Raw genomic sequence first — 54,951 nt, forward strand, 5'->3', positions numbered from 1 at the left:
GTGGTCGCCAAGCTGCCGCGCGTCGTCGTCGAAGGGCATCGCAGCGCGCCGGCCGAAACGGCGGTAGCCGCAGCCCAGACGGCCGTCTGGCTTGTCTGAAACCCGCGCGGCTGTCAGTCACCCACCCGCCGCTGGCGGGTTTTCTTTTTTTCGGTCTGCAGGCTCGATGTCGAAGTGCAGGACGTCTTCCCGGACGCCCAACTTGCTGTAAAGCGCAATCGCCGGATCATCGCCGTGATCGGCCTGCACGAAGATGACGTAGAACCCTCGAGCCGCTGCAGCTCTCGGATCATGGCTGTCGCGATGCCCTGCCGCCGATGGTGCTCGGACACCGCCAGGTCGTAGATGTAGAACTCCGAGCGCTGCTGCTCGAACTTGGGCAGCACGTAGCCTGCCAGTCCGCCCACCACATCGTCTCCATCCAGCGCGCAGATCGCGATGAAGGTCTGGCTGCTCAGCAGTTGGCTGAGATAACCATCTTCCGGTTGCCACCTTGAGTAGGTCGACACGTCGTCAAAAGCTTGCCCGAAGAGAACAAGCATGCGGCGCATCAAGGGCAAGTCGTCTGCGCAGAGAACTCGGATGGCCATGGTGCTGGACATTGGTAGATGTGGCCGCGCCATTCTGCGCCTCGCAAATAATGGAACCGATTCCATTCATCAACCCGGGAAAATACTGAAAGTGTCCAGCCCCCAAGGACGCTCCCCCACGCATTGTTGACAGGATCTCAGCCCGTCTTGGATACTTGATTGGAACCGGTTCCAATCTATAAACGGAGACAAGACGTGGCAAAACGATGGTTCGTGGGAGGCGCCGCCTCGCGCCTGGGCAGTTCCGCGCGTGACGCTTTACTCGGCGGCGTGATGGGCGCGGCGCTGCTGGCCGGTTGTGGCGGCGGTGGAGGCTCCGGCAGCAACGCAACCGTTCCATCACCCAGTACACCTCCTGTCACCAGCGAAGGCCTCACCCTGCTGAAAACCGACGGCACCCAGTGGGTCAACGCCAGCGGCAAGCAGGTCTTGCTCAAGGGCACCAACCTCGGCAACTGGCTGGTGCAGGAATTCTGGATGATGGGCCAGGGCGGCAATGGCGTGACCGACCAATGCACCCTCGAAGCCAAGCTGACCGAGCGCTTTGGCTATGACGAGAAGGAGCGCCTGATCAAGCTCTTCCGCGACAGCTGGATCACCACGCGCGACTGGGACCAACTGCAGGCCTTCGGCTTCAACATCGTCCGCCTGCCCATCCTGTGGAGCGTCATCGAAGACGAGAAGAAGCCCAAGACCCTGCGCGCGGATGCCTGGAAGTATCTGGACTGGAGCATCGCCGAGGCCAGGAAGCGCGGCATCTACGTGATCCTTGACCTGCACGGCGCTCCCGGCGGCCAAACGCCCAACGATCACACGGGTTGCGCCGGCCAGAACAAATACTGGACCGATGCCGAAGCGCAGGAGCGCATCAAGTGGCTGTGGCAGCAGATCGCGACCAGGTACAAGGACGAGCCTGTGGTTGCGGCCTACGACCCCCTCAACGAGCCCTGGGGCTCCACCGCCGAAGCCATGGTGGCGCGCGTCGAGGAGCTGTACAAAACCATCCGCGCCATCGATGACAAGCACATCGTGCTGCTGCCCAGCCACTACGGCAGCATCGACGGCTATGGCAACCCGACAGCCAAGGGCTTCACCAACGTCGCCTTCGAGATCCACCCCTACCCCGGCCTGTTTGGTGACAGGCCTGGCGATTCGCCCTACATGATCCACCGCGACTGGCTGCGCTGCGGGTCGGCGGGCACCGCCGGTGTCTGCGCCTACAACAAGCAGGTCAGCGATCTGAAGCTCCCTCTGCTCGTGGGTGAGTTTCAACCCTGGCAGGGTGCGGGCCTGGACCTGGGCGGCCAGATCGGCCGTGCCACCTACGACACCTATGCCAGCTACGGCTGGGCGTCCACCTCCTGGGCCTACAAGCTGGTCAGCCCGGCGGGCGGCTCAGGCAAAGGCACCTGGGGCATGGTCACCAACGCCGTCAACAGCAACTTCGACACCGGCGTGGGCCTGGTGGCCAAGGCCAGCACCTGGGATTGCGCGGGCTGGGATTCCGGCTTCAGCAATGCCTGCGCGGTGAAGGCAGCAACCATCAAGGTGGGCGGCACCGGCCGCAAGACCTATTACTTCGTCATCAAGAGCGGCGCTTCGGGAGGCAGCAATCCCGATGTGAGCTTTGACAAGATCAGCATCACCAACACCGCCACCAATGCCGAGCTCATCACCAACGGCGGCTTCGGCTCGAACACCGGCTGGACCGAGCTGACCATCAGCGGCAAGTTGAACCTGGACTTCAACGCATCGGCCGCGGGCAAGAGCCCGACCGGCAGTGAAGGTGCCCTACTGCGCCTGACCCGCCCGGACGGCGTCACCGGTGAGATCAATGGTGGCGTCTACCAGGCCATCACGCTCGAAGGCGGCCAGACCTATGCATTGAACGGCGTATTCAAGGACAACGGCAGTGCCAACACCTGGGCCGAGATGTACCTGCTCGACAAGGAGCCGGTGCAGGGCAAGGACGTCATCGACATGAATGGCAAGGTGGATTTCACCACCGCCACCGTGGCTGAAATTGAAGCCCTGTTCAAGAGCTACGCCACTCAGGCGTATGACGTGCACTCAGGCCTGGCCCAGTGGATGGTGAGCAGCACCGCGCCGGAAGTGTTCCAGTTGCCGGCGCGCCCCAGCAGCCTGAAGCTGACCGAAGGCAATAACAGCAACGCGCTCAGTTGGAACGCAAGTACCGATGCCAAGGTCACAGGCTACAACGTGTATCGCGCGATCGGCGCCGGCGGCGCTTTCGCCAAGCTCGCCGAAAAAGTCACCACCGCCACCTACACGGACGCCACCGCGGCCACTGGCACGACCTATTACTACGTGGTGACTGCACTGACCGCGGCCAACGAAAGCTATTACAGCGACGCCGCAAGCACCGCCGACCTCGCGGTGCCGGTACCTGCGACCCTGCAGGCTGAGGCCTTCACGGGCATGAACGGCGTCCAGACCGAGACCTGCACCGACACCGGCGGCGGCCAGGACGTCGGCTACTTTGATCCCGACGACTACATCGAATTCAAGATCAACGTGGCCGCCGCTGGCAACTTCACCATCGACTACCGCTTGGCGAGCGCCAATGGCAGCACCGGTTTTGAAGTCTGGGTTGATGGCGCCAAAGCTGTCGATGTCATGGCCGTTCCCAACACCGGTGGCTGGCAAACCTGGGCCACCAAAACCAGCACCAGTTTCGCCATGACAGCCGGCAGCCACGCCCTGCGCCTGAAATCCATCGGCAAGGAGTGGAATCTGAACTGGCTGAAGGTGAACGCGCAGTAAAGATCTCCAGACGAAGTCAATCTCCCGATCCTCACCGGCGCATTGGGCCGGTGGAGGCGGCGACCCCATGGCTCGCCGAGAGGCTCATGAGGTGATCTCATCGCTCTGTTTGCGGCCTTCGAGATCCTGCTGCGACACGATCGCGACCGTGTATCGCCTGACATTCAGCAAGCGCATGACGCCGCGATGCGCCTTGTCTGCCAAGCGTGAAGTGGCATAGGGGCCGAGCATCTTGACAGGGTAAAGACCCTCTCCGTCGACGACCTCGACCCAGTGTGCGTCGTCTTTTCCGGTCGTCATCCTCTTGATTCCTCTCGGGTGTTGAGCTGCCTCGCGCAGGGCTGCCATGACCTGAACTGTGCAGACCTTCGGTGAGGTCGGTATGAGGTCAGTGTGAAGTTCCAGGACGCAAGGCAGGCGCCGGCCTGCATGAGCCCCCTAGAACCTGAGGCTGCCGCCCACACCCCCACAGGCCTACGCTTCGCCATTTGTCATTGCCAAGCCTGGAGGCGCTCATGCCCACCTCGCGAATCGCGCTGGCCCTGTCGGGCGCCCTGTTGCTGGCCGCGGCCGGCATCGTTCAGGCCAACACCCTTGCGCCGGCCGCCGTGGCCGGCAAGGTGTCCTTCAACTTCGAACCACCAGCCGCCATTCAGGTCGACGGCTTCGGCAGCTTCCCGCTGCTCGGCCCGGGCGGCCAGGTTCGGCTCGACGCATCGCCCCTGCCCAGCCCATCGTTGTACGCCGAGGTCGGGGTTGGCCCCGGCTTCACCGGGCGGGCCAGCGCGCAACTGACCTACCAGATGCAGGTCATCGCCCCACCGGGCGCGGACCCGAATGCGGATGTGGGCGTGAACGCCGCCGTGGCCGGGCGGGTGCTGGGCTCGTCGAACAATGTCGACCCCTTCGCCGGCTTTGCGATGAAGGCGCAATGGCTGCTGGAAGACGTGAGCCTCGGCCTACAGCCGGTCTTCAGCGACGGCATCGAAACTGGCGCGCTGCAGGGCAGCTTCAACCAGAGCTTCGACCACGACGTCGCGCTGTTGCTCAAGCCCAGCCATATCTACCGCGTGACGCTGGTTGCCGACGCCTTCGCCGGCGCTTCGTCGGGGCCCTGGGCCATTGCCACCGCCTATATCGACCCCGTGTTCACCTTCGCCGGCGGCGTCGGCCCGGGCTACGCATTCGAGTTCAGCGCGGGCATCGGCAACGCACCCATCCCGGAGCCCGGTGCATGGGCGTTGCTCACGGTGGGACTGCTCGCACTCGGGCTCCGCATGCGCAGACGCGCCGGCTGACAAACTCAGCGCTGCACGACCCAACGACCCAACGCCTCACCGTCAACCGCTCGACGGTGTCGAAGACGAAGCGCTCGACCAGCCAGCTGATCAGCACGATGGTGGCCAGGCCGGCGAACACGCGGTCGGTCAGCGGCTCGTTGCGGCTCTGGAAGATGTACCAGTCCAGGCCACCGCTGCCCGATGATGCGCCGAAGAAGAACTCGGCCGCGATCAGCGTGCGCCAAGCATGATCAGAACGGCTTGTCGCCCTCGATGGTGGTGCGGTGCAGGCGGCGGCGCATCTGCGGTGGGCAGCCGGCGGCCAGGTGGGTGACGGAGCGGTTGTCCCAGAACACCATGTCGTGGGGCAGCCATTGGTGGCGGTACTGCAGTTCGGGCCGCGTGCCGTAGGCAAACAGCTCGGCCAGCAGATTGCGGCTCTCGTCCTCGGAAACATCGACGATGCGGGTCGTGAAGTGCTCGCTGACGAAGAGGCCGAGGCGCCCCGTCTCCGGATGGGTGCGAACGACAGGCTGCACGACAGGCTTGACCTGGGCGACCTGCTCGTCGCTGAGCTTGGGCCGCCACGGGCTGCGTTCGCGCAGCTCCTCGTACTTGGCGAGGTAGGAGTGCTCAGCCTTCAGGTGGCGCACGCGCTGCTTCAGCTCGGGCGGCAGCGCCACCCAGGCCGCGTGCTGGTCGGCAAACAACGTGTCGCCGCCCTCTTCCGGCAGCTCCTGGGCCAGCAGCATGGAGCCGAGGCTGGGCGTTTCCTTGTACGACAGGTCCGAGTGCCAGAAGTGACCGGCATCGCCGAGGCCGACCGGCTGGTCGTTCTCGACGATGTTGGAGACGATGAGGATCTCCGGGTGGCCCTGCAGGTGGAACTGGTGCAGCACATGGATTTCCAGCGCACCGAAGCGACGACTGAAAGCTATCTGCTGCTCGGGCGTGATGCGCTGGTCGCGGAAGACCAGCACATGGTGGTCGAGGTGGGCGCGGTGGATGCGGCGGAAGTCTTCGTCAGCCACCGGCTGGCTCAGATCCAGGCCCACCACCTCAGCGGCAAAGCTGCCTGGCAGCGGGCGGATCTCGACTCGGGTGAGCGTGTCCGTACTCATCATTCAAGCCCTCGCCAACCGGCGCACCACCGACACGAAATGGTCGATCTCGTCGCAGGTGTTGTAGAAGGCGAATGATGGCCGAACGGTCGCTTCCACGCCAAACCGGCGCAGGATGGGTTGGGCGCAGTGGTGGCCGGAGCGCACCGCGATGCCCTCCTCCGCCAGCGCCTTGCCCACCGCTGACGTCTCATGGCCCGCCAGCACGAAACTCAACACGCTGGCCTTGTCGGCCGCGGTGCCGATGAGCCGCACGCCCGGGATGGGGCGGATGGCCTCGGTCGCGTAAGCCAGCAGGTCGTGCTCGTAGCGGGCGATGTGGTGCAGACCGATGCGCGAGACGTAGTCCAGCGCGGCGCCCAGGCCGGCCGCGTCGGCGATATTGCCGGTGCCAGCCTCGAAGCGCGCCGGTGCCGGCTGGAACACGGTGCGCTCGAAGGTCACGTCGGCAATCATGTTGCCGCCACCCTGCCAGGGCGGGATAGCGTCCAGCACCTCCTTGCGGCCAACGACCGCACCGATGCCGGTGGGGCCGAAGATCTTGTGGCCGCTGAAGATGAAGAAGTCGCAACCGATGGCCTGCACGTCCACCGCGAGGTGGGAGACCGACTGCGCACCGTCCACCAGCGTCGTCACGCCCTGGCGCTGCGCCATGCCGACCAGCTCCTGCACCGGCACGACCGTACCGAGGGCATTGCTGACCTGCGTGACGGCGAGCAGCTTGGCTCGCGGGCTGCCAATGAGCTTCTGCGCCTCGCTCAGGATGACCTGGCCGGTGTCGTCCACCGGGATCACGCGCAGATGCGCGCCCTTGCGCGCGGCGAGCTGCTGCCAGGGCACGATGTTGGCGTGGTGCTCCAGATGGGAGACGACGATCTCGTCGCCGTCGCCGACGTTCTGCTCGCCCCAGGTGTTGGCCACGAGGTTGATGGCCTCGGTGGCGCCGCGCACGAAGATGACTTCGTCCGCCGAGCGGGCATTGACGAACCTGGCCACCGTCTTGCGAGCACCTTCGTAGGCGTCCGTCGCTCGTGCCGCGAGCGTGTGGGCGGCGCGGTGGACGTTGCTGTTCTCGTGCTCGTAGAAGTAGCTCAGCCGGTCGATGACGGCCTTGGGCTTCTGCGTCGTGGCGGCGTTGTCGAACCAGACCAGTTGCTTGCCGTTGACGCGCTCCGACAGGATGGGGAAATCCCGCCGGATGGCGTTCACGTCGAAGGGCTGGCGCTGGCCTTGCAGCACATGCTTGTTCGGCAGTTCGCCAGCGTGATGGCCTGCGGCGCCGGGGTGGCGTGGCTGCAGGTCCAGCACGTAGAGCGATGGCTGCTGAGACACGCTCGAAGGCTCGACGAAGTAGTAGCCCGAGGGCACGGCTTCGCGTTGCGGCGGCGAGATCTGCTGAGGTACGCCCAGCAGCTGGCTGCCGGCGCGGCCGTCAATGCCGGGCACGCTGGTCAGCAGCACGTCGGGCACGCCATTGCCAGCTTGCGCGTGGGGTGCCCGGGCGGGTGACGGGCGCAGCAATGCGGCGACGTGATCGGGGCCTGTGGGCGCGAGATTGAGGCCGGGCGCCGCTGCGCCGAAGCCGCCGAACTGCGTGGTGGTGGACTGAGGCAGCGGGCCGCTAGGCAGGCCGGGCGGCAGCGGGTTGGCGGGCACGTTCAAGCCACCGGCCGACTGCACCGGCTGGGCCGACGGCAGCGATCCGGCATTCAAGCTGCCGAACAACTCGTTGGCCAACCGGCCCAGCGCCGCGACGTCGAATGGGCTCTCGACCACGTCAGCGGTAGGTGTCAGGGTACTCATGGTACTTGCCCACTTCCACGTCTTCGAGCACGGCCAGCGCGTCGTCGCTGTGCACCGCCAGCGAGCAATACAGGCTGATCAGGTAGGAGGCGATCGCGTTGCGGTTGATGCCCATGAAGCGCACCGACAGGCCCGGCCCCTGCTCACCCGGCAGGCCGGGTTGATACAAGCCCACCACGCCCTGGCGCTTGTCGCCCACGCGCAGCAGGATGATGCTGGTTTTGCCGTCGTTGACGGGCACCTTGTCGCTGGGGATCAGCGGGATGCCGCGCCAGGTCAGGAACTGGCTGCCGAACAGGCTGATGGTGGGCGGCGGCACGCCGCGCCGGGTGCACTCGCGGCCGAAGGCGGCGATGCCCAGCGGGTGGGTCAGGAAGAAGGCGGGCTCCTTCCAGACCTTGCCGAGCAGGTCGTCCAGGTCGTCCGGCGTGGGCGCGCCGGTGAGGGTGGACAGGCGCTGCTCGTCCGCGACATTGGCCAGCAGGCCGTAGTCGGGGTTGTTGATCAGCTCGGACTCCTGGCGCTCCTTGATCGTCTCGATGACGATGCGCAGCTGCTCCTTGATCTGGTCGTGCGGGCTGCTGTAGAGGTCGGACACGCGGGTGTGCACGTCCAGCACGGTGGCCACCGCGTTCAGGAAGTACTCGCGCGGCGCGGCGTCGTAGTCGGCGAAGGTGACGGGCAGCTCGGCCTCGTCGCGCTTGGCGCAGGCGACCTTGACGGCCTCGGGGTCGGCCACCTTGTTGAGGCGGTAGATGCCGGCCTCGACCGGAATCCACTGCAGCAGATGCGTCAGCCAGCGCGGCGTGATGGTGGAGAGCTGCGGGACGGTTTTTGTCGCGTTCGCAAGCTGCCGCGCGGCGGTGTCGCTGAGCGCGAGTTGAGGGGTGTCAGCCATGGGGAAAAGGGCTCCTGGGGGCGGTGGGTGGGGGTGAGGAAATCAGGCGCTCAGCGCCTGGAAGGCTGAGTTCGGATCGGCTTGCGAGGCCGCCTGGGAAATGCGGCTTTGCGGCGGCAGGCTGCGCGTCAGCCAGACATTGCCGCCGATGACCGAGCCGCGGCCGATGGTGATGCGGCCGAGCACGGTGGCGCCGGCGTAGATGACGACGTCGTCCTCGACGATGGGGTGGCGCGGCTGGCCCTTGTGGGCATGGCCGGCCTCGTCGGTCGGGATGCTCTTGGCGCCCAGCGTGACGTTCTGATAGATGCGCACGCGCTGGCCCAGCACGGCCGTCTCGCCGATGACGACGCCGGTGCCATGGTCAATGAAACAACCCGCACCGATCTGCGCGCCAGGGTGGATGTCGATGCCGGTCTGCGCATGGGCGAGCTCGGCGATCACGCGAGCAATCAGCGGCAGCCCGAGACGGTACAACTCGTGCGCAAGGCGGTGGCTGATCAGCGCATGCAGGCCCGGGTAGCAAAGCAGCACTTCGTCGACGCTGCGCGCTGCCGGATCGCCCTGGAAGGCGGCGATGACGTCGCTGTCCAGCAGTTCGCGCACGACGGGCAGGCGGGCGGCGAAGCGGGCCACGCGCTCGGCGGCGTCGTTGAAGGTCGGCACCTCGGTACCGCGCAGCCGCGCGTCGTGGCCCAGCTCCAGCGCCACCTGCTGGCGCAGCCTGGAGAGCGCCGCGCCCAGCGTGTGGCCGACGTAGTAGTCCTCGCCCTCGGGCTGCAGGTCGGGCGGCCCCAGGCGCATCGGGAACAGCGCGCCGGCCAGTTGCTGCACGACGACCGCCAGCAGCTCGCGCGACGGCAGCTCGCGGCCACCGGCGTCCCAGCGCCGATGCTCTTCGCGCCAGCGTCGGCGCGCGCCACGCAGCGCCGAGACGATGCCGGAAAGGTCGTCGACCGTATCCATCAGTCCTGCACCCAGGGCAGGCTGTGGAAACGCCAGCCATTGAAATGGCCGCGCTGCTGGTGGTCGTCGCTGTCGCCCTCGAAGCCTTCCTGCACATTGAAGACGTTGGCGAGACCGGCCTTGGCCGCGGCTTCAGCAGCCAGCGCCGAGCGCTTGCCGCTGCGGCACAGCAGCAGCACCGGCAGCTCGTTGCCGGATTTGCCGCCCACCTTGGCGTCCAGCTCCTTGGCGAAACGCGGGTTGCGGTTCAGCGAGGTGCCGGTGGCCCAGGCCACGTGCAGGCTGCCCGGCACATGGCCGACGAAATGGCGCTCCTCGGCGCTGCGCACGTCGACGAGGACGGCGCGGCCCGCCTGGACCAGGGCCCAGGCATCGCGCGGTGCGACGCTGCCTGCGAAGGGCAGCACAGCGGCCTGGGCAGCCTCGCGGGCGCGGGCCAGGACTTCGGGTTCTTCAAAAGCAACGGTGCTCATGTCGGCTCTCATGCGAAAACCGAGCAAGGCTAGGGTTCAGGGCTTCTTCGGCAAACGAAGCAAAACGCGAACAGTTATGCGGTTTGCACGCAAGGCCCTCAGGCAAAGAAAAAGCCCTTCGACCGGCGCACCGGTTCGAAGGGCTGAATCCACCCTTGCGGGAGGAGGAGACAAACAAGGAAGTCTCAACCGTAACGCCAGAGCGGCGGGCGTGGCAGTCAACTTGGCGACTGATTGAATGACCAAACCGTCATGACGTATGAGCTGCGGTTAAGTCTTCAGCCGCCCAGCCGCCCGATCCACCATCGGATCATCGCCCTGGCATCCCCAATCTTGATGAGCAACCGCCCTTGACCTGGGAAACCCTGTGGACCGATCGCCACTCCATGGCCTGATCGTCAGCCGCGAAGCAACGCAGCTTCATTCAAGGGGCACTCATGAACTCAAGCCAGACTCACTGGACCCGCGCGGCCATGCAGCGCACGACCTTGGTGTTGGCTGCGGGGTTGGCGCTGGCCGCAACGCCAGCTACGGCGGGTACCGTCGTCTACGACAGCTTCGACACGCCCGGCTATTCCCTGGCCAGCTATGGCGCCAAATGGGTCAACCCCTATGGCCTGGGCGAAATGGCCCTCGGCGACACGCGCGACTTCTCGGGCGGCAGCTTCGCCATCAAGGCCCCGGTCTTCCAGACGGGCTATGACTTCAGCGTCTACGACCACCTCAAATACATCGCCACCAGCAGCCAGGCCTTCGCCGTGCCCACCGGCGGCTCGCTGACCTTCTCCTCCACCATCAGCGCCACGGCCCACAACACCCAGGCGGCGGGCCGCGTCATCAGCGGCAGCTACATCCAGAGCGGCCTGCCCTATTCGGCCACGGCCCTCGAAGGCCAGCAGGCTGGTGCGGTCATGAACATGATCGACTTCTCCACCGGTCAGCTGTTCGACTGGTTCATCTCAGGCTCGACCGCCTTCACGCTGATCGAGCGCCTGCCGTCGTCGGTCACCAACCCGGCGCTGTTGCCGGGCGATCCGGGCTACGTCGGCATCGACAAGATGTACACGCAGATCATCAAGCAGATCGACATCGGCCCCGGGCCGCACACGGCTTCCATCAGCTACAGCGATGCCGGCAGCGTCAGCTACTTTCTCGACGGCGCACTGGTGTCCCAGGTCGACAACGTCGGCATCCCGCTCGACCAGCAGGGCGCCAACTGGTCCGGCGTCTATCCGTCCTATGGCCCAGGCGAGGCCCTGGGCGGCAAGATCCACAACCTGACCATCGGCCACGGCCTCTTCAGCCTGCTCGACGCCTTCCCCTTCCAGCACTCCGACCGGCCGGATCTCGCCGTCTCCGTCCCGGTGTCGGAACGCCTGTTCGGCCAGGGCATGGACGCGAGCTTCGACAACTTCACCGTCACCTCGGTGCCCGAGCCGGGCAGCTGGGCGATGCTGGTGGCCGGCTTGATGGGGGTCGGCGTGGCGCTGCGGGGCCGGCGAACGGTCCCGGCCTGAGGCAAGTGCCAGAAAAATCACGGCAGCCCCGGATCGCATGACGTATGATGAGCGTCATGCGAAATACAGCAAGCAATGCCAGAGCCGCGGCCAAGGAGGCCTCGCACGAACGCATCGTGTCGGCCGCGGCACGAGCCATCCGCCGCAGTGGCTATGACGGCACGGGTGTCGCCGACATCATGAAAGAGGCGGGCCTGACCCACGGCGCCTTCTACGCCCACTTCCCGTCCCGCGAGGCCATGCTGGCGGAGGCGGCCGGGCTGGCCTGTGCCCAGGCAGCCGCCGCCGTGGCTGACGTCGTGGCCCACACGCCGCCCGACAAGACCCTGGAGACCATGCTGCACGCCTACCTCTCCAAGGCCCACGTCGAGCAGGTGGAACTCGGCTGCCCACTGGCGGCCCTGGGCTCGGAGACATCCCGCCAGGCTCCCGAGGTGCGCCGGGTGACCACCCGCCACATCAAGGCGATGGTGGACCTGATTGCGCGCCAGTCGCCTGATTGGGGGCAACCCGCAGCGCATGAACACGCATTGGTGACCCTGGCGACCATGGTCGGCGCCCTGCTGCTGGCACGCGCCGTTGACGAACCTGCACTGTCGAGCAGCATGCTCGACGCGGCGCTGAAACGCCTGGCCCCCAGCCATCCCTGAACCCTCACCGACGCAGTCGGCCTTTTGCTCGCCTTTTAATATGACGAACATCATGCGAACAAAGCCTCAATCCTTCCTGACCCGCCGCGCACCGCGTACGCCGGCGAGCTCCTGACCTCCACACGCGGACGAAAGAACACCATGAACACGAACAACAAGATCGCCCTCGTGACGGGCGCCTCCTCAGGCATAGGCCAGGCCACCGCCGAGCGGCTCGCGAAGGCGGGCTACACCGTGTACGGCACCAGCCGGCAGGGGCGGCAGGCGGGGCAGCGCGGGTTCAAGATGCTGGCCCTGGACGTGACGCTGGACGACTCGGTCCAGGCCGCAGTGGACCAGGTGATGGCGCTGCACGGCCGCATCGACCTGCTCGTCAACAACGCCGGCTTTGGCGTCGCGCCGGCCGGCGCGGAGGAAAGCTCCATCGAGCAGGCGCAGGCCATCTTCGACACCAACTTCTTCGGCATCGTCCGCATGACGCGGGCCGTCCTGCCGCACATGCGGCGCCAGGGCAGCGGCCGCATCATCAACATCGGCTCCGTGCTGGGCTTCCTGCCCATGCCCTACGGCGCGCTCTACGCCGCGACCAAGCACGCGATCGAAGGCTATTCCGAGTCGCTTGACCATGAGCTGCGCACCCGGGGCATCCGCGTCTCGGTCGTCGAGCCCGCCTACACGAAGACGCCGTTCGACGCCAACTTCCTGGAGCCCGATGCCAAGCTCGATGCGTACCGCGAGGCCCGTGTGGCGGTGAGCGAGAGGGTGAGGCAAGTGATGACGACCGCAGACCAGCCAGGCGTCGTCGCCGAGGTCGTACTGAAAGCCGCCAGCGCAGCTCAGCCGCAACTCCGCTACACGGCCGGCGGGCTCGCGAGCCGCCTGCGACTGCTGCGCCGATTCGCGCCCGCTGGCCTGGTGGACGCCGGGATTCGGCGCGATCTGCAGCTCGACGCGGTATCGTCGGCGAGCGCATCATGAAAGCCTTTCTCCTCGACCGCTACGGCAAGAACCGCACATTGCGGTCGGCAGAGGTGCCGGCTCCGACGCTGCGCGATGACGAGGTGCTGGTCCAGGTCCACGCCGCCGGCGTGAACCTGCTGGACGCCAAGATCAAGAATGGCGAATTCAAGCTCATCCTGCCTTACCAACTGCCCCTGGTGCTGGGCCATGACGTGGCCGGCGTCGTCACCGAAGTCGGGCCGCGCGTGCAAGGTTTCAAGCCGGGCGACGAGGTCTATGCGCGGCCCGATGACTTCCGCATCGGCAGCTTCGCCGAGTTCGTTGCGGTCAAGGAAGCGTCCCTGGCGCTCAAGCCCAAGGCGCTCAGCATGGAAGAGGCCGCGTCGCTGCCGCTGGTGGGCCTGACCGCCTGGCAGGCCCTCATCGAGAGGGCAAAGCTGAAGAAGGGGCAGAAAGTCTTCATCCAGGCCGGCTCCGGTGGCGTCGGCAGCTTCGCCATCCAGCTGGCCAAGCATGTGGGGGCCACCGTCGCCACCACGACCAGCAGCGCCAACATCGAGCTCGTGAAGCGCCTGGGCGCCGATGTCGTCATCGACTACCGCAACGATGACTTCGAGCGCGTGCTGCAGGACTACGACGTCGTGCTGCACAGCCAGGACACCGCGGCATTGCACAAGTCCCTGCGCGTGCTCAAGCCCGGCGGCACCCTCATCTCGATCTCCGGCCCGCCCGATCCCGCCTTCGCAAAGGGCCTGGGCGCGCCGTGGTTCGTGCGCCTCGTCGTGCGTCTATTGAGCGCCGGCGTCAGGCGGGCGGCAGCGCGCCTGGGCTTGAACTACTCATTCCTGTTCATGCGCGCCAGCGGGCAACAGTTGCGCGAGATCACTCGCCTGGTTGACGCCGGCGCGATACGCCCGGTCGTGGATCGCGTCTTTGCGTTCGAATCGACGAACGAAGCGCTGGCCTATGTCGAAACAGGCCGGGCCAAGGGCAAGGTGGTGGTCAAGGTGAAGTAGACGACCGGTGGCGATGCGCGCTGCCCTCGGCCTTGCGGTAGTGCTCGCCCAGGACATCGCGGCCGAAGTCGCCGTCGAAGTCGCGCCACACCGAATGGATGTGGTTGCCACCCGAGTTGTCAAACTCGATGAGGAAGCTGGCGCCCTGGATGCGGAAGTAAAACGGCTGGCCAGCCTGCGTTGATCCGGCCCAGCCCATGCGGATGCCGTCGAGCGGCGCGGCGCGCACGCGGCCCAGGCGAGCCTGGGCCAGATCGGGTTGAAGGTGGTCGGCCAAGGCGGTGATCAGCTTCAGCACCTGGGCCTGCTGGCCGGCGTCCATGTCCGCGAAGGGCAGGCCCATGGCGTCCAGCGGCCTGGCACGCGCGGCATTGCCGCTGACGATGTCGCCAAAGGGGCGGGTGCTGAAGATGGCGCGCGAACGCTGTGCCGGCGCCAGACCGGCCAGCCATTGGCGGGCCAGGTCTTCCTCGCTACCCAGCAGGCGAAAGCCCTGCTGCGGCCCGGCAGGCACGACGGCCGGGTTGGCGCCAAAGAATTGCGGCAGCGTCGACACATAGCGGTCGCCGTCCAGGCTGAAGTGCAACGACAGGTGATGTCCTTCGATGCGCCAGCCCCAGCCAGTCGCGCCCGGCTCGCCGTAGATCGCGATGGCGTAGTTCTCGGGATCGCGAAAGCTGCCCGAGCCCTCGATCTGGCGCAGCGCGATCTCCAGCGCCATCAGCGCCCTGACCTTGCCCAGCCCGCCCTCGTTCAGCGCGGTGCGCAGCAGGGCCGTCGTCGCCTCGCGCTGCGCGGGCGACATGGCCTTCCAGGCGATGCCGTCACGGCGGCGCGGCGTGTAGTGCCAGTCACTGCGGGCGGCGTCGGTGAAGGGGTGCAGCAGCTCGCCGCGCTGCGACGCCGGCGTGGCCTGCGCGAGCTGTCGGGCTGCCTGCGCGGGGGCCGGCACCTGGGCGTGCAGCTTCGGCATGACGGCAAGCAGGGTCAGGAGGGCCGAACTGGCCAGCAGTGAACGGCGGAGCTTCATGACCCCCAACATAACGTAACCACCAAGGCCTCTGCTAGGGATCAACATTCGGCCAGGCCGGCCCTAGGCTGGCCACTCACTCAGGAGACCCCCATGGCCGCCAAGAACACGATCTGCCTCTGGTACGACGGTGACGCCGAAGCCGCCGCCCGCTTCTATGCCGAGACCTTCCCCGACAGCCGCGTCGGCGCTGTCCACCGCGCGCCGGGCGACTACCCCGACGGCAAGCAGGGCAACGTGCTGACCGTGGAGTTCACCGTCGCCGGCATCCCGTGCATCGGCTTGAACGGTGGCCCGATGTTCAAGCACAGCGAAGCCTTCTCCTTCCAGATCGCCACCGACAACCAGGCCGAGACCGACCGCCTGTGGAAAGCCATCGTCGGCAATGGTGGGCAGGAAAGCCAGTGCGGCTGGTGCAAGGACCGCTGGGGGCTGTCGTGGCAGATCACGCCGCGCGCGCTCATCGATGCCATCAGCGACCCCGATCCCGCCGCTGCCAAGCGGGCCTTCGAGGCCATGATGGAGATGCAGAAGATCGACATCGCCAAGATCGAGGCCGCACGACGCGGTTGAGTGGGCCCGCCGGGCCCTGAGAATCCCGGCCATGAGACCTGCCCTCACCATCGCAGGGCTGCTGGCCGCCGCCCTGCTGGTCAGTTGCGCCCACCGCCCCAGCCTCGCACCCCAACCCCTCGCCGAGGCTGACGCGGCCGTCGAGCGCTTCATCGCCCAGGGCCAGCTGCCGGGCGCCGCTGTGTGGATCGAGCGCGTCGGCCATGGCAGCCACCACCGCGCCTACGGCCAGCGTGCCGTCGAGCCGGCGCCCGAGCCGCTGGACGAAGCCACCGTCTTCGACGCCGCCTCGCTGACCAAGCCCGTCGTCACCGCCACGCTGGTGCAGTTGCTGCGCGAGCGCGGCCAGCTTGACCTCGAAGCGCCGCTGCAGCGCTACCTGCCAGGCTGCGGCGGCGCCGACAAGGCCGGCATCACGCTGCGCCTGCTGCTGACGCACAGCTCGGGCCTGCCCTCCGGCCTGCCCCGCAACGGCGCCGGCGACTGGGCGGGCAAGGACGACGCCCTGCGCATCGCCTGCGACCTGCCCCTGGCCGCCGCGCCGGGCACTCAGTTCCGCTACTCGGACGTCAACTACATCCTGCTCGGCCTGATCGTCGAACGCACCAGCGGTGTGGCGCTGGAGCGCTTGGCCGAGCAGGCCCTGTTCCAGCCCCTGGGCATGAAGGACAGCGGCTATCTGCCGCTGCGCCGCATGGACGCCTCACGCGTCGCACCGACCGAAAAGTTGCCCGATGGCCAGGTGCTGCGCGGCGAGGTGCACGACCCGACCGCACGCAAGATGGGTGGCGTGGCTGGCCATGCAGGCCTGTTCACGACGACGGCGGACCTGGCCCGCTTCGCGCGCATGCTGCTGGCCGGCGGCGTGGGCGAGGACGGCCGACGCCTGCTGTCCGAGCAAAGCGTGGCCCTGCTGACGACGCCGCAGTCCTCGCCCGACCTTGCCGAGCAGCGCGGCATGGGCTGGGACATCGCCTCGCCCTATGCGCGCCCGCGCGGCAGCCTCTATCCGCCCACCAGTTTTGGCCACACCGGCTTCACCGGCTGCGCCTTCTGGCTGGACCCGACAAGCCGCAGCTTCTTCGTGCTGCTGTCCAACCGCGTGCATCCAACCGCAGGCACCAATGTGCTGCCGCTGTATGGCGAGCTGGGCACGTTGGCGGCGCGGGCAGCGGGTTTGTAGGCGGATAAGCCAACCTCGTCGCGCCCCAGCCCGTTTCGTCGCATGAGCCCGACCTCCTGCGCGCGTCGACCTAGATTGCAGGCCTTCAATGGCACAGGATCTGCATGAACCCCATGAGGCGTGACTGGTCGAGACGGGTCTTGCTCGGCGTGCTGGCGGCTGCGCCGGCTGCCACCAGGGCGGCGCTGGCGACCCAAGGCGAGGTGTTCGTTGTCTCCACCCTGTACTCGCGGCACAAGCTGGTGCCGGCCTACGGCCTTCCCGTGCTCCGCCAGGTCATCGAGGCCGTGAAGCCCGATGTGCTGGTGTTGGACGTCACGCCCAAGGAACTGCGCACCCGCAAGGTCTGGCCCGGCAAGGTCGAGTACATCGATGTCATCTTTCCCTACCTCGACGCCACCGGCATCCCGGCTCTGGGATCGGAACCGGACGAAGCCTTGTTCAATCAACTGACGGGCTCGGTGGGCCAGGCCTACAAGGCCTTCGGTGAGCGGAACCCGGCCGGCGCCAAGGCGCTCGACGAGCTGAAGCAGGCCACCTACCGGGCGCTGGCCAGCGGGTGGAACTCTGCTGCCGACGTGAACAGCGAGAAGACGGACCGGCTGGTAGCTGCGCTGCGGGAGATCGAGGAGGGCCTGGTGGGCCAGGAGGCTGCCCAGGTGCAGGCCCAGTGGGATCAGCACCACGCCGATCGGCTGCGCGACGCCGTGCACGCGCATGCCGGCAAACGGGTGCTGATGCTGGTGGGCATCGAAAGCCGCTACCGCGTGCTGCGCAACCTGCGGTCTGCGGACGAGATTCACCCGACCGACGCCGAGGCGTGGCTGCGGCGCGCTGGACTTTGATCCCGCGCCCCGAAGCCTGACGGCTTGAGCGCGAAAAGCAGCGCCAACTGAAATAGCTCAGTCGTTTTGCTTCGTTGGCGCGGCATGGCCCGCTGCCTAGAGTGGCGGGCATGTCTCTCGCCCTCGCTTCCCTTTCTGCGCCACCCGTGCTCATCCTGCAGCGCGTGGGCCAGTCGCGTGGGGCGCGGCCGCTGTTCGAAGAGGTGGACCTGGCCCTGCATCCCGGCCAGCTGCTGTGGGTGCAGGGCGCCAACGGCAGCGGCAAGACCAGCCTGCTGCGGCTGATCTGCGGCCTCAGCGCGCCGCGCGCGGGGCGGGTGCATGTGGAGCGCGAGTTGCTCTACATCGGCCACCGGCCCGGGCTCAAGGACGTGCTGTCGGTCATCGAGCAGCTGCGCAGCAGCGCCGCGCTGGCCGGGCGTCCTTGCACTGAAGGACAGGCCCTGGCGRCACTCGCGCCGGTCGGCCTGGACGATGCCGCCGGGCTGCGCCTGGCCCAGCTGTCCGAGGGCCAGCGCCGCCGCGTCGCCCTGGCGCAGTTGTGGCTTCCCCGGGTTGCACCGCTGTGGGTGCTGGACGAGCCGCTCGCCGCGCTGGACGCCGCGATGGCCGATCGCATTGCCCAACGCCTGGACCGGCATGCGGATGAAGGCGGCAGCGTCGTGTTCACCAGCCACCAGGCCCTGCTGCTCAAGCGCAGCGTCCGCAGCCTGCAGCTCGGGAGGCCCTGATGGGCGCCGCAGCCCAAGCCGCCGCGGCGCTCGCCCGGCGGGAGTGGTCCAGCACGCTGCGCCAGCCGGCCGAATGGCTGACGCCTCTGGGCTTCGTCGTCGGCGTGGCCGCCATGTTTCCCCTGGGTCTCGGGCCCGAGCCGGCTAGGCTGCGCGAGCTGGCGCCGGGCCTGCTGTGGATTGCCGCTCTGCTGGCCAGCCTGCTGGCCCTGCCGCGCCTGTTCGCACCGGACCTCGCCGACGGCAGCCTGGAGCAATGGTGGCTGGCGCCGCTGCCACGCCCTTTTGCCGTGGCGCTGAAGCTGGCCGTGCACTGGGCCTTGGGCAGCCTGCCGCTGGTGCTCGTCACGCCGCTTCTGGCGCTGGCCTTCGGCATCGACAACCCGACGCCACTCGCGCTGAGCCTGCTGCTGGGCACACCCGCGCTGGCTCTGCTCGGCGGCCTGGGCGCGGCGCTGGTGCTGCATGCGCGCGCCGGCGCCGGCTTGCTGGCCCTGCTGCTGCTGCCGCTGGAGGTGCCGGTGCTCGTCTTCGGCACTGCGGCGGCCCAAGGCGGTGCGAATGCAGACACCGCCCTGCTGCTGCTCGGCGCCTGGCTGGCCGTGCTGCTGGCGCTAGCGCCCTGGGCCACATCGGCCGCCCTCTCACTGATGTTGGATTGAATGACCACCCCGCACCCGCTCTGGCGCTATGCCAGCCCCGCCCACTTCCTGCCGCTGACCGGCCGGCTGCTGCCCGCACTGTGGCTGCTGGCTGCGCTGGGCATCGCCGGAGGCCTCACGCTCGGCCTCTTCATCGCGCCCACCGACGCCCAGCAGGGCGAGGCCTACCGCATCCTCTACCTGCACGTGCCGGCGGCCTGGATCGCCATGGTCTGCTACGGCGCCATGGCCTTCTGGGCGCTGTGGGGCCTGGCCTGGAAGACGCGCCTGGCCTTCGTGCTGATGCGCGCGCTGGCGCCCACCGGCGCCCTGTTCGCCGTGCTGACGCTGCTGACCGGCTCGCTCTGGGGCCGGCCGACCTGGGGCACCTGGTGGGTCTGGGATGCACGCCTCACCTCGGCCCTGCTGCTGGCCCTGCTCTATGTCGGCTTCATCGCGCTGACCTCGGCGGTCGACACGCCAGACGACCCGCGTCGCGGCGACCAGGCCGGCGCACTGCTGGCGCTGGTTGGCGCGCTGAACCTGCCAGTGCTGTATTTCTCGGTCGGCTGGTGGAACACGCTGCACCAGGGCGCCTCCATCAGCACGCGCGGCAGCGCCATCGCACCGGAGATGCTGGCAGCGCTGCTGCTGTCGACGCTGGGCTTCTGGGCCTATGCCGGCGCTGTCGTGCTGGCGCGGGCGAGGCGGCTGCTGCAGGCCCGGGTCGAGTCCGAGGCGCGCTGGCCACGTGCCCTTGGGAGCCTGGCATGAATGAACTCTTCGGCGCCCATGCGTTCTATGTCTGGGCTTCACTCACGGCCGTGGCCCTAGGCATCGCCGTCGAGCTGTGGTCCCTCCGCCGATGAAACCCCGTCACACCCGACTCCTCGGCCTGCTCGCCATGCTGACCCTGCTCGCACTCGCCGGCGGCCTGGTGCTGAAGGCCTTCCGCCAGAACCTCGTCTTCTTCGTCACGCCCAGCGAGATCGTGCGCGGTGAAGCGCCGGCCGGCACGCGCTTTCGGCTCGGCGGCATGGTGGCGCCTGGTTCGGTGCAGCGCGGCGCCGACGGCCTGATGAACTTCACCGTCACCGACGGCGCGCGCGACGTCGCCGTGAGCTACCGCGGCCCGCTGCCCGACCTGTTTCGCGAAGGCAAGGGCGTGGTCGCGCAGGGCAAGCTGGCCGGCCTGGGCTTCGTCGCCGACGAGGTGCTGGCCAAGCATGACGAGAGCTACATGCCGCCCGAGGCTGCCGCGGCGCTCAAACAAGCGAGCGCAAGATGACGCCCGAACTCGGCCAGTTCGCACTGCTGCTGGCGTTGGCGGTCGCACTCGCGCAGGCGCTACTGCCGCTGTGGGGCGCACAGTCCGGCCGCACGCGCTGGATGGCTCTTGCGCGGCCCCTGGCCACCGTCGGCTTCGGCCTCGTCAGCACCGCCTTCGCCACGCTGGTCGCCAGCTTCATCCAGCTCGACACCTCGGTCGCCTATGTCGCTGCCAACGCCAGCCATGAGCTGCCTCTGGGCTATCGCATCACGGCCAGCTGGGGCGGTCATGAGGGCTCCCTGTTGCTGTGGGTGTGGATGCTGTCGGCCTGGGGCGCGCTGGTCGCAGCCCGCAGCCGCGGCCTACCGCCCGCCTTCGCGGCGCGCGTGCAGGGCGTGCTTGGCGCCGTGGCGGCTGGCTTCCTCGCCTTCATCGCCTTCACGTCCAACCCCTTTGCTCGGCTGCTGCCCGCGCCGCTGGAGGGCCGCGACCTGAACCCGCTGCTGCAGGACCCCGGCATGGCGGCCCACCCGCCGCTGCTCTACATGGGCTATGTCGGCTTCGCGGTCGGCTTCGCCTTCGCGGTGGCGGCCCTGCTGGACGACGCGCCCGACGCCCGCTGGACGCGCTGGGCCCGGCCCTGGGTGCTGGGCGCTTGGTCGGCACTGACGGGCGGCATTCTGCTCGGCAGCTTCTGGGCCTATTACGAACTGGGCTGGGGCGGCTTCTGGTTCTGGGATGCGGTCGAAAACGCCGCCTTCATGCCCTGGCTGCTGGGCACCGCGCTGATCCACTCGCTGGCCGTGGCCGACAAGCGGCCGGGCTTCCTGCGCTGGAGCCTGCTGCTGGCCCTGCTGGCTTTTTCGCTGTCGTTGCTGGGCACCTTCCTCGTGCGCTCGGGCGTGGTCAGCTCGGTCCACGCGTTCGCGAGCGACCCGTCGCGCGGCCTCTTCATCCTGGCGCTGCTGGCGCTGGCCGTGGGCGGGTCGCTGACGCTGTACGCGCTGCGCGTGGGCCGCCTGCCCGCGGCCGAGGGCTACGCTTTCGGCTCGCGCGAATCGCTGCTGCTGCTGAACAACCTGCTGCTGGCCACGGCCACGGGCACCGTGCTGCTGGGCACGCTCTACCCGCTGGCGGCCGAAGTTATCTCGGGCACCAAGCTGTCGGTCGGCGCCCCCTACTTCGATACCGTCTTCCCGCCCATCATGCTGCCCCTCGTCGCCCTCCTCGTCATCGGGCCGCTGGCGCGCTGGCGGGTGGCGGCACTCGGCGCCGTCAAGCCGCTGCTGCCGCTGGCCCTTGCCGCGCTCGCGAGTGCTGCGATGCTGGCGTTCGCGCTGCAAGGCTCGCTGTGGCTGGCTGCCGGCATCGCCACCGGCCTGTGGGCGCTCGGCGGCACGCTGTCACTCGCCTGGCACCAGCGCGCCGCCTGGCGGCACAGCCTGCCGCTGTGGCTGGCGCATGCCGGCATCGCCGTCTTCGTGCTGGCCGTGACGCTGGTGCGCAGCCTGGAGCAGGCGCATGACCTGCAACTCGCGCCTGGCGAGCAGGTGCGCGTGGCAGGCCATCTGCTGCGCTTCGAAAGGCTGGAGGCCGTGGACGGCGCCAACTACCGCGCCGCCCGGGCCAAGCTGGTGTGGCAACACGGCGGTGAGGTCATCACGCTGTCGCCGGAGAAGCGCGTCTATACCCGTCGGCAGTCTGCGATGACCGAGGCGGCCATCTCGCGCGGCCCGTGGCGCGACGTCTACGTCAGCCTGGGCGATGCCGATGTCGACGGGCGCTGGGCGCTGCGCCTGCAGATCAAGCCCTTCATGAGCTGGGTGTGGATCGGCGCGCTGCTGATGGCCGTCGGCGGCCTCTGGGGCGCACTCGCTCGGGGACGCAGCCCGCGCGCCGAGTTGCAGCCCAACTTCGTCCCCGCGCTCTCGACGCCATGAAACCCAAGCTCGCCACCCTCGTTCCGCTGCTGGCCAGCGCAGCCCTCGTTACGCTGCTCGCACGCGGCCTGAACCGAGATGCCCTGGCGGAGCCCACTTCGCCCTTGATCGGCAAACCTGCTCCCGTGCTCGACCTCGAGCGCCTGGACGGCGAAAGCCTGGCTTTGCAAGGCCAGGTCTGGGTGCTGAATGTGTTCGCCTCCTGGTGCGCGCCCTGCCGCGCCGAGCTGCCGGTGCTGGGTCAGCTCGCCGAACAGAGCGGCGTGCGCGTCGTCGGCCTGGACTACCGCGACACGCCCGAGCTGGGCCTGGCCTTCCTGAAGCGCCACGGCAACCCGTATGCGCTGACCTGGCTGGACCCGCAAGGCAAGGGCAGCCTGGCCTGGGGCATCACCGGCGTGCCCGAAACCTTTGTCATCGACCGTCGCGGCGTCGTGCGGCTGCGGCTCACGGGGCCGGTCACGGCGGAGGACCTGAACAAGCGCCTGCTGCCCCTGATCGCGAGGTTGAAGCGTGCGTAGCCTCGTCGCGCCCCTGCTGCTGGCCGCGGCCTTCAATGCCCGGGCTGAAGACCTCGATACCCGCGTCGAACGTCTGGCTCAGGAGCTGCGTTGCGTCGTCTGCCAGAGCCAGAGCGTGGCCGAGTCCAGCGCGCCGCTGGCCGTCGACATGAAGCGCCAGCTGCGCGAAGGCCTGGCCGCCGGCCGCAGCGAAGTCGAGCTGCGTGAGGAGCTGGTGCAGCGCTATGGCGAGCAGGTGCTCTACCGCCCCGCCCTGCACGCCGGCACGGCGCCGCTCTGGTTCGGGCCGCTGGCACTGCTGGCCATCGGTGCCGGTGTCTATCTGCGCCAGGGCCGGCGGCGCGAGGAGCCGCGGTGAGCCTATTCATCCTCGCCGCCGTCGTGTTGACGCTGGCCTCGCTGCTGCCTCTCGCGCCGGCCCTGCTGGGCCCCAACAGCCCACGCGCATGGCGCACCGCGGCAGTCCTGGGACTGGCCCTGCCGCTCGCTGCCAGCCTGCTCTACGTCCAACTCGGCCGACCCGACGCCATCAACCCGCCGCCTGCGCTGCCCGCCAACCCCGTTCAGCAGATGGTGCAGCGCCTGGCCGACCGTCTGCAGCGCACGCCCGACGACGCCGAAGGCTGGGCCCTGCTGGCCCGCGCCTACGAGCAGCTGGGCCGCCCGCAGGACGCCCTGCCCGCCTACGCGCAACTCGAACGCCTGCGCCCCGCCGACCCGCAGCCGTTGAGCCAGCACGCCGTCACCCTCGCTTTGGTGCAAGGCCGGGGCCTCGCTGGTGAGCCCGAGGCGCTGCTGCAGCGCGCGTTGAAGCTCGACCCGCACCATGTGCCCACGCTGGCCCTGCTCGGCAGCGCCGCCCATGAGCGCGGCGACACGGCGGCGGCTGTGGGCTACTGGCGCCGCGTGCTGGCCGAGGTGCCGGCCTACAGCGACATCGCCGCCTCGCTGCGCGACAGCATCGCGAAGGCGCAGGCCCGTTGAACAGGCCCTACATTGCGGCTGACCGTCTTCAGCCCGGAGCCCCCGCCATCGACTCGCCGCCCCGCCCCGTCAGCTTCTGCGAAGCCTTCCGCTTCTGGCTCAAGCTCGGCTTCATCAGCTTCGGCGGGCCGGCCGGCCAGATCGCCATCATGCACACCGAGCTGGTCGAGCGGCGCCGCTGGATCAGCGAGAAGCGCTTCCTGCACGCGCTGAACTACTGCATGGTCCTGCCCGGCCCCGAGGCCCAGCAGCTGGCCACCTACATCGGCTGGCTGATGCATCGCAGCTGGGGCGGCATCGTCGCCGGCGCGCTGTTCGTGCTGCCGTCCCTCTTCATCCTCGTCGCGCTGGCCTGGGTCTACATGGCCTGGGGCAAGCTGCCCGTCGTGGCCGGCCTCTTCTATGGCCTCAAGCCCGCGGTGACGGCGCTGGTCGTGCATGCGGCCCACCGCATCGGCACGCGGGCGCTGAAGAACGGCTGGCTGTGGGGCATCGCTGCCGCCGCCTTTGTCGCCATCTTTGCGCTGGACGCACCCTTCCCGCTGATCGTGCTGGCCGCTGCCCTCATCGGCCACATCGGCGGCCGGTTGGCGCCGCAGGTTTTCGCCCTCGGCGGCGGCCACGGTGCTGCCAAGCAGGGCTACGGCCCGGCCCTCATCGACGACGACACGCCGACGCCACCCCATGCCCGCTTCAGCCGCAGCCGCCTGGCCCGCGTGCTCGCCATCGGCCTCGGGCTGTGGCTGGCCGCCATGGCCGGCCTGGTCGCCGCCCACGGTTTTCAAGGCGCGCTGACGCAGATGGGCTGGTTCTTCACCAAGGCCGCGCTGCTGACCTTTGGCGGCGCCTATGCGGTGCTGCCCTATGTCTACCAGGGCGCCGTCGAGCAGCACCAGTGGCTGACCGGCACGCAGATGATCGACGGCCTGGCCCTGGGCGAGACGACGCCGGGGCCGCTGATCATGGTGGTCGCCTTCGTCGGCTTCGTCGGCGGCTGGGTGAAGCAGCTCTTCGGGCCGGACTCGCTCTTCGTGGCCGGCGCCGCGGCGGCGAGCGTCGTCACCTTCTTCACCTTCCTGCCGTCCTTTGTCTTCATCCTGGCCGGCGGCCCGGTCATCGAGTCCACGCACGGCAAGCTGCAGTTCACCGCGCCACTGACGGCCATCACGGCGGCGGTCGTCGGCGTCATCCTCAACCTGGCCGTGTTCTTCGCGTATCACGTGCTGTGGCCCCAGGGCTTTGGCGGGCGCTTCGACGCGGTCTCGGCCCTCATCGCCGTCGGCGCCGGCATTGCGCTGTTTCGCTTCAAGCTGGGCGTCATGCCGCTGCTGGGCCTGTGCGCGGCGATCGGCCTGGCCACCACGCTGCTGTGAGGCGGCGCCAGGCCTGCATTGCCTTGGGCGCCGTCGCCACCAGCGCGCGCCCGGCGGCCCAGCCGCCAGCGAGCGACGCACGGCGCCTGGCGCTATCCATCGCCTCACAGTACGTCGCCACGCCAACGCCGCATTACGTCAGCGCGCTGCTGATCTCGGCACAGCGGCATCTTGGCCAGCTCGAGATGGCGCGCACCGCCACGGCAGCCCTGCGCGAGGCCGTCAGCGCGCCGGGCTACGCCTTGCCCACCGACTGGCCGCGCCTGGCCGGCTATGCCGCGCTGGCGGAAGCGGCGACGCTCGACGGCGACACGGCGGCCGGCGCGCTGGCCGTGCAGGCGCTGCGCTCGGTACTGGCCGACACCGCCGCCGGCCCGCGCCTCGCCGGCTTGCGCTCGTGGACGGACGACATGTTCACGGCCACGCTGCTGCTGGACCGCACCGCGCCCCTGCTGCCCGCGCAGGAACGCAAGCGCGCGGCCGTCGCCCTGACCGCTGCGCTGCTGCATCTCTCTGACCGACTGCAGCGGCCCGACGGCCTTTTTGAACACGCTGAGGCTTCCCCGGTCGCCTGGGGCCGCGGCAACGGCTTCGCGTCGCTCGCCCTTGCGCAAGCCTTCGCCGGCCCGCTGCAGGGTTCCGCCGCCGCAGCACCCCTGCTCGGGCGTCTGCAAAACCAGCTGTACGCGCTGCTGCCCCTTCAGGGCGCGGACGGCCTGTGGCGCCAGGTGCTGGACCAGCCCAGCGCCCAGCCCGAACTGACCGTGACGGCGATGAGCCTGACCGCACTGGTCATGGCCCGCAGCCACGGCTGGCTGCCCGCCGGCGTGGCAGACGCGGCCGTCACGCGCGCTTGGGCGGGCATGCAGTCGCGCATCGATGCAACCGGCGGCTTCCGCGATGTCTGCGCCGGCACGCCGGCCGGGCCGACGCTGGACTTCTATCTGCAGCGGCCCATCGTGCACGGCCGGGACGATCGGGCGGCGGCGATGGTGTTGCTGGCGGTTCAGTCGTTCTGCCGGGAGCCTGGCTGTTCGGCATAGCGCAACAACGCCTTTGCCGCCTCGACCCGCAAGGCCAGCGCGGCCGTCTCGTCGTTCAGCACCTGCTGCAGGAAGCGCTTGGGCTCCACATCTGCGCTCGACGGTTGAGCTGCGGGCGATGAGCCTGTCGAGACCACGGGCTGCAGCCGTTGCATCGCGGCGGCCAGAGCCGCCGGCTTGATGCTCTCCAGCCGCGCGAGCAGGTCAGCCTGCCCTTCGATGCCCGGCGGGATGTCCAGCCAGGGTGTGTCGGCAAACACCGGGGCGAGGTCGGGCGCGACGAAGGCGGACCAGTTTTCCGTGGCGTCCTGCTGCGCCGGCACGAGCGCTGCGTCGAAGGTCTGGCCGGCTGCCGATGGACTCAACCGCAGGCGTGCAGGCGCGACGCCGGCCAGATAGCGTGCCTGCAGATGGGCGAGAAACGCCTCCGCGCGCAATGCGCTCATCGGCGCCTGCAGCGAGAACCACAGCTGCAGCCCGTCGCTGCCCGACACGGCGATGGCGGGGGCGGGCAGCTCAAGATCGGCCTGCACGCCGCGCCAGACCTTGGACAGCACATCCCAGTCGGCGGGGCCAGTCAGCTCCATGACCATTGCCCGTACCTGGCCCGCACCATCGATCAAATGCCCGCCCAGATCCGGCGAGGTCAAAAGGTACAAGCGATGCAACTCGGACTGCAGGCGGTTCATGTCGATGGGCGTTGGGGGGCGAAGCGAATCTACCGCAAGCGTCGCCACCGCGAGGGCGGCCGCCCACGCCTATAGTGCATGCGGCCCGATGGATTCCGTTCGAAGGTGCACATGCAGCCACCCGCAAGCTTCGTCGCAGGAATCCTCAGGGTCGCCGCATGCGCCGTTTTCGTCGCCACCACGGCGCTGCTGCTCGGTGGCTGTGCCGGCCAATCACGGCTGCTGCACCCGCCTGCCCTCGACGCCACGACGGCACTTGGCTGGCGCGCCGAAACGGCGGACGGCATCAAGCTCGATGTGCAGCAAGTCATCGTCCGCAACGATGCGGCCAGCTGGGTGCGCGAAGCCGACTGGGATGAGTACGCGCTGGTCGTGCGCAACGACAGCCGCACACCGGTCCAGCTGCGCTCGATCTCGCTCGCCAACGACGTCCTCGACAACGTCAACCACACCACCGCACCCGATCAGCTCAAGAGCGAGACGACGCGCAATGTCGACGCGATGAAAACGGCCGGGCGCATCGTGGTGATTGGCTCCACCGGTGCGGTGGCCGGTGTCATGGTGCTGGCAAGCGCGGCCGGCTACACCGTGATGGTGCCGATCCTGCCTCTGGCCCTGCTGGTGGGCGGCATCTCGGCCTACCGAACGCAGAGCAGGGTCAACGCCGAGTCCCTGGTGATCGAGTATGAAATCAAGCGGCGCGGCTTCCAGTTGCCAGCCGACCTCGCCCCTGGCGCCGAACTGCGGCGCAGCGCGTTCTTCCCCGTCACACCGGCGCCGCAGCGCTTGCGCCTGCTGTATGGCGTTGGCAATGAGCAGCGCGAACTCCTGCTGGCATTGCCTGCGCTTTCGGGTCTACACATCCAACCCGCGGAAAAGGCGGAGCCCTCAGGCCGCTGAAGAACTTGGTCATCACCGGGACATCTATGCGTTTTGCGCGAAATCTATCGCGGGAATCCTTCAAGAGACGGTGATCTCGCCGGCCAATGGATGTGTTGTCCAACGCGAAACGAAGGAGCGGCGCACGCACCACCGGTAAGCTCACCTGGCCGCGGCCAGGAGCCGCCCAACCAGTGCGGTCAGGTCGCGGAAGGTGTCTTCCTTTTCAAGCACGGCGCGCACACCCGCGGCCGTCGCTTGTTCGCGCAATTCGTCGGTGATCAGGCCTGAGCTGATCACCACAGGCAACCCAGGGCGGAGGGAGGCGATCTCGCGTGCGACGTCGAGGCCTGAACGGACAGGCATGTTGTAGTCGGTCACGAACAAGTCCACTGCATCGGGTGCGTCGCCGAGGGCCGCAAGCGCAGCGGCTGCCTCGGTGAAGCCGCTGCAGCGGTAGCCGGCCCGCTCCAGCAGGCGCACGACGACCAGCACGACGGTCTCATCGTCGTCCAGGTAGATCACGTGTTCGCCATGCCCGAGGGACGGCGCATCCGACATGCGCTCGATGCTCATCGACGGCAGCGGCGGATTGACGGCAGGCAGGTAGAGGTGGAAGGTGCAGCCCTGGCCGGGGGCGCTGTCCACGGCAATGCTGCCCTGGTGCGCAACGACGATGCCATGGACGACCGACAGGCCCAGGCCCGTCCCCTGACCCGTCGGCTTGGTCGTGAAGAAGGGTTCGAAGATCCGCTCGCGTGTTGCGGCGTCCATGCCCATGCCCGTATCGCTCACCCATAGATGGGCATAGGGACCGGCAACCAGCCCCGACAATGCCCGGGCTGTGGCTGCGTCCAGATGCACCGCCTCAAGGCCGATGACGATCTTGCCGACCTCACCACGCAACGCATGCCAGGCATTCGTGCTCAGATTCATCAGCACCTGCTGCAGCTGAGTGGCGTCGCCATCGACATGCAGAGGCTCATCGCTCAGGCTCAATTCGAGTTCAGCGCCAGCTGGCAGCGTCACGCGCAGCAAGCCGTAGGTCTCATCGACGATCGGCCGCAGCGCGACGTTGCGCAATTGCTGCGGCTGGCGGCGGCTGAAGGTCAGGATCTGACGAACAAGGTCGCGTGCGCGCAGGCCGGCCTTCTGGATCTCGCCCAACATCGTCAGCGCGGGATGGTCGGCCTCGAGTTCACCTCGCGCGAGTTCGACATTGCCGAGGATCGCGCCAAGGATGTTGTTGAAGTCGTGGGCGATGCCGCCTGCGAGCGTCCCGAGGGATTCCATCTTTTGCGCCTCGCCGAGCTGCGCCTCGAAGCGTCTCAACTCGGCCTCCGCCTCTCGATGCGCGGCCCGGCGAGCGGCCTGGACGAGCTCGCGCTCGAGCACCGGCGCAAGCCGACTCATGTTGTCCTTCATCACATAGTCGTTGGCACCGGCCTTCATCGCGACCACGGCCGTTTCCTCGCCGATGGTGCCGGAGACAAAGATGAAGGGGATGTCCAGACCGCTCGCACGGAAGGTGGTGAGCGCTTCCAGGCCGCTGAAGCCCGGCATGCTGAAGTCGGAGATCACCGCATCCCACGGGCCCTGGACAAGGGCTGACTGCAGCGCCGCCAGATCCTGGACCCGGTGGAAATCAGGCGCGAAGCCTGCGCGGCGCAGCAGGCGCATCGCCAGGCGGGCGTCGTTTTCCGAGTCCTCGACGGCAAGAACCCTGATCGGCCGTTGATTCATGACGACGCCGGCCGCGGCGGCAATTGGTTGAGTGCGAGCCAGTAGATACCGAGCACCTTGACCGCCTCGAGAAACTCGGTGAAGTCGACGGGCTTGCGCACATAGCTGTTGGCGCCCAGCTTGTAGCCCGAAACGATGTCCTGCTCCTCCTTGGACGAGGTCAGGATCACCGCCGGCAGCAACGCCGTGCGGGGGTCGGCGCGCAGCGCCTTGAGCACGCCCAGCCCATCCAGCCTGGGCAGCTTCAAGTCGAGGATGATCAGTGTTGGCAACGCCGCCTCGGCACGATCGGCATGGGCACCACGCGCGAACAGGAAGTCGAGCGCTTCCACGCCGTCGCGGGCGACGACCAGCGGATTCATCAGATGGCTGCGCTTGAACGCACGCAGCGTCAGCGCGACATCGTCCGGGTTGTCTTCAACCAGCAGGATGACCTTCTCGTCGTTCATCGGTTTGCTCCAGGATACGGAAGAAGAATGTGGCGCCACTGCCGAGGCTGGCCTGGGCCCATAACGGCCAGCCATGGCGGCGCAGCACGCGCTGAACGATGGCCAGGCCGACGCCGGTGCCCGGGAAATCGCTTTCGTGGTGAAGGCGCTGGAAGGCGCCGAACAGGCGATCGGCGTAGGCCATGTCGAAGCCTGCACCGTTGTCGGCGACAAAGCAGACCCGGTCCCTGCCTTCATGGCGCATGCCCACGCGAATGACGGCATCGGCGGTCTTGCCCGTGAATTTCCAGGCGTTTTCGAGCAGGTTCTGCAGCGCGATGTGGATCAGCTCCCGGTCGGCCTGCACCCTGATGCCCTCGTCGATCTCCCAGCGCACCTGGCGCTCGGGCTGACTCCGGGCCAGTGTGGCCGCCATCTCGTGGACCATGGCGCTGATGTCCACCTCCTGAATCCGCAACTCGGCCCGCGTCACTCTCGCCAGGCCCAGCAGCTCGTCGATCAGCCGCCCCATGCGCTGGCTGGCGGCGCGGATGCGCTGCAGGCTGTCACGGGCCTCGTCGTCGAGCTGATCGCCATAGTCCTCGATCAAAGCCAGCGAGAAGCCATCCATGCTGCGAAGGGGGCTGCGCAGGTCGTGCGAGACCGAATAGCTGAACGACTCGAGCTCGTTGTTCAGCGAGACAAGTTCCCGATTGCTGAGCTCGAGCTGGCCGAAGGAATCCTGCAGCGCGCGCGTCATCGCGTCGAAGTGACGCGCCATCTCGCCGAGTTCATCGGCGCTGCCGACATCGAGCTCGAACGACCAGTTGCCGGCGGCCACCTCGCGAGTGGCCTGCTCGAGCCGCGCGATAGGGCGGAGCACGTCGCGCCGGAACATCCAGACGGCAGCCCCCGTGATCAGCGCCATCAACACCAGTCCCGCGGCCGTCACGAGGACCACTCGCTGTTGCGTCTCGTCGATACGAACGCCCGCATCGTCAATCAGCTTGGCCGCGTCGACGAGGCTTCTTTGCTGCAGGATCAGCAGCCGGCTGGAGATCTGGACCTCGAAGCGCTGCTGGACCTCGTCAGCGACGCCACCGGCAGCTCGCGTGGGCACAACTTCGCCGAACAAGCGGTGGCTGGCCTCGCCGTTGGCACGCAGCTCGGCCAGTGTCCTGGCTGCGGCATCGTCAAGGCCGGTCGGCAATGCAAGCAGGCCTTCAAGACGCTGCCAGACCGCCTGTTCCTGCAATCGGGCGCGTTCGCGACGGTTGAGCAGGTATTCGAAGGTGACCATGCGGATGTCGTTGAGCGCGCTGGCGATCGCGGCGCTGTGGCGGCGCTGCTTGACAGCGGCACTGACCTGGGTGTTCGCCCAGCCGATGCTGGCGGCGATCAGCACCATGGCGCCGAACATCAGCGCTGCGGCGATCCGGGCCTTGCTGCTGATCTTCATCGCACCACCGTCACCCGCCCCGGGCTCGCGGCCAGCAAGGCGTCGAGGCTCAGATGGGACAGGAAGTTCGGCATCGGCTGCGTGGGCGCATAACCGCGCGCCATCGCCCAGCCCGCCACGTCTTCAAGCGTGACCAACTGGGCCTGCTGCTGATCGACCTCCAGATCCAGGGCCTGCCAGGCCGGCTCGAGCGCCTCGGGGTCGAGCTTCAGGCGTGCCGCCAGCAGCGTCTTCGCCTGCTGGGGGTCGAGCTGCACGAAACGCTCGGCATCCAGCAGGGCCAGCAGCAGTCGGCGCAAAGCCTCGCCGCGGGTAGACATGAATTCGCTGCGGCCGACAAGCACGTAGTTCTGGGCATAGGCATCGGGTGCACTGAACGAGATGATGGCGCTGCCCAGGGCCAGTTCGGCTTCATGCCGGACCGGCTGCCAGGCGGCGATGGCGTCCACGCTGCCGTCGCGCAGCGCGGCGATCAGGCGGGTTGGCGGCAGGTCCACGAGGATCAGCGACTGCGGGGCCAGGCGATGGCGCACCATGAAGGCCCACAGGAAGTATTCGCCGCTGGTACCGAGGGTGACGCCCACCCGGCGCCCCTGCAGGCCGGCCGGTGAGCTGATTTCGCGGTCGCGACGCGCCAGCACGGCCAGTTCGTTGGAGGCGCTCGCCACCGCCGCCGCCATGCTCAGCGGCGCACCTTTGAGCACCTCGATGACGATGGGCACGTCGGCCGCGGCGGCGAGGTCCGCGCCGCCTCGCAGGAGCTCGGCCAGCGCAGCTTTGCCATGGGTTTGCGGCAGCACCGTCACTGCCAGACCGCGTTCATCGAAGAAGCCCCGTGCCGCGGCGATGTGAATAAGACCGGCATGCGGCGCCTGGGGAAGCGCAATCGAGAGCCGCTCGGGCGCCAAGGGCGGGCCGGACCGGCGCCGGCTCAGGCCAAACGCCGTGGCAAGCACGGCGAGTGAGGCCAGGCCTGCCAGATGACGGCGATTCAGACGGCGGTTCAGACCGCGACCCGCCGGGGTCGGAGCGCTCATTTGGTCCTCCCGCACCCACCACGCCAAGGCCATGTAGGCCACATGGATAACGGGTTAAGTGTGTTGTCTAAGCTCGTTTGAACGAAGAGTACGGGCACGGCTAGCGTCTTGCAAGGCCTGTTGCGTGACGTATGACCTAACTTGTCCAAACTGCGGCATAGGAGATTTCTCCGTTGCCAGTTCAAGCAAATCTGGCAATGCTTTGGCCCTGGAGGTGGCAGATGGACCTGATGAGCTACACAGACCAGTGGCAGGCACAGCGGCAGCAACTCTTCAAATCCGTGCCGCCGGAAGGCCGCAAAGTCCGCTATCTGGACAAGGAGTTCCTGGTCTACCCCGACACCTTCTGGCCCTTCGCCGACAGCCTGCCGCTGGTCAGGAATTTCACGGTCGCGCCAGGCGAAACCGTGCTCGACGTGGGCACCGGCTCGGGCGTCATCGGCATCTTTGCCTGCTATCAGGGCGCCGGGCGGGTGGTGGGCGTGGACATCAACCCGGCGGCCATCCAAAGCGCCACCCACAACGCCCAGATGCACGGCTTTGCCGGCACCATGACAGCGCTGCAGTCCAATTTGTTCGAGGCGCTGGGCGACGAGCAGTTCGATGTCATCACCGCCAATCTGCCGTTTCGAAACAAGCCGGCACACGATGTGGTGGCCATGTCCCAGTGGGACACCGATTTCAAGACCAACACGCGCTTCTTCGAAGGCGTGGGCCGGCATTTGAAGCCCAAAGGGCGCATCTATTTCGTGCAGTCCAACTTCGGCGAAATCGAGGCCATGAAGCGCCTGGCGCAAACAGCGGGCCTGCAGACCAGGGAGCTGGCCAGCGAAGCCACGGACGAAACCGGGCGCCAGCAGTTCTTCGTCTACGAGATGACCTGGGCTTGATCGATTCCAGGAACCTGACGCATCGCCCCCCATGGACAGCCTGCTACTGGCCATCAAGGCGCGCCGCGCCGTCCCGCGCTCAGGCCTGAGAACGAGGGTCCGCAGGGTGGCCGTCATCCTGTGCGGCTCGCGCGGCGGATCCAGCCTCTTCAAGGAGGCCCTGGCCCTGCATCCGAGCATCGCTTCACTGGATGGGGAACTGGACCCGTTGCTGGCCTTGTCGGGCAACGGCTTCAATCAGAACTCCGACAGCGATGGCATCGAGCGGGTGGCCAATGTCGAGGAATTGAGCAGCAACATCCTGGACGAGGTTTCCTTTGCCTCGGCGGACCTCCTCGATACCGAGCTGCTGCTCAGGAAGTGGAAGAACCGGCTGCTGCTGCAGTTCCCGTCGCGTTTCCTGGACACCGCTGCCGAGCGGCGCCTGGAACAGTCGCTGGAGGCGGCCTTGGGCCAGTTCGAAGGCGGCGAGCGTCGCAGCGAAACCGAGCTCCAGGAACTTGTGCTCTCCGCCGTGTTCAGCGACGAGCCTTGGCGGATCAGCTACTACGACGGCAAGGCCAACCGCGGCGACGGCCGGCACTTCGACGAACCCTTGAAAATCGAGGAGCCGCCCTTCGTGGTACCCACGCTCAAGCGGCGGCCCTTCGGCTCGGCCGATGTGCGGGAATCGGTGCTGCTGTTCAAGGCGCCGTCCGACGCCTACCGCATCGGCATGTACGAGCAGTTGTTCCCCAACGCCGAGGTGAGCTACATCCATCTGACCCGGGGTTTCGCGCAGTCCATCAACGGCCTGATGGACGGCTGGCTCTACCCGCTGGGATTCTTCTCCCACGACCTCAGCAAGATCGGCTGCGAACTCGCCATCCCCGGCTATTCCGACACCGTGGCTTTCGGCCGCAAGTGGTGGAAGTTCGACCTGCCACCCAACTGGCTCCAGTTCACCCGGGCGAAGCTGGAAGAGGTGTGCCTGAACCAGTGGTACTCCATCCACGAAGCCATCCTGCAAAGCGGCGTCTGCACCCTGCGCGTGTCTTTTGAAGACTTCGTCGACAACCCCATCGCAACGCTGCGGTTGATCACCGACCATCTGGGCCTGCCCGCCATGGCCCCGCCAGATGCGCTGCCCATCAAGATGGCCACCGAACCACCGAGCTCCAAGCGCTGGCACAAAAGAAGCGCCTTGCTGCTGGACCTGGCTCAGCGGACCGAGGTGCGCGAGATGATGGACAGGCTTGGCTATCCCATGGAGCCCGACAGATGGCTGTGAATACAAGGCTTCTGCTGCCCTACCTGATGGGCCAGCGCCGCGACGGCCTGCGCCGCGTGCTCGACATCGACCGCCATCCCTGGGAAGTGCTGGCACCGGCACGGCAGCATGCGACGCGGATCGACGATCCCATCGCCAAGCTGGACAGCTTGGGGCACCTCTACGCCCTGCTGGCTGCTCGTGTCGCCGCGCTGGCCCGTAGCGGTCGTCGGCCAGTCAGCCTCGCCGGCGACTGTGTCTCCAGCTTGGGGCTACTGGCCGGGCTGCAGCAAGCCGGCCAGCCGCCCGAGCGTGTGCTCTGGCTGGATGCCCATGGCGACTTCCACACCTGGTCCAGCAGCCAGACCCAGTACATCGGCGGCATGCCCCTGGCCCTGTTCGTCGGACGGGTCGACCACGATCTCGACCCGCGCAGCCAGGCGGCACGCGCCTGCCTGGCCACCATCGGCGTGCAGGCCTATCCACAACAGCAAATCGTTCTCGCCGATGCCCGCGATCTCGACCCCGGCGAGCGCGAAGCGCTGCTCGGCTCCCAGATCCTGCGCTGCCCGCTCGACGAAGTGCTGGCACACCTGCAACCGCAGGAGCGCATCTACCTGCACTGGGACACCGACATCATCGACGACCCAACCCATATGCCTGCGCTCAAATACCATGTCCAGCGCGGCCCCAGTGCCGCGGACATGGCCGACTTCTTTGGCGCCCTGCGCGCGTACAACATCGTCGCCGTCTCCGTCTCTACTTGGCATGAGGAACAGGACGCCGACAACCGGACCGCCCAGGCCTGCCTGGAGATTTTGAACACGCTGCTCGACGCCTGAGGCCGCGCTGCCCGGTTGCCGTCAGAACGGCGTCGCCGTGTTGTCCTGCAAGCCCATCGCGCCCAGGGCCCCGACCTCCATCATGAGATGACCACCCAATACAGAGGGTGAGAAATCAGCCGTGCCGGCGGGCTTTTGCCCTTCGGTCCAGGCCTGCAGCGTCTCGGCCGCCATGGGCCGCGCCAGGAAATAGCCCTGCAGTTCGTCGCAGTGCAGCGCCAGCAGGATGTCGCGTTGCCCCTTGGTCTCCACACCCTCGGCGACGACGCGCAACCCCAGCTCATGGGCCAACTGGATGACGGCGCTGACGATGGCCTTGGCGTCGCTGCTGGTCTCGACGTCGGCAACGAAGCTGCGATCGATCTTGAGCTGGCGGGCGGGCAGCTGGCGCAGATAGCTGAGGCTGGAATAGCCGGTCCCGAAATCGTCGATGGAGAGAAACACGCCGATCCGGGCCAACTCCTCGAACGCGCGCTGCGTGCTTTTGAGATCCTCCATCGCGACGGACTCGGTGATTTCGCAAAGCAGTTGGGAGGGTTCGACCAAGTTCCTGGAAAGGGCCGCTTCGATCCGCGCCGCCAGGTCTTCCTCGCGCAGTTGATGCACCGACAGGTTGATCGCCACGCGCATGTGCAGCCCGATCTCGGCCCAGGCGTGCATCTGCCGGCAGGCCTCTTCGATGACCCAGCTGCCAAGGCCGTTGATGAGGCCGAAGCGCTCTGCGAGAGGGATGAACAGACCCGGGGCCAGCAGGCCGCGCTCCGGATGATTCCAGCGCAGCAGGGCTTCGACACCGCGGATCTGGCCATGCTGGCCATCGATCTTGGGTTGGTAATAGAGCTGCAGTTGCTCATGCTCGATGGCATGGCGAAGGTCGTTCAGCAGATTGAGCTGCTCCTGCGCACCTTCGTCCATATGCGCCTCGTACAGCGCATAGGTGCTGCCCCCGGCGCGTTTGGCGGTGTACATCGCGGCGTCCGCATGCATGACCAGCTTGTCGCCGTCACCGTGATCAGGGTAGGCGGCGATGCCAACCGATCCAGACAAGGCGACCCGGCGGCCGCCGATCTCCAGAGGTGCCGCCAGTGCCTCGATCAGGCGGCGGGCGAGGCTGACGCAGTCCACCAGGCTGCTGACGTCCTCCATCAACAGCACGAACTCGTCGCCACCGATGCGCGCCACCGTGTCGGCGTCGCGGGCCGCTGAACGCAGGCGCACGGCAACCTCCCTCAGCACCGCATCGCCGGCGGCRTGGCCGARCGAGTCGTTGACCGGCTTGAAGCCGTCSAGGTCGACAAACAGCACGGCCACTTTGCCGGCATTGCGCTCCGAGATCTGCTCGCCGTTGCGTGCGTGGCGCTGCAGCGCATGGGTCAGGCGGTCCTCGAACAGCATGCGATTGGGCAGGCCGGTGAGCGGATCCTGGAAGGCACGCCGGCGCAGCTCCTCGTTGGCCGTTTCCAGTTTCACGTTCGCGACCTTCAGCGAGCTGCGCATGCGGGCGTCGAGGGTCGAAGTGAACAAGGTCATCGCCAGCAACGCGACGGATGACACCGACACCATCATCCCGAGCTGCGGGCCTGCCAACGCGTCAGCGCTCAGGCAGACGGTGCCGGCCGGAAAACTCGCCGCAGCCATGCCCGTGTAGTGCATGCCGCAAATGGCGATGCCCATCACCAGCGCGGCCAGGGGCTGGAAGACCATGCCGCGCCTCTCCCCCATCTTGCGCAGCCAGAAGAAGATCAACAACGCCGCCGCCGACGCAGCGATCGCGATCAGCGCCGATGCCGCGACCAACAGCAAATTCCAGACGATGCCGGGCGACATGTCGAGCGCCGCCATGCCGGTGTAGTGCATCGCGCAGATGCCCAGCCCCATCGCGATGGCACCACCGGCCAGGCGGCGCCAGGTGAGCTCGCCTTGGCTCGCGACAAACAGGGCGATGGCCGACACGGCGACCCCGGCGACCCACGATGCCACTGTCAGCACCACGGTATAACCGAGCGGAATCGGCAGAGAGAAGGCAAGCATGCCCACGAAGTGCATGCACCAGATGCCGGTGCCCATCGCCAGCGAGCCTCCGACCCACCAATTCACGGCGACGCCGCGGTCACGGGTGCGGACCCGCTTGGCCAGATCAAGCGCAACATAGGACGCAAAGCTGGCGATCAGCAGCGACGCAGCGACCACCCACGGGGCGTAGCTGGAGGGCAGATATTGCATGGCTAACTGTTCGCCTCCCTGGCGCCAGATATCAGTGGGAGCCCACGGAACATGCAAGCCCCTTGGATTCCCGCAATCGCCGCTGACTCTACCCGCTTGGTCGTGGGCAGCCAACTCACGCTGGATGACGGCCATGCAGGCGGCATCGCGTTAGCATGGCCATCTCAAGCGTTGCATCGGGATGCCATGAAACACCGCCTCGTGACCGCCGCCCTCTTGCTGGCCGCCCTGGCCTGCTATGGCATTGGGCTGGATAGCGGCGCCACCGCCCTGCTGGCCCTCGGCGGCATCTTCGAGCTGGCGTTCTGGGCGCGCGCATTCCCCGGCTTTGGTGTCCTGTCCCGCACCCAGCGAAGGAGCCCGCAATGAAGTTCGATCTCCCAGGTTCTGCCCTTGGCCTGCTCGCAGGCTGCGCGGTCGCAACGAGCGCCGTCGCGGGTGCACCCGCGCGAACCCAACCGGTTGCGCCGGCCTCGATACCGGGCGACCCGGCTCAGACGGCCGAGCCGCGGCGCGGTGAAGACGCGGTTCGATGGGACCGCCTGGAGCCCGGCCCCCTGGAACGTTTGGCCAAGGACCGCACCACACCGAAAGCGCCGACGTTTCCCGCCGAACGCTGGTAACGCGAAGCTTCAGCCCACCGAGACCAGGCGGCGCGCCGCTGCGGCCGGTTCCCGCTCGCGGCGGGACGCTCGCGACTCACGGCCTTTGCGTTTCAACAGCTCCTGTATTCGCCGCAGGCTCCGCCGCATGGCGGCGATCTCCTCGCGGCCGGGGAAAGACACCCGCGGCATTGGCGGCGCTTCGGCAATTTCGGCCAACCGGGACCGATCAAAGCTCTGGGTCATGGCACGCTCCGGCAGTCGCAGCGAATGCCATCCTGGGCGCCCCATCCAAGCTGGGTTGTAGGACGCCGGCTCATCCCGCCGCCGCATCCCTAATCTGCGGACTCTGCATGGCGTAGGCCGACGCTTGCAGCACGGCGGGTACTTGTCCTTCATGCGCCCCGCTCCAACGGCACCACGATGGCGGTTTCATGGGCATTCCAGGAGACTTCCATGTCAGACGACAAGACCAAGACCGGTAGCCAGGACCGCAGCCGCATCAGCCTCAGCGAGGACTACGAGGTGCGCGACTGGGCCACGAAGTTCGGCGTGACGCCGGACGAGCTCAAGGCGGCCGTGAAGGCAGTCGGCAACGACGCCGCGGCTGTTGAGGCTCACTTGAAAGCCAGCAAGCGGTAACGCCGTGCGGGTCGCGACCTGGAACGTCAACAACGTCGCCAGGCGGCTCCGCGGCAAAAGGCGTCAACAAGTCATCGCGAGTAACTGGAAAGCACCAGATCTGGCCGTCGCCAGACGCAGCCGGCACTTGGATTGCCCCGCTTCCCAGCCAGCAACGGTACCGGCACTGCCGGGCTGGCGAAGCCCGATCAGTGCCTGATCCACCAGGAGTACGTCATGAGCATCCGCCGATTCACTTCATGGCAGACGCCGGTCCGCACGGCTGTTGCCGCAGCGGCCGTGGTCGCGATCGTGTTGCCCATCACCGCACAAACGCAGAGCGCCACGGAAATCTACCAACAGGAACGCGCCAATTGCCTGTCCGGCAACACCATCCAGTCGCGCGCCGACTGCCTCTACGAAGCTCGCTCCGTGCTGCGTGACCGGCGCGCTGGGGACCTCGAGCCCAGCGACACAAACGCTGTCGCCACGCCATCCGGGGATAGCGGCAGCATGGCCGCCCTGCCGGCGCGCGCAGACCGCCACTGAACCTCTTTCAGCCGGCTGCTGGCGCCCCATTGGCGCGCCGCCGCGTTACCTTGCATGCCCGTCGTGTCAGGAAAATATGACGGGCAGGGACACCTGCACCTCATCGGCACCACCGGCCGTGCAGCGCATGCGCTTGACGGCGGCCTGAACGTACTTGTGGTACTCCTTGGGGCCTGATTGCGGCAGCACGTCGACGACCTGGTTGCCGCGAATCTTGATCAACGTCTGCACCGTGCCCTTGAGACCGACGCGGTCGATGGCCTCTTCCAGCGCGGAGGCCAGCACGGCCTCGTAGCCTGGGCAGGCCAGGCTGATCTCGCGCTTGATGACGGCGGGCGCAGCGGGCGGCGGTGGTGCGGGCACAGGCGCGGGTGCTGCCGCCACGACAACCGTTTCCTTCGGCGGCTGCGCCTGCACGACCTGGATGGGCGCGGGCGGTGGCGCGACGGCGGGCACGACCTCGGGCGGCGGCACATAGGCCGGCGGTGGAGCGGCCTTCTGCACTGGCTCGATCTTGACGACCTTGGGCGGCGGCGGTGGGGGTGGTGGCGGCGGCAGCACCTCGGGCAGCAGCGCCATCTCGATGGGCTTCTTGATCGCATCGACGGCCTTGGACGCCAGGCCCGTCGTCAGCCCCCAGCCCAGCACGATGTGCAAGCCGACGACCAGGGCGATGCCGGTGCCGCGGTTGGCGCCGGCCGGCGGCTTCAGCTGCGAGCGCAGCGGTACCGTGGTGGCCAGAGGCGCTGGCGCAACGAGCCGGCGCGGCACGGCGCGGGTGTCGTCCAGCGTCAGGCCGCCGGAGATACCCGGTGAAAGAACTGCACTCATGAATCTCTCCTACTGCGAATCGTCGAGAAACTGCTCGCTGCCGGTCACGCCGAGCTTGGTCAGGCCGGCCTGGTGGGCCGCCGTCATGACGGCAGCGAAGTTGTCGTACTTGGCACCGGGCTGCGGGCGCACGTGAACCTCGGGCTGCGTGGCCTGCTTGCCGGCGGCGTCCAGGCGCTCACGCAGCGAGACTTGGTCGGCAAGGGCCTCGCCGTTCCACAGCACGGCATCCGGCGTGATGTCCAGCCGCACGACCTCGGGTGGCGTGGGCGGCGGCGCGCTGGGCGGTGCGATCGGCAGGTTGAGCTTGACGCTGTGCAGTTGCACCGGGATGGTGATGATGAGCATCACCAGCAGCACCAGCATCACGTCGATCAGCGGCGTGGTGTTGATGTCTGGCACGGGCAGGGCCGACGTGACCTGGCGGCGCACACGAGCCGCCTTGCGCAGAGGTCCCGCACTCATAGCGCCCTCGCTGGCGGCTCGGTGATGAAGCCAACCTTGGCAATGCCGGCGCGCTGGGCGGCCAGCAGCACTCGGCCTACAGGGGCGTAGTCGCTGCCGGCGTCACCGCGCACATGCACCTCGGGCTGGGGCTGCTGCTGGGCAATGCCCTTGAGCCGCTCGAACAGCGCGTCCTTGCTGGCCACGGGTGCATCGAACCAGTAGAGCTTGCCATCGCGTGCGACGGTGATGACCACGTCCTTCGGCTCGCTCTCGCGCACCTCGTTGCGCTGCTTGGGCAGCTCCACCGGCACCGAGAAGTTCACGACCGGGATGGTGATGAGGAAGATGATGAGCAGCACCAGCATGACGTCGACSAGCGGCGTCGTGTTGATGGACGAGACCGCCTCGTCGGCACCCTGCGCAATCTGGATGGCCATGGCGCAGTGCTCAGGCCAGGACGGGGCTCAGGCCCGCCGGCTGCTCCGCAGAGGCGGGCTCTTCGTGTGCCGAACCCAGCAGCACCGAGTGCAGCTCGCCGGAGAAGTCGCGCACGTCGTCCAGCACCAGTGCGTTGCGGCGCAGCAGCGCGTTGTAGCCCAGCACGGCAGGCACGGCGACGAACAAGCCGATGGCCGTCATGATCAACGCCTCACCCACCGGGCCGGCCACCTTGTCGATGGAGGCCTGGCCGGCCACGCCGATGGCGGTGAGCGCGTGATAGATGCCCCAGACCGTGCCCAGCAGGCCGACGAAGGGCGAGGTGGAGCCGACGGTGGCCAGCAGGCTCAGGCCCGTGGAGAGCTGGCGCTGCACGCGCTCGGTGGCGCGGTGCAGGGAGAGGTCCACCCAGTCAGCGAAGTCGACCTTGGCGCGCAGGCCGTGGTGGCGCTGCGTGGCCTCGAGGCTGGCTTCGGCGATGTAGCGGAAGGGGCTCTTCGGAGACAGCTTCTCGGCGCCCGCCTTGACGGTGCCGGCGCTCCAGAAATCCCGCTGCGCGGCACGCGACTGCACGCCCAGGCGGGCCTGCTGCAGCAGCTTGGTGATGATGACGTACCAGCTGCCCGCGCTCATCGCGACGAGGGTGAAGAGCACGACCTTGGTGACCGCGTCGCTCTTCTCCCAGACGGCGCCGACGCCATAGGGGTTGTCGCCCTGGGCCTGGGCGGCGCTGGCGATGAGGAGCAGGGCGAGCGGGGCGAGGGCGCGACGGGCAAAGATGGAGGCGTTCATCGGCGTGTGTGGAGTAAAGCAGAGGGACCGGGGCAGTGTGCGCAGCGCCCTGCGAAGCGCGAACTAAGCTTTTCGCGTTAGCTCATGCAGCGGCGTGAAGACGCGCGGGCATGGCCTCATGGGCAAGCTGCGGCGCGGCGTTACGCGCGGGCGCCAACAGGCCCAGGCGCTTCAAATGCGTGCGCAGCACATTGCGCGTGATGCCCAGCAACGCCGCGGTATGCACCTGGTTGTGGTGGCAGTGGCGGTAGGCGGCGCGGACCAATGCGGACTCGACGCGCGCGTGCAGCGCCTGGGGCGCCTCGTCGAAGAGCCGATCGAAAACGCGCTCCAGCACCTCCTCGGCCACCGCTTCCGCCGGCGGCGCAACGACCGCCGGCCCGGGCCGCGCCACCGCATGCAACTGCAGATCCTCGCGGGCGATGCTGCCGTCGCGGCAGATGATCAGCGCGTARTGGATGACGTTTTCCAGCTCGCGGATATTGCCGGGCCAGGCGTAGCCGAGCAGTGCGTCGCGCGCATCCGCGCTGAGGCGCACCTGCGTGAGCCCGAGGCGGCGGCTGTAGACCTCGATGAAATGCTCGGCCAGTGCAAGGATGTCGCCCGGCCGCTGGGCCAGCGGTGCGAGTTGCAGCGTGGCGACGCTGAGTCGGTAGTAGAGGTCGGCGCGGAAGTGGCCGGCCGCCACGGCCTGCTCCAGCCGCACATTGGTGGCGGCCACGAGGCGCACGCGCACGTCGATGGGCTTGCGCGAGCCGATGCGCACGACCTGGCGTTCCTGCAGCACGCGCAGCAGCTTGACCTGCACGGACGGCGGCAGGTCGCCCACCTCGTCGAGGAACAGCGTGCCGTCGGCGGCGGCCTCGAACCAGCCCGCGCGCGCGCTGGTGGCGCCCGTGTAGGCACCGGCTTCATGGCCAAAGAGCTCGGCTTCGACCAGCTGCTCGGTGAAGGCGCCGCAGTTGACGGCCAGGAAGGGGCCGCGGCGGCCGCTGCTGTTGTGGATGTGGCGGGCGATCAGCTCCTTGCCGGTGCCGGTCTCGCCAATGATCAGCACGGTGGCGTCGCTCGCCGCCACGCGCTCGGCCTGGGCCAGCAGCGCACGCGAGGCCGGGTCGTCGAAGACCAGCGCCTTGGCGCGGATCGACAGCACCTGGTGCTGGGAGTCGGGGAAGGTGAGCAGGCGTGTCATTGCCCGGCACTCTAGGCACCGCCCGCCAAAGAGGGAACGCCGCTTTGCGCAGATGGATATGCGCTCAGCGCGGCGACCACCCCCTACATCGTCAGTACTTCCAGCTCAAGGTGGCGCTGACGCTGCGCGGTGCGGCGTAGTAGGCCTGGTCCCATTTCAGGCTGCCGAGGTAGGTCGTGTCGGCCACGTTGTTGACGGCGAGGCCGGCGCTCCACTGCCTGTTGAACTCCCAGCCGGCGTTCAGGTCGACGACGGCGTAGGCCTTTTGCCTGACGACCTGCGCCGGGTCGCTGATCTCGCTCTGCCAGCGCACGGCGGCGCCGAGCTTGAGCTGGGGCAGCAGCTGGTAGGTGGAGCTCAGGCGCAGCACGCGGCGCGGGATGTAGCGGTTGACGTCTTCACCGCTGCTGCCCTTCAGGCGCAGCTGCGTCCAGCCGCCGGCAATGCGCCAGTCGGGCGTCAGCTTGCCGGACAGCTCCAGCTCATAGCCGGTGCTGGTGGCGGTGATGCCCTCGTAATAGGCGCTGAAGTCGGGGCGGGTGCCAGCCTGCACCGGCACGTTCTGCTGGCGGGTGCGGAAGACGGCGGCGCTGGCGTTGAGCTGGCCATCGAGCCATTCGGTCTTGATGCCGGCCTCGAGGTTGCTGCCCTCCAGCGGGCCCAGCGGCTTGCGGTTGATGTCGGCTTCGAGCTGCGGGTTGAAGACCTCGGCGTAGCTCGCGTAGGCGCTGGTGCTGGCGCTCAGGTCCAGCACGGCGCCGAGATAGGGTTTGACGGCGCTGTGGCTGTAGGCCTGCTCGACGCCGTAGCTCATGCCGCTGTTGCGCACGCGGGTGGCGTTGAAGCCTGTCACCAGTTTGAGCGCGTCGCTGACGCTGAACTGGGCGGCGGCGTAAGCGCTCTCGCGGCGGCGCGACACGTCGGAGCCGTCGGTCGACGCGCCGAAGGCCGGCTTGGGGAAGGCACCGTTCCAACCCTGCAGGCCGGGCACGGCCGCGCCGATATTGCCGGCGTAGAGCGAGAGCTCGCTGAGCGTCTGGCGGCCGCCGTTGAGGCCGAGCATCAGCTGGTGCTCGCGGCCGAACAGGCTGAACGGGCCGGAGACGTAGACGTCGGCGACGCTGTCCACGTATTTGCCGTCGAAGGCCGAGGGGTAGGCGTACAGCCCACTGTCCGGCACGCCGCCGGGGTTGGGCGTGCCATAGACGTAGAAGAGCTCGCTGGGCGTGCTGCGGCTGCGCCGCGAGGCGGTGGCGCGCGCCTGCCAGCCGCCGCCGAGGTCGTGGCTCAGTTCGGCAAAGGCTTCGGTGTCGCGGTTGGTCCACCAGGCCCAGTCGGCCGCCGAGCTGGTGTTGCGCGAGTAGTCGATGCGCTTGCCGGTGCTGTCCACCATCGGCAACGCGCCCCACATCGGGCTGTCGGCCTTGCTGCGCTGGGCGTTGAGGCCGACAGTCAGCAGGGTGTTGCGACCGATGTCCAGCTCCAGCACGCCGTAGCCCAGGCTGCGGTGCTGGCTGTAACGGTCAAGCCAGCTGTCCTTGTCTTCGTCGGCGAGCACGAAGCGGCCGCGCAGCGAACCGTCGCCATTCAGGCTGCCACTCACATCGGCTTCGACGCGATGCTGGTTCCACGAGCCCAGCGTCAGCGCGGCGCTGGCGGCGAAGGCCTTGCTGGCGGCGCGCTTGCGGATGAAGTTGACCGTGGCCGACGGGTTGCCCGTGCCGGCGAGCAGGCCGGTGGCGCCGCGCAACACCTCCACGCGCTCGAAGGCGGCGGTGTCCAGCGCGCCCCATTGCGCGCCGTTGGCGAAAGGCAGGCCGAGGCCGTCGACCTGGAAGTTCTGGATGTCGAAGCCGCGCGCGCTGAAATAGGTGCGGTCGGTTTCGACGCGTTCGACCAGCACGCCCGGGGTCAGGTCCAGCAGCTTGTTGACGTCGGTGAGGCCGAAATCGCGGATCTGCTGCTGGCCGATGACGGTGACGGACTGCGGCGTCTCGCGCAGTGTCATCTCCAGCCGGGTGGCGCCGCTGCTGCTCTTCTCGTCGTCCGCGGCCTTGGCCTGCACGCGCACGGTGGGCAGGATCGCGCCGGCGGCCTCCACCGGGGTCTGCAGCGCCAGGGCGGCGCCTGCGGCCAAGGCCAACGGGGAGAGGATCAGGGCGGTCTTTGATTTCATGCTTCTGAAGGACGCAGGGCGGGAGCGGAAGGCGCTTGGGGTGCGTGGCGGCGGGCGCGCGCCTTGCGCAGCCAGATCAACACGCCGGTGACGGAAAGCACGGCGATGGCCAGCCCCAGGGCGGACACGAGGATGCGGCCGGGCAGGCCCAGGATGCGGCCGGAGTGAATCGGGAACTGGGCCTGCAGATAGAGGTCGCCCGCCGTGCCCTCGCCGGGGATCAGCGCGCCGGCCGGGCTGGCGTCGCGGCCGTCGATGTAGATCCAGGGGTTGCCGAGGCCGCCGTCGCCGTGGTCATTGCCGGGCTGAAAGAAGCCGACGCCGTAGACGCCGTATTCCGCGGCATAGAAGATGCCGCCGGCCGGCGCTTTCAGGCCGCGCTCGCGCGCTTGGGCCTGTGCGGCCGCCAGGGCCTGGGCGCGGGTCAGCGTCGGCACGATGGGCTTGGCGCTGGGTTGGCGGGTCTCGAAGGCGCTGGGCGTGATGCGCGAGACCGCCGACACCAGCGGCACGACGACCTGCTGGCGCAGATTCATCGCCACCGAGGTCAGCGCGATGACGAGCACCAAGAGCCACAGCCACACGCCGCCGCTGCGATGCAGGTCGAAGGTCAGCGCATGGCCGCCCTTGGCCCAGCGGAAGGCGAAGGACTTGCGCCAATGGCGCCGGCTGGGGAAGGACAGATAGATGGCAACGAAGCAGTCCAGCACCCAGACCAGGCCGATCAGCCCCATCAGCCAGATGCCCCAGGCGATGCTGCCGGACTCCGGCAGGTGCAGGCTGTAGTGCAGCGCGTACAGGAAGGGCAGCAGGTTCTCGCGCGACAGCGACAAGGCGCCCCATTGCCGGCGGGCCTGCACGGCGCCGGTGGCGGGGTCGACGGCGAGCTGGTTGAAGCCCAGCGGTTTTTCAGGATCAAGTGGGTCGACCATGGCCAGCAGCGTGTGGCCGGCCTCCGCCTGCAATGGGAGGTAGCGCACCCGCAGTCGCGGGTCGGCGGCCTCGAGCGCATCGGCAAGCTCCAGCGCCGGGCGGGCCATTCCCGCGGTGCTGGCCTCGAAGAACTGCGGATTGAGCGCGGCGTCCAGCTCGTGGTCGAAGGCGATGACCGCGCCGGTCAGTCCGGCGATGAACAGAAAAACCGCCGCCGCCAGGCCGAACCAGCGGTGCAGGAGAACCAGTAACGCACGCATAAGCAGCCATGCTAGCACTCAAATGCGAATCATTTGTATTCGCATTTGATCGAACACTGACTTACGCCCCCTCTGGGTGGACGAGGGCAAACTCGGCGGCGCCTTGAAGCCTTTGACGTCATGAACCGCCGCCTTGTTGCCCTCACCGTCACCCTGCTCGCCGTCCTGCCGCTGGCCACCTGTGCCGTCTTGAGCCGCATCTCCGACGGCCATCTCGACATCGAGCAGGCCGAGCTCCAGGCCCGCATCGCGCCGCGCTTCCCGACGCATCACTGCAAGCTCCTCATCGCCTGCCTGGACCTGTCCAACCCCGTCGTCGTGCTGACCGAGGGCGAGGACCGCATCGGCCTGACGGCAGACGCCAAGGTCGTGCTCGGCACCCGCGAGCGCACCGGCCGCGTCGGCTTCTCCGGCCGGCCGCGCTATGTGCCGGCCGAGGGCCAGCTCTTCCTGGACGACGTGCAGATCACGACGCTGGAGTTCGCCGGCTTGCCAGAGGAGTACGCCGCGATCGTGAAGTTGCAAGGGCCGGGGATGATCAACGCACAGCTGCAGGCTCGCCCCGTCTACACCATCGATGCGAGCACGGCCAAGGGCGCGCTGGCGAAGATGGCCGTGCGGGATGTGAAGGTGGTGAATGGGAAGCTGAGGGTCAGCTTCTCGCAGTAGGGTCGGTAGCAACAGGGCAGCAGGCTCCCGTTGTCTTCACGGCGTCCGCTGGGCATCATCGGTGCCAGCGCTTGCCAGCACGGTGAGCGCATGGCAGCAACCCGAGGGAGACCGACATGGGAATGAACGTTGCAACGATGCCTGGCAGTGGCGAACCCGAGACCCTGATGGACGTCAACACGACGCCCTTGATCGACGTGATGCTGGTGCTGTTGGTGATGCTCATCCTCACCATCCCGACCCAGCTGCATTCGATCAGCCTGGACATCGGGCTGGGCGGCAAGTCACAACCCAAGCCGGTCATCCACACCGTCGCCATCGACTTCGACGGCACGGTCTACTGGGACGACCAGCCCCTGGCCAACCGCGCCGCCGTCGACGCCAAGATGCAGGAAGTGGGCGCGCTCGCCGAGGCCAATCAGCCCGAGGTGCACATCAAGCCGAACAAGTTGGTGGACTACAGCGCCTTCGCTGCCGTGATGGCCTCCGCGCAGCGCCACAGCGTCAAGAAGCTGGGCGTGGCGGGGAACGAGCAGTTCAGCAGCTAGACGGCGACGAGCGCGAAACCGAGGCTTGGGATGCCACTGCCGCGCGCAGGGCGGTATGGGTATCGGGCGCGAGGCCGCTATCAAGCTCGCAACGCGCGCCCCCAGCGACCTTGGCCGCTACGGCGATGCCATGCAGCCCCGACCGTTCGGCGTTGAGCCCGTCGGCGCATCTACCCAAAGTGCGGACTTACGCACATGGATCGTTGAGTCCGTCCGCCAGTTTGGAGCACCGAACGTCCCCAAAGTCCACGCCGGCGTTTCGACTGGCGGAGCCAGATCGCGGAGACGGCGCAGCCGGCTTCGCCTCGGACTCGTGTCAATAACTGTACGACCTCAGATCTGTCCCGCGTCGGTTACGCGGCACCGTCAGATGGAAGTCTCGGATATTGCGACATGGAGTTGCCCCGCCAATTCTCCGTAATCCCACTCTATCAAATTGAGCACCGCCAGCGCTTCGCCACGAGTGATTCTGGAATCGACGGCGCCAGTTAAACGGTCACTAGGAGATCTAATTTCCCGCTGGAGAATGGCTGATAGCGACCGAAGCTCTGCAACCTTAACGGCCATCTTGTCCACTCCGAGTTCTTTGGCCCTGCTGTATCCCGTAGACAGAATAATCCATCTAGCTAACCAAGCAGCTTTTGGGCACGCTAACCATGTCAAATACTCGTCGCCACCATTCTTGTCCAGCATTACCGCAAAAGAATCTCCCGCCTGCCTTTCCTTGCGGCGGTCACGCTCTCTATCAATGATTACAAAAAACGCTGACAGCGCAAAACCAATCATTCCTCCAACCAAAATAGCATGTCGCCCGATGCTCACGCCGAACAACAACGCCATCAGGTATTTGACGCCCACCCCAACACCCCACAAAACACCGCCGACGATAGCCAAAAGAATAAGGCCCACGATGACCTCTGTCATCATTTGAGCGTTAAGCAGTTTCCGGATGAATGAAAGCCGTATTCTCTGTGGCTCAGCACGAAGCGAATATACGGCCGGGATCATCAAATAGAGCACACACAGCATCAATATCAGCAATACCGTTACTTTATTTGCAGTAGAGCTGTTTAAAGCCCAGTCGCGAAATAAGCTCAGGTCCCAATTTGACATTGAAACGCGATCCAACTGGGAAGAGCCGCCGCCAAGAAGCGACTCAAGCGCGAATGCCGCAGATATGTACAAGCAAAATCCAACAATAAATATCGTCAACCCAACGTCGGGTGCACCCTTGAGGCGGATGGACGGCCGCAATCTATATTTCAACCAAAGCAATGATCTCAACGGAAATATAAATATCTCAACAAGCCATTTGAAAGCACATGAAAACTTCCAAAGTACCAAGCTACGCCGAAAAACATGCTCCGCGCCCAGTTCGAAGGGCAGGCGTGCGGCGAGAGCTTCGAGCCGAAATATGTCCGCTCGCCCCTTTGCACTAACCACACCGTCCGCAAGCCGCTGTAGAACTGCGTCACGCACAATTCGATTTATGGACCCACGGAGCAATGTCACTTGTGCAAAGGCTTGACTCTGGGCGCGTCTCGTTCCAGATTTAAAAGATTCGCTCAGATAGCGGGAAAGCAAATCGGAAGGCAGCAAGCCGCCAAGTGCAAGAATGTTGATGCGATCGATGGAATCTCCTCGATCCCATCTTCTGGAGAGGAAAGTTTCAACCGCTTCAATCAACTCATCTGGAATAATATCCGCACGTCGAGCCAAGCCGTCATGCAACAGTTTGAGAAGCGCAGTTGTTTCGGTGCCCCACGTGAAATAAGCGCCAGAATCACTAGCTGGAGGCAGCGCCTGATTTTCCGAGTCCAAAGCGTTCGCTGCTCGAAGCAAGTCAAGAGCTGCTGCGAACATGCCCTCCAACACGCCTACCTCTTGGGTTTCCAGCAATGTTACGGAATATTCCCGCCATCTTGAATCGACAAGCAGATCACGCCCCTGTATCAGGCTCGGGTTTTCCACAAGATATTGAACAAACAACGCCTCTTGATATCTTCTGTGAGAAAACGCAAATCGCCGATCCCCAGGGGTCGCATTTGGCACATCGGCTCTCGCAATCTTAAAGTCCACCATTGCGGAAACGAACTTTGATATATCCCTTCCTGGAACTTGCTCGGCGGGCAGGTAAGCTGCCACCTGGTCCACGGTTGGAGATAAACCTATGGTCGGTTCTTCAGCAAAGAGTCGAGCTACGCGCTGAGATCCCTGCAACAATTGGGCTGGCGTCAACCCATATTGCTTTGATAGATACTGGCGATCCTTCCCTGCCAGTCGTTGAATATGTAAAGCCAACAACTGAAAGTCGTTGCTCGGAGCCTTGTTTTCCTCCTTAACGTATCTACAAAGCAATGTTAGGAAGAGCGGCGTGCGCGTAAGCGCAACTGATGTGCTCGTCAGATGGTGCAGAACCATCGTAGCTTGTTCTGATGTTAGGAAAGCGTTCGCGACCAACTCCTCCTGCTTTTCCCAATTCAAACTAAGTATTCTGAACTTTTTCCAGGGCAGAGCTTCCGGCCCCTTAAATTCTCTCGAGGCAAGAATGCCTTTGCAATCGCCCATTCCATCAAGAAACTGGCGAATTGCTTCAGAGAACGCCTTAGTTGTCGGATCCCCACTTTTTGCGTGCAAGACCGCGGGGATTTCGTCGAAGGAATCGAAAAGAAAGTACCAAATACCGCGCTCGCGATAGTCGTCCCAGTTTTTTCTAACAAAGTCAGAAGTGTCAGAATCGCCGCGCCGAACATTATCAAGCACGAAGTCCCGAATCGCATTCGCATCAATTCTTTGACCTTCTTGAAATTCAAGCTCTCGCAGATTCACATAAAGCGGAACGATTGCCTTCTTGTCATTTGACCGCTTGCCTCGCGCCGCAAGTTCAGCCGCGAGATGCCTTAATGCAACGCTTTTACCAGCACCTGGCTCACCGGTTAATTGAATAGCACGTTCACTGCTACTCGAAATGGCCTTGATTAGCGACGTTTCCTTCCTCAATCCTTGAGATCTTTTGCTGATCATTCTATGGAACGGAGAAATATAATATCCACCTTCCGTTTCCACCTCAGCCTCTAGATCAGTGAAGTATTGATCGTTCCAACTTTCTGCTTTCGCAATATACGCAAGATCGGCTTCAAGCACGGCGCAGAACTGCTTACGCCGGCGCACTCGCACCTTGTCCTCAGGGTTAAGGAACAGAGGCAGACCGCTGGATTTGTAGACCTCAAGTAGCTTCGAAAGCGCTTCCGCAAACTTTGTTAGCGCCTTAGTTGCGACATATATCGCAATAGCGACGCATATTATTGCGGTGGCACCCATCATTAGCCATCGCCACGTATCTGTTGCTCCGGCCCAATTCCATAAGGTATCAAATACCTTGAGCGCCACATCAAATGCTGTTGCCGACGTTTCTTTTTTTTCAGCCATGGCCACCTCCGTAGCGTCGATCGTATCGACGCCCTTTGAAGGCGGCATTAGGGCGTATACGCGGCGCAAAAGGACATGTCTGCAAGTCACCTCTTGATTGACGGAGTCCAAAGTGGCTACATGCCGGCTACATGGAGCTGCGCCATGAATCACGACTTGAGCAAAGTCGGTCGCAAGCGCTTGATTTTATTGGTAGGCCGTGTTGGACTTGAACCAACGACCAAAGGATTATGAGTCCTCTGCTCTGACCAACTGAGCTAACGGCCCCCGGGGAGGAGGCGCGGATTCTAGTCAGGGACGGCTCACCGCTGACTGAGCGCCTGCCCCACCATCCGCGACGTGATGTCTACGATCTGGATCATGCGGTCGTAGGCCATGCGCGTCGGGCCGATGACGCCGAGCGTGCCCACCACCTGGCCGTCGACCTCGTAGGGCGCGCTGACGATGGACAGTTCCTCGTAGGGCACGACCTGGCTTTCGCCGCCGATGTARATSCGSACGCCCTCGGCGCGGCTGGAGGTGTCCAGCAGGCGCATCAGTTGCGTCTTCTGCTCGAAGAGATCGAAGAGGCGGCGCAGGCTGCCCATGTCGTGGCTGAAGTCCTGCACGGCCAGCAGGTTGCGCTCGCCGGAGACGACGACCTGCTCCTGCTCCTGCACCATGGCCTCGGTGCCGACCTGCACGGCCGCGCTCATCAGCCCGGCGATCTCGCCGCGCAACTCGTCCACCTCATGACGCAGGCGTTCGCGCACGGCTTCGAGCGTGAGGCCGGCATAGTTGGCATTCAGGCGGTTGCTGGCTTCGGCGAGCTCGGACTGGCTGAGGTCTTGTGCGGTGAAGATGACGCGGTTCTGCACGTCGCCATCGGGTGCGACGAGGATGACGAGCACGCGGCGCTCGCCCAGGCGCAGGAACTCGATGTGGTGGAAGACGCTGGCCTTCTTCGGCGACGTGACCACACCCACAAAGCTCGACAGGTTGGACAGCATCAGCGCCGCGCTGGCGATGACGCGCTGGGGCTGGTCGGGCTGCAGCCGGGCGGCATCCACGCCAATGAGGCCGGGCTGGGCCGTCAGCATGGTGTCGACAAAGAGGCGGTAGCCGCGCGCCGTGGGGATACGTCCGGCGCTGGTGTGGGGGCTGGCGATGAGGCCGAGTTCTTCGAGGTCGGCCATCACATTGCGGATGGTCGCCGGGCTGAGTTCCAGGCCCGAGGCTTTGGACAGCGTGCGCGAGCCGACCGGCTGCCCGTCCGCGATATAGCGTTCGACCAGGGTTTTCAGCAGGGATTTGGAGCGCTCGTCGAGCATGCCCGCATTCTATGGACAGCGCTGTTCTGCCCGGGATGTGCAAACCCCCTGTGGTGTAATTTGCCGCATGGCCGAGCGCTTCAGACATGTCGCCATCGTGGGCAAGCATCAAGCGCCTGGCATCGGGCCGGTGCTGGAGGAGATTGCCCAATTTTTGTGCAGCCAGGGCTTGGATGTCTCGCTGGAAGCGGACACCGCGCTCAACACCGGCCTGACGGGCTATGAAGCGCTGTCCAACGACGAGCTGGGCCGGCAATGCGACTTGGCGGTGGTCATCGGCGGTGACGGCACGATGCTCGGCTTCGCACGGGACATGGCCCGCCACGGCATTCCGCTGGTGGGCATCAACCAGGGGCGGCTGGGCTTCATCACGGACATTCCCATCGAACGCTGGCGCGAGTCATTGGCGCCAGTACTGGCAGGCGACTACGAAGTCGAGCCGCGGGCGATGCTGGAAGGCGCGGTCTGGCGCGACGGCGAATCCATCTTCTCCGGCCTGGCACTCAATGACGTGGTCGTGAGCCGCGGCGGCAGCTCCGGCATGGTGGAGCTGAAAATCGAGGTCGGCGAACAGTTCGTCGCCAACATGCGCGCCGACGGCCTCATCGTGGCCTCGCCTACCGGTTCCACGGCCTATGCGCTGTCGGCCGGCGGGCCCATCCTGCACCCCGGCATCGCCGGCTGGCTGATCGTGCCCATCGCGCCCCACACCCTGTCCAACCGGCCCATCGTGCTGCCTGACCTGGGCGAGGTGCGCCTGGAGATCGTCGCCGGCCGCGATGCCTCGGTGAATTTCGACATGCAAAGCCTCGCGAGCCTGCTGCACGGCGACACCATCACCGTGCGGCGCAGCCAGCACCAAGTGCGCTTTCTGCACCCCAAGGGCTGGAGTTATTACGCGACGCTCCGTCGCAAGTTACGTTGGTACGTCTAGATGCTGCGGCACCTGAGTCTCAAGGATTTCGTCATCGTTCCCGCGCTGGAGCTCGACTTCGAGCCCGGCTTTGCCGTGCTGACCGGCGAGACCGGCGCTGGCAAGTCCATCCTCATCGACGCGCTGCAGCTGGCCCTGGGCGGCCGCGGTGACGCTGGCGTGGTGCGCGAGGGCGCGGCCAAGGCCGAGATCTGCGCCGAGTTCGACACGCCGGCGCATCTGCGCGCCTGGCTGGACGAGGCCGGCTTCGACTGCGACGACACGCTGCTGCTGCGCCGCGTCATCGACGCCGCGGGAAAAAGCCGCGCCTGGATCAACGGCGGCGCCGCCACGCTGACCCAGCTGCGCGAGCTGGCCGATCACCTGCTCGACATCCACGGCCAGCACGCCTGGCAGGGCCTGACCCGCCCCGCCGCCGTGCGCGAGCTGCTGGATGGCTTTGCGGGGCTGGACACGGCGCCGCTGGGCCGTGCCCACGCCGCGTGGAAGCAAGCCGCCGAGGCGATGCAAAAGGCCCAGGGCCAGCAGGCCGACGCGCTGCGCGAACGCGAGCGACTGGCCTGGCAGATCGGCGAGCTGGACGGCCTGGCGCCCGCCGAGGACGAGTGGGAGGAGCTGAACGCCGAACACGGGCGCCTGTCGCATGGCCAGTCCCTCATCGACGCAGCCAAGTCGGCCCTGGATGCGCTGGACGAGGCCGAGCCCAGCGCCCAGTCCCTCGCCGGCGGCGCGCTGGACCAGCTCGAACGCGTGCTCGACCACGACGCCCGCCTGCTGCCCGCTGTGCAGGCCCTGCGCGACGTGCAGGCCCAGCTGCAGGACGCCAGCCACACGCTGTCGGCCTATCTGCACAAGGCCGATCTCGACCCGAACCGCCTGGCTGAGCTGGACGAGCGCGTGTCGGCCTGGATGACGCTGGCGCGCCGCTACCGCCGCCAGCCTCACGAGCTGCCGGCCCTGCTCGCGCAATGGCGCACCGAGCTGGCCCAGCTTGACGCCGCCAGCGACCCCACGCTCCTCGAGGCGGCCCTCGCCGCCGCGCGCCAGGCCTTCGACGCCGAGGCCCAGGCCGCCAGCCGCGCCCGCAAGAAGGCGGCGCCCCAGCTGGCGTCCGCCGTCACGGCGGCGATGCAGCAGCTCGGCATGGCGGGCGGCCAGTTCGACATCGCCTTGAACCCTACCGACGGCCCGCAGAGCTTTGGCGTCGAATCCGCCGAATTCCTGGTCGCCGGCCATGCCGGCAGCACGCCGCGGCCGCTCGCCAAGGTGGCCTCGGGCGGCGAGCTGTCGCGCATCGCGCTGGCCATTGCGGTGACGGCCAGCCAGGCTGCAACCGACAACGCGCCCGGCACGCTGATCTTTGACGAAATCGACGTCGGCATCGGTGGCGCCGTCGCCGAGACCGTGGGCCGGCTGATGAAGCAGCTCGGCCATTCGGCAACCGGCCTGCGCCAGGTGCTGGCCGTCACCCACCTGCCCCAGGTGGCCGCGTGCGCAGACCGGCATCTCGTCGTCGCCAAGGCCTTGCAAGGCACGAGCACCGTCAGCTCCGTCAGCCCCGTGGCCGGCGAAGCCCGCGTGGCCGAGAT

The 54,951-nt window shown here is 66.9% G+C and carries 55 protein-coding genes, 1 tRNA gene and 2 pseudogenes (2 of these 58 running past the window's edge); 32 read left to right on the forward strand and 26 right to left on the reverse strand.

The features are described 5' to 3' along the window. Window positions 1-99 carry the end of a hypothetical protein gene (locus ACXJKM_RS08420; RefSeq protein WP_457351588.1) on the forward strand. Its footprint begins 156 nt before the window's first position, so 99 of the gene's 255 nt are visible here — the last part of the coding sequence; the start codon falls outside the window, past its left edge; its stop codon occupies window positions 97-99. An 18-nt stretch (window positions 100-117) separates the two neighbouring features. On the opposite strand, the pseudogene ACXJKM_RS08425 reads toward ACXJKM_RS08420, so the two are convergent. After that, window positions 118-590, reverse strand: a pseudogene (locus ACXJKM_RS08425) (AAC(3)-I family aminoglycoside N-acetyltransferase). A 195-nt stretch (window positions 591-785) separates the two neighbouring features. Between ACXJKM_RS08425 and ACXJKM_RS08430 the strand changes: the two are divergent. Next, entirely contained in the window at window positions 786-3,374 is a 2,589-nt protein-coding gene (locus ACXJKM_RS08430; RefSeq protein ID WP_457351590.1) for a cellulase family glycosylhydrolase, read from the forward strand. An 84-nt stretch (window positions 3,375-3,458) separates the two neighbouring features. On the opposite strand, the gene ACXJKM_RS08435 is transcribed toward ACXJKM_RS08430, so the two are convergent. Next, on the reverse strand, window positions 3,459-3,722 hold the full coding sequence (locus ACXJKM_RS08435) for a hypothetical protein (RefSeq protein WP_457351592.1): 264 nt from the start codon (window positions 3,720-3,722) through the stop codon (window positions 3,459-3,461). A 167-nt stretch (window positions 3,723-3,889) separates the two neighbouring features. On the opposite strand from ACXJKM_RS08435, the gene ACXJKM_RS08440 reads away from it, so the two are divergent. Beyond that, complete coding sequence (locus ACXJKM_RS08440) at window positions 3,890-4,672, forward strand: PEP-CTERM sorting domain-containing protein (RefSeq protein ID WP_457351594.1); 783 nt, start codon at window positions 3,890-3,892, stop codon at window positions 4,670-4,672. A gap of 28 nt (window positions 4,673-4,700) precedes the next feature. Here ACXJKM_RS08440 and ACXJKM_RS08445 read toward each other — a convergent pair. From ACXJKM_RS08445 to ACXJKM_RS08470, 6 genes and pseudogenes are all read right to left on the reverse strand, one after another. Beyond that, window positions 4,701-4,901 (reverse strand): annotated as a pseudogene (locus tag ACXJKM_RS08445) (ABC transporter permease); the annotation flags it as partial. 4 nt (window positions 4,902-4,905) lie between these two features. After that, window positions 4,906-5,778, reverse strand: a complete 873-nt coding sequence (locus ACXJKM_RS08450) for a TauD/TfdA dioxygenase family protein (protein ID WP_457351596.1) — start codon at window positions 5,776-5,778, stop codon at window positions 4,906-4,908. Beyond that, the gene (locus ACXJKM_RS08455; protein WP_457351598.1) at window positions 5,779-7,578 is read right to left on the reverse strand and encodes a family 2A encapsulin nanocompartment cargo protein cysteine desulfurase; all 1,800 of its coding nucleotides are present in this window, start codon (window positions 7,576-7,578) and stop codon (window positions 5,779-5,781) included. Next, window positions 7,553-8,476 (reverse strand): family 2A encapsulin nanocompartment shell protein, encoded by a 924-nt coding sequence (locus ACXJKM_RS08460; protein ID WP_056193959.1) that lies wholly within the window; start codon window positions 8,474-8,476, stop codon window positions 7,553-7,555. The genes ACXJKM_RS08455 and ACXJKM_RS08460 overlap by 26 nt, the downstream gene beginning before the upstream one ends. Before the next feature lie 42 nt (window positions 8,477-8,518). Continuing rightward, window positions 8,519-9,442 (reverse strand): serine O-acetyltransferase EpsC, encoded by a 924-nt coding sequence (gene epsC, locus ACXJKM_RS08465; protein ID WP_457351600.1) that lies wholly within the window; start codon window positions 9,440-9,442, stop codon window positions 8,519-8,521. After that, window positions 9,442-9,915: a rhodanese-like domain-containing protein gene (locus ACXJKM_RS08470; protein WP_457323350.1), complete on the reverse strand. Its 474-nt coding sequence runs from the start codon at window positions 9,913-9,915 to the stop codon at window positions 9,442-9,444. The genes epsC and ACXJKM_RS08470 overlap by 1 nt, the downstream gene beginning before the upstream one ends. A 437-nt stretch (window positions 9,916-10,352) precedes the next feature. Between ACXJKM_RS08470 and ACXJKM_RS08475 the strand changes: the two genes are divergently transcribed. The 4 genes from ACXJKM_RS08475 to ACXJKM_RS08490 all read left to right on the forward strand — a co-directional run bounded on the left by ACXJKM_RS08475 (window position 10,353) and on the right by ACXJKM_RS08490 (window position 14,058). Further along, on the forward strand, window positions 10,353-11,432 hold the full coding sequence (locus ACXJKM_RS08475) for a DUF6081 family protein (protein ID WP_457351602.1): 1,080 nt from the start codon (window positions 10,353-10,355) through the stop codon (window positions 11,430-11,432). A 44-nt stretch (window positions 11,433-11,476) separates the two neighbouring features. Continuing rightward, window positions 11,477-12,082 carry a TetR/AcrR family transcriptional regulator gene (locus ACXJKM_RS08480; RefSeq protein WP_457351604.1) on the forward strand — a complete coding sequence of 202 codons (606 nt, stop codon included), beginning with the start codon at window positions 11,477-11,479 and terminating at the stop codon, window positions 12,080-12,082. Between the two features lie 141 nt (window positions 12,083-12,223). After that, entirely contained in the window at window positions 12,224-13,060 is an 837-nt protein-coding gene (locus tag ACXJKM_RS08485; protein ID WP_457351606.1) for an oxidoreductase, read from the forward strand. Next, the gene (locus ACXJKM_RS08490) at window positions 13,057-14,058 is read left to right on the forward strand and encodes an NADP-dependent oxidoreductase (RefSeq protein ID WP_457351608.1); all 1,002 of its coding nucleotides are present in this window, start codon (window positions 13,057-13,059) and stop codon (window positions 14,056-14,058) included. The genes ACXJKM_RS08485 and ACXJKM_RS08490 overlap by 4 nt, the downstream gene beginning before the upstream one ends. Here the strand turns inward: ACXJKM_RS08490 and ACXJKM_RS08495 are convergent. Beyond that, window positions 14,045-15,088 (reverse strand): DUF3500 domain-containing protein, encoded by a 1,044-nt coding sequence (locus ACXJKM_RS08495; RefSeq protein WP_457351610.1) that lies wholly within the window; start codon window positions 15,086-15,088, stop codon window positions 14,045-14,047. The two genes, ACXJKM_RS08490 and ACXJKM_RS08495, sit on opposite strands and share 14 nt — an antisense overlap. Before the next feature lie 93 nt (window positions 15,089-15,181). On the opposite strand from ACXJKM_RS08495, the gene ACXJKM_RS08500 reads away from it, so the two are divergent. From ACXJKM_RS08500 to ACXJKM_RS08560, 13 genes are all read left to right on the forward strand, one after another. Continuing rightward, on the forward strand, window positions 15,182-15,661 hold the full coding sequence (locus tag ACXJKM_RS08500) for a VOC family protein (RefSeq protein WP_056193933.1): 480 nt from the start codon (window positions 15,182-15,184) through the stop codon (window positions 15,659-15,661). Window positions 15,662-15,692: 31 nt separating this feature from the next. Continuing rightward, complete coding sequence (locus tag ACXJKM_RS08505) at window positions 15,693-16,844, forward strand: serine hydrolase domain-containing protein (protein WP_457351612.1); 1,152 nt, start codon at window positions 15,693-15,695, stop codon at window positions 16,842-16,844. A 104-nt stretch (window positions 16,845-16,948) separates the two neighbouring features. Further along, entirely contained in the window at window positions 16,949-17,689 is a 741-nt protein-coding gene (locus ACXJKM_RS08510; RefSeq protein WP_457351614.1) for a hypothetical protein, read from the forward strand. A gap of 110 nt (window positions 17,690-17,799) precedes the next feature. Then, window positions 17,800-18,420, forward strand: coding sequence for a heme ABC exporter ATP-binding protein CcmA (gene ccmA, locus ACXJKM_RS08515; protein WP_457351616.1), 621 nt, complete (start codon window positions 17,800-17,802; stop codon window positions 18,418-18,420). After that, a complete protein-coding gene (ccmB, locus tag ACXJKM_RS08520; RefSeq protein ID WP_457351618.1) occupies window positions 18,420-19,082 on the forward strand; it encodes a heme exporter protein CcmB in 663 nt (220 codons plus the stop codon). Before ccmA ends, ccmB begins: the two co-directional genes overlap by 1 nt. Then, window positions 19,083-19,835, forward strand: coding sequence for a heme ABC transporter permease CcmC (gene ccmC, locus ACXJKM_RS08525; RefSeq protein ID WP_457351619.1), 753 nt, complete (start codon window positions 19,083-19,085; stop codon window positions 19,833-19,835). Window positions 19,836-19,926: 91 nt separating this feature from the next. Next, window positions 19,927-20,349 (forward strand): cytochrome c maturation protein CcmE, encoded by a 423-nt coding sequence (gene ccmE, locus ACXJKM_RS08530; protein ID WP_457351621.1) that lies wholly within the window; start codon window positions 19,927-19,929, stop codon window positions 20,347-20,349. Further along, window positions 20,346-22,271: a heme lyase CcmF/NrfE family subunit gene (locus ACXJKM_RS08535; protein WP_457351622.1), complete on the forward strand. Its 1,926-nt coding sequence runs from the start codon at window positions 20,346-20,348 to the stop codon at window positions 22,269-22,271. Before ccmE ends, ACXJKM_RS08535 begins: the two co-directional genes overlap by 4 nt. Further along, window positions 22,268-22,792 (forward strand): DsbE family thiol:disulfide interchange protein, encoded by a 525-nt coding sequence (locus ACXJKM_RS08540; protein WP_457323780.1) that lies wholly within the window; start codon window positions 22,268-22,270, stop codon window positions 22,790-22,792. The genes ACXJKM_RS08535 and ACXJKM_RS08540 overlap by 4 nt, the downstream gene beginning before the upstream one ends. Further along, window positions 22,785-23,150 carry a cytochrome c-type biogenesis protein gene (locus tag ACXJKM_RS08545; protein ID WP_457323779.1) on the forward strand — a complete coding sequence of 122 codons (366 nt, stop codon included), beginning with the start codon at window positions 22,785-22,787 and terminating at the stop codon, window positions 23,148-23,150. The genes ACXJKM_RS08540 and ACXJKM_RS08545 overlap by 8 nt, the downstream gene beginning before the upstream one ends. Beyond that, a complete protein-coding gene (locus tag ACXJKM_RS08550; protein ID WP_457351624.1) occupies window positions 23,147-23,776 on the forward strand; it encodes a tetratricopeptide repeat protein in 630 nt (209 codons plus the stop codon). Before ACXJKM_RS08545 ends, ACXJKM_RS08550 begins: the two co-directional genes overlap by 4 nt. Window positions 23,777-23,823: 47 nt before the next feature. Beyond that, window positions 23,824-25,149 carry a chromate efflux transporter gene (gene chrA / locus ACXJKM_RS08555; protein ID WP_457351884.1) on the forward strand — a complete coding sequence of 442 codons (1,326 nt, stop codon included), beginning with the start codon at window positions 23,824-23,826 and terminating at the stop codon, window positions 25,147-25,149. A gap of 23 nt (window positions 25,150-25,172) precedes the next feature. Continuing rightward, window positions 25,173-26,192 (forward strand): glycoside hydrolase family 88 protein, encoded by a 1,020-nt coding sequence (locus ACXJKM_RS08560; RefSeq protein WP_457351626.1) that lies wholly within the window; start codon window positions 25,173-25,175, stop codon window positions 26,190-26,192. Here the strand turns inward: ACXJKM_RS08560 and ACXJKM_RS08565 are convergent. Continuing rightward, window positions 26,156-26,929 (reverse strand): hypothetical protein, encoded by a 774-nt coding sequence (locus ACXJKM_RS08565; protein WP_457351628.1) that lies wholly within the window; start codon window positions 26,927-26,929, stop codon window positions 26,156-26,158. The genes ACXJKM_RS08560 and ACXJKM_RS08565 overlap by 37 nt on opposite strands. Window positions 26,930-26,992: 63 nt before the next feature. Between ACXJKM_RS08565 and ACXJKM_RS08570 the strand changes: the two genes are divergently transcribed. Beyond that, window positions 26,993-27,781, forward strand: coding sequence for a hypothetical protein (locus tag ACXJKM_RS08570; protein WP_457351629.1), 789 nt, complete (start codon window positions 26,993-26,995; stop codon window positions 27,779-27,781). A gap of 141 nt (window positions 27,782-27,922) precedes the next feature. Here ACXJKM_RS08570 and ACXJKM_RS08575 read toward each other — a convergent pair whose 3' ends face one another. From ACXJKM_RS08575 to ACXJKM_RS08590, 4 genes are read right to left on the reverse strand one after another with little or no spacing between them, the layout of a single operon-like run. Further along, window positions 27,923-29,503 carry a hybrid sensor histidine kinase/response regulator gene (locus ACXJKM_RS08575; protein WP_056193889.1) on the reverse strand — a complete coding sequence of 527 codons (1,581 nt, stop codon included), beginning with the start codon at window positions 29,501-29,503 and terminating at the stop codon, window positions 27,923-27,925. Then, window positions 29,500-29,952, reverse strand: a complete 453-nt coding sequence (locus ACXJKM_RS08580; protein ID WP_457351631.1) for a response regulator — start codon at window positions 29,950-29,952, stop codon at window positions 29,500-29,502. The genes ACXJKM_RS08575 and ACXJKM_RS08580 overlap by 4 nt, the downstream gene beginning before the upstream one ends. Continuing rightward, window positions 29,921-31,390: a sensor histidine kinase gene (locus ACXJKM_RS08585; protein WP_457351633.1), complete on the reverse strand. Its 1,470-nt coding sequence runs from the start codon at window positions 31,388-31,390 to the stop codon at window positions 29,921-29,923. Before ACXJKM_RS08585 ends, ACXJKM_RS08580 begins: the two co-directional genes overlap by 32 nt. Further along, window positions 31,387-32,427, reverse strand: a complete 1,041-nt coding sequence (locus ACXJKM_RS08590) for an ABC transporter substrate-binding protein (protein ID WP_457324601.1) — start codon at window positions 32,425-32,427, stop codon at window positions 31,387-31,389. The genes ACXJKM_RS08585 and ACXJKM_RS08590 overlap by 4 nt, the downstream gene beginning before the upstream one ends. A 221-nt stretch (window positions 32,428-32,648) precedes the next feature. Between ACXJKM_RS08590 and ACXJKM_RS08595 the strand changes: the two genes are divergently transcribed. From ACXJKM_RS08595 to ACXJKM_RS08605, 3 genes are read left to right on the forward strand one after another with little or no spacing between them, the layout of a single operon-like run. Beyond that, window positions 32,649-33,317 (forward strand): methyltransferase, encoded by a 669-nt coding sequence (locus tag ACXJKM_RS08595; RefSeq protein ID WP_457351635.1) that lies wholly within the window; start codon window positions 32,649-32,651, stop codon window positions 33,315-33,317. A 31-nt stretch (window positions 33,318-33,348) separates the two neighbouring features. After that, window positions 33,349-34,587, forward strand: coding sequence for a hypothetical protein (locus ACXJKM_RS08600; protein WP_457351637.1), 1,239 nt, complete (start codon window positions 33,349-33,351; stop codon window positions 34,585-34,587). Beyond that, window positions 34,584-35,408, forward strand: coding sequence for an arginase family protein (locus ACXJKM_RS08605; RefSeq protein ID WP_457351639.1), 825 nt, complete (start codon window positions 34,584-34,586; stop codon window positions 35,406-35,408). Before ACXJKM_RS08600 ends, ACXJKM_RS08605 begins: the two co-directional genes overlap by 4 nt. A 21-nt stretch (window positions 35,409-35,429) precedes the next feature. Here the strand turns inward: ACXJKM_RS08605 and ACXJKM_RS08610 are convergent, their stop codons facing one another. Beyond that, the gene (locus ACXJKM_RS08610) at window positions 35,430-37,631 is read right to left on the reverse strand and encodes a putative bifunctional diguanylate cyclase/phosphodiesterase (RefSeq protein ID WP_457351886.1); all 2,202 of its coding nucleotides are present in this window, start codon (window positions 37,629-37,631) and stop codon (window positions 35,430-35,432) included. A gap of 186 nt (window positions 37,632-37,817) precedes the next feature. On the opposite strand from ACXJKM_RS08610, the gene ACXJKM_RS08615 reads away from it, so the two are divergent. Beyond that, entirely contained in the window at window positions 37,818-38,000 is a 183-nt protein-coding gene (locus ACXJKM_RS08615) for a hypothetical protein (protein ID WP_056193870.1), read from the forward strand. Continuing rightward, on the forward strand, window positions 37,997-38,254 hold the full coding sequence (locus ACXJKM_RS08620; protein WP_457351641.1) for a hypothetical protein: 258 nt from the start codon (window positions 37,997-37,999) through the stop codon (window positions 38,252-38,254). The genes ACXJKM_RS08615 and ACXJKM_RS08620 overlap by 4 nt, the downstream gene beginning before the upstream one ends. 9 nt (window positions 38,255-38,263) lie before the next feature. Here ACXJKM_RS08620 and ACXJKM_RS08625 read toward each other — a convergent pair whose 3' ends face one another. Continuing rightward, the gene (locus tag ACXJKM_RS08625) at window positions 38,264-38,479 is read right to left on the reverse strand and encodes a hypothetical protein (protein ID WP_457351643.1); all 216 of its coding nucleotides are present in this window, start codon (window positions 38,477-38,479) and stop codon (window positions 38,264-38,266) included. 210 nt (window positions 38,480-38,689) lie between these two features. Here ACXJKM_RS08625 and ACXJKM_RS08630 point away from each other — a divergent pair, with 210 nt between their 5' ends. Both ACXJKM_RS08630 and ACXJKM_RS08635 read left to right on the forward strand, forming a co-directional pair. After that, window positions 38,690-38,875 carry a DUF3606 domain-containing protein gene (locus ACXJKM_RS08630; protein WP_457351645.1) on the forward strand — a complete coding sequence of 62 codons (186 nt, stop codon included), beginning with the start codon at window positions 38,690-38,692 and terminating at the stop codon, window positions 38,873-38,875. 216 nt (window positions 38,876-39,091) lie between these two features. Then, window positions 39,092-39,403, forward strand: a complete 312-nt coding sequence (locus tag ACXJKM_RS08635; RefSeq protein ID WP_457351647.1) for a hypothetical protein — start codon at window positions 39,092-39,094, stop codon at window positions 39,401-39,403. Window positions 39,404-39,469: 66 nt separating this feature from the next. Here the strand turns inward: ACXJKM_RS08635 and ACXJKM_RS08640 are convergent, their stop codons facing one another. The 7 genes from ACXJKM_RS08640 to ACXJKM_RS08670 form a co-directional block, all read right to left on the reverse strand. Next, window positions 39,470-40,234, reverse strand: a complete 765-nt coding sequence (locus tag ACXJKM_RS08640; RefSeq protein ID WP_457351649.1) for a hypothetical protein — start codon at window positions 40,232-40,234, stop codon at window positions 39,470-39,472. Window positions 40,235-40,243: 9 nt separating this feature from the next. Further along, complete coding sequence (locus ACXJKM_RS08645; protein WP_457351651.1) at window positions 40,244-40,699, reverse strand: ExbD/TolR family protein; 456 nt, start codon at window positions 40,697-40,699, stop codon at window positions 40,244-40,246. Further along, the gene (locus ACXJKM_RS08650) at window positions 40,696-41,118 is read right to left on the reverse strand and encodes an ExbD/TolR family protein (protein WP_457351653.1); all 423 of its coding nucleotides are present in this window, start codon (window positions 41,116-41,118) and stop codon (window positions 40,696-40,698) included. Before ACXJKM_RS08650 ends, ACXJKM_RS08645 begins: the two co-directional genes overlap by 4 nt. Window positions 41,119-41,128: 10 nt before the next feature. Beyond that, a complete protein-coding gene (locus tag ACXJKM_RS08655; RefSeq protein ID WP_457351655.1) occupies window positions 41,129-41,911 on the reverse strand; it encodes a MotA/TolQ/ExbB proton channel family protein in 783 nt (260 codons plus the stop codon). 82 nt (window positions 41,912-41,993) lie between these two features. After that, window positions 41,994-43,103: a sigma-54 interaction domain-containing protein gene (locus ACXJKM_RS08660; protein ID WP_082532471.1), complete on the reverse strand. Its 1,110-nt coding sequence runs from the start codon at window positions 43,101-43,103 to the stop codon at window positions 41,994-41,996. A 91-nt stretch (window positions 43,104-43,194) separates the two neighbouring features. Next, window positions 43,195-45,279 carry a TonB-dependent siderophore receptor gene (locus ACXJKM_RS08665; protein WP_457351657.1) on the reverse strand — a complete coding sequence of 695 codons (2,085 nt, stop codon included), beginning with the start codon at window positions 45,277-45,279 and terminating at the stop codon, window positions 43,195-43,197. Further along, window positions 45,276-46,472, reverse strand: a complete 1,197-nt coding sequence (locus tag ACXJKM_RS08670; RefSeq protein ID WP_457351659.1) for a PepSY-associated TM helix domain-containing protein — start codon at window positions 46,470-46,472, stop codon at window positions 45,276-45,278. The genes ACXJKM_RS08665 and ACXJKM_RS08670 overlap by 4 nt, the downstream gene beginning before the upstream one ends. A 120-nt stretch (window positions 46,473-46,592) precedes the next feature. On the opposite strand from ACXJKM_RS08670, the gene ACXJKM_RS08675 reads away from it, so the two are divergent. Then, entirely contained in the window at window positions 46,593-47,141 is a 549-nt protein-coding gene (locus tag ACXJKM_RS08675; protein ID WP_457351661.1) for a DUF1439 domain-containing protein, read from the forward strand. A 116-nt stretch (window positions 47,142-47,257) separates the two neighbouring features. After that, entirely contained in the window at window positions 47,258-47,689 is a 432-nt protein-coding gene (locus ACXJKM_RS08680) for an ExbD/TolR family protein (protein ID WP_457351663.1), read from the forward strand. A 366-nt stretch (window positions 47,690-48,055) separates the two neighbouring features. Here ACXJKM_RS08680 and ACXJKM_RS08685 read toward each other — a convergent pair whose 3' ends face one another. From ACXJKM_RS08685 to hrcA, 3 genes are all read right to left on the reverse strand, one after another. Continuing rightward, complete coding sequence (locus tag ACXJKM_RS08685; protein WP_457351665.1) at window positions 48,056-51,118, reverse strand: NACHT domain-containing protein; 3,063 nt, start codon at window positions 51,116-51,118, stop codon at window positions 48,056-48,058. Between the two features lie 190 nt (window positions 51,119-51,308). Next, window positions 51,309-51,385: transfer RNA gene (locus ACXJKM_RS08690), tRNA-Ile, on the reverse strand. 35 nt (window positions 51,386-51,420) lie between these two features. Then, window positions 51,421-52,428, reverse strand: coding sequence for a heat-inducible transcriptional repressor HrcA (hrcA, locus tag ACXJKM_RS08695; protein WP_457351667.1), 1,008 nt, complete (start codon window positions 52,426-52,428; stop codon window positions 51,421-51,423). A gap of 67 nt (window positions 52,429-52,495) precedes the next feature. Between hrcA and ACXJKM_RS08700 the strand changes: the two genes are divergently transcribed. Together ACXJKM_RS08700 and recN are read left to right on the forward strand one after the other, a co-directional pair. Continuing rightward, a complete protein-coding gene (locus ACXJKM_RS08700; protein ID WP_056193829.1) occupies window positions 52,496-53,362 on the forward strand; it encodes an NAD kinase in 867 nt (288 codons plus the stop codon). Next, window positions 53,363-54,951, forward strand: partial view of a DNA repair protein RecN gene (recN, locus tag ACXJKM_RS08705; protein ID WP_457351669.1) — the 5' portion only. 106 nt of this gene lie beyond the right edge of the window; only the first 1,589 of its 1,695 coding nucleotides appear in the window; the start codon lies at window positions 53,363-53,365; its stop codon lies off the right edge, out of view.

This window comes from Roseateles sp. P5_D6, from assembly GCF_054049415.1.

Coding starts and splice junctions, on each gene's coding strand:
- ACXJKM_RS08575 (WP_056193889.1), bottom strand. CDS start 29,503: ATGAATCAACGGCCGATCAGGGTTCTTGCCGTCGAGGACTCGGAAAAC.
- ACXJKM_RS08450 (WP_457351596.1), bottom strand. CDS start 5,778: ATGATGAGTACGGACACGCTCACCCGAGTCGAGATCCGCCCGCTGCCA.
- ACXJKM_RS08505 (WP_457351612.1), top strand. CDS start 15,693: ATGAGACCTGCCCTCACCATCGCAGGGCTGCTGGCCGCCGCCCTGCTG.
- ACXJKM_RS08580 (WP_457351631.1), bottom strand. CDS start 29,952: ATGAACGACGAGAAGGTCATCCTGCTGGTTGAAGACAACCCGGACGAT.
- ACXJKM_RS08655 (WP_457351655.1), bottom strand. CDS start 41,911: ATGAACGCCTCCATCTTTGCCCGTCGCGCCCTCGCCCCGCTCGCCCTG.
- ACXJKM_RS08685 (WP_457351665.1), bottom strand. CDS start 51,118: ATGGCTGAAAAAAAAGAAACGTCGGCAACAGCATTTGATGTGGCGCTC.
- ACXJKM_RS08470 (WP_457323350.1), bottom strand. CDS start 9,915: ATGAGCACCGTTGCTTTTGAAGAACCCGAAGTCCTGGCCCGCGCCCGC.
- ACXJKM_RS08675 (WP_457351661.1), top strand. CDS start 46,593: ATGAACCGCCGCCTTGTTGCCCTCACCGTCACCCTGCTCGCCGTCCTG.
- ACXJKM_RS08625 (WP_457351643.1), bottom strand. CDS start 38,479: ATGACCCAGAGCTTTGATCGGTCCCGGTTGGCCGAAATTGCCGAAGCG.
- ACXJKM_RS08600 (WP_457351637.1), top strand. CDS start 33,349: ATGGACAGCCTGCTACTGGCCATCAAGGCGCGCCGCGCCGTCCCGCGC.
- ACXJKM_RS08535 (WP_457351622.1), top strand. CDS start 20,346: ATGACGCCCGAACTCGGCCAGTTCGCACTGCTGCTGGCGTTGGCGGTC.
- ACXJKM_RS08480 (WP_457351604.1), top strand. CDS start 11,477: ATGATGAGCGTCATGCGAAATACAGCAAGCAATGCCAGAGCCGCGGCC.
- ACXJKM_RS08645 (WP_457351651.1), bottom strand. CDS start 40,699: ATGAGTGCGGGACCTCTGCGCAAGGCGGCTCGTGTGCGCCGCCAGGTC.
- ACXJKM_RS08665 (WP_457351657.1), bottom strand. CDS start 45,279: ATGAAATCAAAGACCGCCCTGATCCTCTCCCCGTTGGCCTTGGCCGCA.
- ACXJKM_RS08595 (WP_457351635.1), top strand. CDS start 32,649: ATGGACCTGATGAGCTACACAGACCAGTGGCAGGCACAGCGGCAGCAA.
- ACXJKM_RS08540 (WP_457323780.1), top strand. CDS start 22,268: ATGAAACCCAAGCTCGCCACCCTCGTTCCGCTGCTGGCCAGCGCAGCC.
- ACXJKM_RS08435 (WP_457351592.1), bottom strand. CDS start 3,722: ATGGCAGCCCTGCGCGAGGCAGCTCAACACCCGAGAGGAATCAAGAGG.
- ACXJKM_RS08590 (WP_457324601.1), bottom strand. CDS start 32,427: ATGAGCGCTCCGACCCCGGCGGGTCGCGGTCTGAACCGCCGTCTGAAT.
- ACXJKM_RS08495 (WP_457351610.1), bottom strand. CDS start 15,088: ATGAAGCTCCGCCGTTCACTGCTGGCCAGTTCGGCCCTCCTGACCCTG.
- ACXJKM_RS08640 (WP_457351649.1), bottom strand. CDS start 40,234: ATGAGTGCAGTTCTTTCACCGGGTATCTCCGGCGGCCTGACGCTGGAC.
- ACXJKM_RS08670 (WP_457351659.1), bottom strand. CDS start 46,472: ATGCGTGCGTTACTGGTTCTCCTGCACCGCTGGTTCGGCCTGGCGGCG.
- ACXJKM_RS08570 (WP_457351629.1), top strand. CDS start 26,993: ATGCAGCCACCCGCAAGCTTCGTCGCAGGAATCCTCAGGGTCGCCGCA.
- ACXJKM_RS08500 (WP_056193933.1), top strand. CDS start 15,182: ATGGCCGCCAAGAACACGATCTGCCTCTGGTACGACGGTGACGCCGAA.
- ACXJKM_RS08485 (WP_457351606.1), top strand. CDS start 12,224: ATGAACACGAACAACAAGATCGCCCTCGTGACGGGCGCCTCCTCAGGC.
- ccmB (WP_457351618.1), top strand. CDS start 18,420: ATGGGCGCCGCAGCCCAAGCCGCCGCGGCGCTCGCCCGGCGGGAGTGG.
- ACXJKM_RS08440 (WP_457351594.1), top strand. CDS start 3,890: ATGCCCACCTCGCGAATCGCGCTGGCCCTGTCGGGCGCCCTGTTGCTG.
- ACXJKM_RS08455 (WP_457351598.1), bottom strand. CDS start 7,578: ATGAGTACCCTGACACCTACCGCTGACGTGGTCGAGAGCCCATTCGAC.
- ccmC (WP_457351619.1), top strand. CDS start 19,083: ATGACCACCCCGCACCCGCTCTGGCGCTATGCCAGCCCCGCCCACTTC.
- ACXJKM_RS08475 (WP_457351602.1), top strand. CDS start 10,353: ATGAACTCAAGCCAGACTCACTGGACCCGCGCGGCCATGCAGCGCACG.
- ACXJKM_RS08490 (WP_457351608.1), top strand. CDS start 13,057: ATGAAAGCCTTTCTCCTCGACCGCTACGGCAAGAACCGCACATTGCGG.
- ACXJKM_RS08460 (WP_056193959.1), bottom strand. CDS start 8,476: ATGGCTGACACCCCTCAACTCGCGCTCAGCGACACCGCCGCGCGGCAG.
- ACXJKM_RS08635 (WP_457351647.1), top strand. CDS start 39,092: ATGAGCATCCGCCGATTCACTTCATGGCAGACGCCGGTCCGCACGGCT.
- ACXJKM_RS08585 (WP_457351633.1), bottom strand. CDS start 31,390: ATGAAGATCAGCAGCAAGGCCCGGATCGCCGCAGCGCTGATGTTCGGC.
- ACXJKM_RS08510 (WP_457351614.1), top strand. CDS start 16,949: ATGAACCCCATGAGGCGTGACTGGTCGAGACGGGTCTTGCTCGGCGTG.
- ccmE (WP_457351621.1), top strand. CDS start 19,927: ATGAAACCCCGTCACACCCGACTCCTCGGCCTGCTCGCCATGCTGACC.
- ACXJKM_RS08630 (WP_457351645.1), top strand. CDS start 38,690: ATGTCAGACGACAAGACCAAGACCGGTAGCCAGGACCGCAGCCGCATC.
- ACXJKM_RS08620 (WP_457351641.1), top strand. CDS start 37,997: ATGAAGTTCGATCTCCCAGGTTCTGCCCTTGGCCTGCTCGCAGGCTGC.
- ACXJKM_RS08700 (WP_056193829.1), top strand. CDS start 52,496: ATGGCCGAGCGCTTCAGACATGTCGCCATCGTGGGCAAGCATCAAGCG.
- epsC (WP_457351600.1), bottom strand. CDS start 9,442: ATGGATACGGTCGACGACCTTTCCGGCATCGTCTCGGCGCTGCGTGGC.
- ACXJKM_RS08615 (WP_056193870.1), top strand. CDS start 37,818: ATGAAACACCGCCTCGTGACCGCCGCCCTCTTGCTGGCCGCCCTGGCC.
- ACXJKM_RS08680 (WP_457351663.1), top strand. CDS start 47,258: ATGGGAATGAACGTTGCAACGATGCCTGGCAGTGGCGAACCCGAGACC.